General features: G+C 41.0%; 55 protein-coding genes, 1 tRNA gene and 2 pseudogenes (1 of these 58 running past the window's edge). 28 read left to right on the top strand and 30 right to left on the bottom strand.

All coding sequences use genetic code 11. The features are described from left to right. Positions 1-411, top strand: the final stretch of a protein-coding gene (locus tag DWZ47_RS21730; protein WP_117514670.1) for a PD-(D/E)XK nuclease family protein. It extends 2,469 nt beyond the left edge of the window; the window shows 411 of its 2,880 coding nt (coding positions 2,470-2,880); its start codon lies beyond the left edge, outside the window; the stop codon is at positions 409-411. A gap of 96 nt (positions 412-507) precedes the next feature. Here DWZ47_RS21730 and DWZ47_RS21725 read toward each other — a convergent pair whose 3' ends face one another. Together DWZ47_RS21725 and DWZ47_RS21720 are read right to left on the bottom strand one after the other, a co-directional pair. Further along, positions 508-1,641: a hybrid sensor histidine kinase/response regulator gene (locus DWZ47_RS21725; RefSeq protein ID WP_004300451.1), complete on the bottom strand. Its 1,134-nt coding sequence runs from the start codon at positions 1,639-1,641 to the stop codon at positions 508-510. Positions 1,642-1,660: 19 nt separating this feature from the next. Next, positions 1,661-2,590, bottom strand: coding sequence for a UDP-glucuronic acid decarboxylase family protein (locus tag DWZ47_RS21720; RefSeq protein ID WP_004300450.1), 930 nt, complete (start codon positions 2,588-2,590; stop codon positions 1,661-1,663). Positions 2,591-2,790: 200 nt separating this feature from the next. On the opposite strand from DWZ47_RS21720, the gene DWZ47_RS21715 reads away from it, so the two are divergent. Then, the gene (locus tag DWZ47_RS21715; RefSeq protein WP_008640561.1) at positions 2,791-3,750 is read left to right on the top strand and encodes a hypothetical protein; all 960 of its coding nucleotides are present in this window, start codon (positions 2,791-2,793) and stop codon (positions 3,748-3,750) included. A gap of 237 nt (positions 3,751-3,987) precedes the next feature. Continuing rightward, the gene (locus tag DWZ47_RS21710; protein WP_117514668.1) at positions 3,988-4,899 is read left to right on the top strand and encodes a hypothetical protein; all 912 of its coding nucleotides are present in this window, start codon (positions 3,988-3,990) and stop codon (positions 4,897-4,899) included. 162 nt (positions 4,900-5,061) lie between these two features. Here DWZ47_RS21710 and DWZ47_RS21705 read toward each other — a convergent pair whose 3' ends face one another. The 13 genes from DWZ47_RS21705 to DWZ47_RS21640 form a co-directional block, all read right to left on the bottom strand. Next, entirely contained in the window at positions 5,062-8,280 is a 3,219-nt protein-coding gene (locus DWZ47_RS21705) for a fimbrial protein (protein ID WP_117514679.1), read from the bottom strand. 44 nt (positions 8,281-8,324) lie between these two features. Beyond that, positions 8,325-9,932, bottom strand: coding sequence for a fimbrillin family protein (locus DWZ47_RS21700; protein ID WP_117514666.1), 1,608 nt, complete (start codon positions 9,930-9,932; stop codon positions 8,325-8,327). 41 nt (positions 9,933-9,973) lie between these two features. Then, the gene (locus tag DWZ47_RS21695; RefSeq protein ID WP_117514664.1) at positions 9,974-11,086 is read right to left on the bottom strand and encodes a hypothetical protein; all 1,113 of its coding nucleotides are present in this window, start codon (positions 11,084-11,086) and stop codon (positions 9,974-9,976) included. A gap of 2 nt (positions 11,087-11,088) precedes the next feature. Further along, positions 11,089-12,087 carry a FimB/Mfa2 family fimbrial subunit gene (locus DWZ47_RS21690; protein WP_117514662.1) on the bottom strand — a complete coding sequence of 333 codons (999 nt, stop codon included), beginning with the start codon at positions 12,085-12,087 and terminating at the stop codon, positions 11,089-11,091. Between the two features lie 273 nt (positions 12,088-12,360). After that, positions 12,361-14,073, bottom strand: a complete 1,713-nt coding sequence (locus DWZ47_RS21680; protein WP_004300440.1) for an Mfa1 family fimbria major subunit — start codon at positions 14,071-14,073, stop codon at positions 12,361-12,363. A gap of 57 nt (positions 14,074-14,130) precedes the next feature. After that, positions 14,131-15,642, bottom strand: coding sequence for a DUF3868 domain-containing protein (locus tag DWZ47_RS21675; RefSeq protein ID WP_117514660.1), 1,512 nt, complete (start codon positions 15,640-15,642; stop codon positions 14,131-14,133). 8 nt (positions 15,643-15,650) lie between these two features. Next, complete coding sequence (locus DWZ47_RS21670) at positions 15,651-16,223, bottom strand: DUF3575 domain-containing protein (RefSeq protein ID WP_004300438.1); 573 nt, start codon at positions 16,221-16,223, stop codon at positions 15,651-15,653. Positions 16,224-16,244: 21 nt separating this feature from the next. Beyond that, positions 16,245-16,610 carry a hypothetical protein gene (locus DWZ47_RS21665; RefSeq protein ID WP_004300437.1) on the bottom strand — a complete coding sequence of 122 codons (366 nt, stop codon included), beginning with the start codon at positions 16,608-16,610 and terminating at the stop codon, positions 16,245-16,247. Positions 16,611-16,798: 188 nt separating this feature from the next. After that, complete coding sequence (locus tag DWZ47_RS21660; RefSeq protein WP_004318544.1) at positions 16,799-17,098, bottom strand: hypothetical protein; 300 nt, start codon at positions 17,096-17,098, stop codon at positions 16,799-16,801. Between the two features lie 425 nt (positions 17,099-17,523). Continuing rightward, complete coding sequence (locus tag DWZ47_RS21655; RefSeq protein WP_004300435.1) at positions 17,524-18,066, bottom strand: IbrB-like domain-containing protein; 543 nt, start codon at positions 18,064-18,066, stop codon at positions 17,524-17,526. Beyond that, positions 18,063-19,367, bottom strand: a complete 1,305-nt coding sequence (locus tag DWZ47_RS21650; protein WP_004300434.1) for a DUF3440 domain-containing protein — start codon at positions 19,365-19,367, stop codon at positions 18,063-18,065. Before DWZ47_RS21650 ends, DWZ47_RS21655 begins: the two co-directional genes overlap by 4 nt. Before the next feature lie 3 nt (positions 19,368-19,370). Next, complete coding sequence (locus tag DWZ47_RS21645) at positions 19,371-19,778, bottom strand: hypothetical protein (protein WP_004300433.1); 408 nt, start codon at positions 19,776-19,778, stop codon at positions 19,371-19,373. A gap of 112 nt (positions 19,779-19,890) precedes the next feature. Further along, the gene (locus tag DWZ47_RS21640) at positions 19,891-20,298 is read right to left on the bottom strand and encodes a hypothetical protein (RefSeq protein WP_004300432.1); all 408 of its coding nucleotides are present in this window, start codon (positions 20,296-20,298) and stop codon (positions 19,891-19,893) included. Positions 20,299-20,618: 320 nt separating this feature from the next. On the opposite strand from DWZ47_RS21640, the pseudogene DWZ47_RS21630 reads away from it, so the two are divergent. Together DWZ47_RS21630 and DWZ47_RS21625 are read left to right on the top strand one after the other, a co-directional pair. Next, positions 20,619-20,935: pseudogene (locus DWZ47_RS21630) on the top strand (DnaB-like helicase C-terminal domain-containing protein); the annotation flags it as partial. 471 nt (positions 20,936-21,406) lie between these two features. Continuing rightward, positions 21,407-22,411 (top strand): beta-ketoacyl-ACP synthase III, encoded by a 1,005-nt coding sequence (locus tag DWZ47_RS21625; protein WP_032844515.1) that lies wholly within the window; start codon positions 21,407-21,409, stop codon positions 22,409-22,411. Positions 22,412-22,669: 258 nt separating this feature from the next. Here the strand turns inward: DWZ47_RS21625 and DWZ47_RS21620 are convergent, their stop codons facing one another. Further along, complete coding sequence (locus DWZ47_RS21620; protein WP_117514655.1) at positions 22,670-23,032, bottom strand: hypothetical protein; 363 nt, start codon at positions 23,030-23,032, stop codon at positions 22,670-22,672. A 21-nt stretch (positions 23,033-23,053) separates the two neighbouring features. Beyond that, the gene (locus DWZ47_RS21615; protein ID WP_117514653.1) at positions 23,054-23,821 is read right to left on the bottom strand and encodes a LuxR C-terminal-related transcriptional regulator; all 768 of its coding nucleotides are present in this window, start codon (positions 23,819-23,821) and stop codon (positions 23,054-23,056) included. 153 nt (positions 23,822-23,974) lie between these two features. Here DWZ47_RS21615 and DWZ47_RS21610 point away from each other — a divergent pair, with 153 nt between their 5' ends. The 3 genes from DWZ47_RS21610 to DWZ47_RS21600 all read left to right on the top strand — a co-directional run bounded on the left by DWZ47_RS21610 (position 23,975) and on the right by DWZ47_RS21600 (position 25,616). Next, the gene (locus tag DWZ47_RS21610) at positions 23,975-24,466 is read left to right on the top strand and encodes a hypothetical protein (RefSeq protein WP_117514651.1); all 492 of its coding nucleotides are present in this window, start codon (positions 23,975-23,977) and stop codon (positions 24,464-24,466) included. A 31-nt stretch (positions 24,467-24,497) separates the two neighbouring features. Beyond that, positions 24,498-25,139 carry an RteC domain-containing protein gene (locus DWZ47_RS21605; protein WP_117514649.1) on the top strand — a complete coding sequence of 214 codons (642 nt, stop codon included), beginning with the start codon at positions 24,498-24,500 and terminating at the stop codon, positions 25,137-25,139. Positions 25,140-25,295: 156 nt separating this feature from the next. After that, entirely contained in the window at positions 25,296-25,616 is a 321-nt protein-coding gene (locus DWZ47_RS21600) for a helix-turn-helix domain-containing protein (RefSeq protein ID WP_117514647.1), read from the top strand. A gap of 72 nt (positions 25,617-25,688) precedes the next feature. On the opposite strand, the pseudogene mobA reads toward DWZ47_RS21600, so the two are convergent. After that, positions 25,689-26,137 (bottom strand): annotated as a pseudogene (gene mobA, locus DWZ47_RS21595) (conjugal transfer protein MobA). Positions 26,138-26,628: 491 nt separating this feature from the next. Here mobA and DWZ47_RS21590 point away from each other — a divergent pair. From DWZ47_RS21590 to DWZ47_RS21575, 4 genes are read left to right on the top strand one after another with little or no spacing between them, the layout of a single operon-like run. Then, entirely contained in the window at positions 26,629-26,928 is a 300-nt protein-coding gene (locus DWZ47_RS21590) for a DUF3408 domain-containing protein (protein ID WP_008777164.1), read from the top strand. Then, positions 26,925-27,230, top strand: coding sequence for a helix-turn-helix domain-containing protein (locus tag DWZ47_RS21585; RefSeq protein WP_117514645.1), 306 nt, complete (start codon positions 26,925-26,927; stop codon positions 27,228-27,230). The genes DWZ47_RS21590 and DWZ47_RS21585 overlap by 4 nt, the downstream gene beginning before the upstream one ends. A gap of 18 nt (positions 27,231-27,248) precedes the next feature. Further along, on the top strand, positions 27,249-27,551 hold the full coding sequence (locus tag DWZ47_RS21580; protein WP_117514643.1) for a DUF3876 domain-containing protein: 303 nt from the start codon (positions 27,249-27,251) through the stop codon (positions 27,549-27,551). Between the two features lie 59 nt (positions 27,552-27,610). Next, positions 27,611-27,904, top strand: coding sequence for a helix-turn-helix domain-containing protein (locus tag DWZ47_RS21575; RefSeq protein ID WP_117514641.1), 294 nt, complete (start codon positions 27,611-27,613; stop codon positions 27,902-27,904). 278 nt (positions 27,905-28,182) lie between these two features. Here DWZ47_RS21575 and DWZ47_RS21570 read toward each other — a convergent pair whose 3' ends face one another. The 3 genes from DWZ47_RS21570 to DWZ47_RS21560 form a co-directional block, all read right to left on the bottom strand. Then, a complete protein-coding gene (locus DWZ47_RS21570) occupies positions 28,183-29,508 on the bottom strand; it encodes a hypothetical protein (protein WP_117514639.1) in 1,326 nt (441 codons plus the stop codon). A 120-nt stretch (positions 29,509-29,628) separates the two neighbouring features. Next, a complete protein-coding gene (locus tag DWZ47_RS21565) occupies positions 29,629-30,861 on the bottom strand; it encodes a site-specific integrase (protein WP_117514638.1) in 1,233 nt (410 codons plus the stop codon). 243 nt (positions 30,862-31,104) lie between these two features. Continuing rightward, a tRNA-Asp gene (locus DWZ47_RS21560) sits at positions 31,105-31,178 on the bottom strand. Between the two features lie 152 nt (positions 31,179-31,330). Here DWZ47_RS21560 and DWZ47_RS21555 point away from each other — a divergent pair. Beyond that, the gene (locus DWZ47_RS21555) at positions 31,331-32,647 is read left to right on the top strand and encodes a pyridoxal phosphate-dependent aminotransferase (RefSeq protein WP_117514636.1); all 1,317 of its coding nucleotides are present in this window, start codon (positions 31,331-31,333) and stop codon (positions 32,645-32,647) included. 94 nt (positions 32,648-32,741) lie between these two features. Then, positions 32,742-33,332 carry a YqgE/AlgH family protein gene (locus DWZ47_RS21550; RefSeq protein WP_004300427.1) on the top strand — a complete coding sequence of 197 codons (591 nt, stop codon included), beginning with the start codon at positions 32,742-32,744 and terminating at the stop codon, positions 33,330-33,332. Between the two features lie 4 nt (positions 33,333-33,336). Here the strand turns inward: DWZ47_RS21550 and DWZ47_RS21545 are convergent, their stop codons facing one another. From DWZ47_RS21545 to recR, 3 genes are read right to left on the bottom strand one after another with little or no spacing between them, the layout of a single operon-like run. After that, positions 33,337-33,873 carry a GNAT family N-acetyltransferase gene (locus DWZ47_RS21545; RefSeq protein WP_004306269.1) on the bottom strand — a complete coding sequence of 179 codons (537 nt, stop codon included), beginning with the start codon at positions 33,871-33,873 and terminating at the stop codon, positions 33,337-33,339. Continuing rightward, on the bottom strand, positions 33,870-34,328 hold the full coding sequence (locus tag DWZ47_RS21540) for a hypothetical protein (protein ID WP_004306271.1): 459 nt from the start codon (positions 34,326-34,328) through the stop codon (positions 33,870-33,872). The genes DWZ47_RS21545 and DWZ47_RS21540 overlap by 4 nt, the downstream gene beginning before the upstream one ends. A 26-nt stretch (positions 34,329-34,354) precedes the next feature. Next, complete coding sequence (gene recR / locus DWZ47_RS21535; protein WP_004306273.1) at positions 34,355-34,972, bottom strand: recombination mediator RecR; 618 nt, start codon at positions 34,970-34,972, stop codon at positions 34,355-34,357. Between the two features lie 91 nt (positions 34,973-35,063). Between recR and DWZ47_RS21530 the strand changes: the two genes are divergently transcribed. The 7 genes from DWZ47_RS21530 (at position 35,064) to DWZ47_RS21500 (ending at position 42,821) form a co-directional block, all read left to right on the top strand. Then, on the top strand, positions 35,064-36,521 hold the full coding sequence (locus tag DWZ47_RS21530; protein WP_009041140.1) for a sodium:solute symporter: 1,458 nt from the start codon (positions 35,064-35,066) through the stop codon (positions 36,519-36,521). Between the two features lie 11 nt (positions 36,522-36,532). After that, the gene (gene yihA, locus DWZ47_RS21525) at positions 36,533-37,138 is read left to right on the top strand and encodes a ribosome biogenesis GTP-binding protein YihA/YsxC (protein WP_009041141.1); all 606 of its coding nucleotides are present in this window, start codon (positions 36,533-36,535) and stop codon (positions 37,136-37,138) included. Then, complete coding sequence (locus tag DWZ47_RS21520) at positions 37,128-37,751, top strand: DUF4923 family protein (protein WP_004315891.1); 624 nt, start codon at positions 37,128-37,130, stop codon at positions 37,749-37,751. Before yihA ends, DWZ47_RS21520 begins: the two co-directional genes overlap by 11 nt. A 97-nt stretch (positions 37,752-37,848) precedes the next feature. Then, the gene (locus tag DWZ47_RS21515; RefSeq protein ID WP_004300420.1) at positions 37,849-38,244 is read left to right on the top strand and encodes a DUF1573 domain-containing protein; all 396 of its coding nucleotides are present in this window, start codon (positions 37,849-37,851) and stop codon (positions 38,242-38,244) included. A gap of 105 nt (positions 38,245-38,349) precedes the next feature. Further along, positions 38,350-40,338, top strand: coding sequence for an OPT family oligopeptide transporter (locus DWZ47_RS21510; protein ID WP_117514634.1), 1,989 nt, complete (start codon positions 38,350-38,352; stop codon positions 40,336-40,338). Positions 40,339-40,344: 6 nt separating this feature from the next. Then, positions 40,345-41,901: an N-acetylmuramoyl-L-alanine amidase-like domain-containing protein gene (locus DWZ47_RS21505; RefSeq protein WP_117514633.1), complete on the top strand. Its 1,557-nt coding sequence runs from the start codon at positions 40,345-40,347 to the stop codon at positions 41,899-41,901. 2 nt (positions 41,902-41,903) lie between these two features. Further along, positions 41,904-42,821, top strand: a complete 918-nt coding sequence (locus DWZ47_RS21500; protein ID WP_117514631.1) for a PorV/PorQ family protein — start codon at positions 41,904-41,906, stop codon at positions 42,819-42,821. Here the strand turns inward: DWZ47_RS21500 and lipB are convergent. After that, entirely contained in the window at positions 42,778-43,461 is a 684-nt protein-coding gene (gene lipB / locus DWZ47_RS21495) for a lipoyl(octanoyl) transferase LipB (RefSeq protein ID WP_117514629.1), read from the bottom strand. The two genes, DWZ47_RS21500 and lipB, sit on opposite strands and share 44 nt — an antisense overlap. Before the next feature lie 66 nt (positions 43,462-43,527). On the opposite strand from lipB, the gene DWZ47_RS21490 reads away from it, so the two are divergent. Then, positions 43,528-44,367, top strand: a complete 840-nt coding sequence (locus DWZ47_RS21490) for a helix-turn-helix domain-containing protein (RefSeq protein WP_004300415.1) — start codon at positions 43,528-43,530, stop codon at positions 44,365-44,367. A 179-nt stretch (positions 44,368-44,546) separates the two neighbouring features. On the opposite strand, the gene DWZ47_RS21485 is transcribed toward DWZ47_RS21490, so the two are convergent. The 4 genes from DWZ47_RS21485 to DWZ47_RS21470 form a co-directional block, all read right to left on the bottom strand. Then, the gene (locus tag DWZ47_RS21485) at positions 44,547-46,757 is read right to left on the bottom strand and encodes a heavy metal translocating P-type ATPase (RefSeq protein WP_117514627.1); all 2,211 of its coding nucleotides are present in this window, start codon (positions 46,755-46,757) and stop codon (positions 44,547-44,549) included. Positions 46,758-46,854: 97 nt separating this feature from the next. Continuing rightward, on the bottom strand, positions 46,855-47,178 hold the full coding sequence (locus DWZ47_RS21480) for a heavy-metal-associated domain-containing protein (protein WP_117514625.1): 324 nt from the start codon (positions 47,176-47,178) through the stop codon (positions 46,855-46,857). Positions 47,179-47,230: 52 nt separating this feature from the next. Then, positions 47,231-49,453 (bottom strand): TonB-dependent receptor, encoded by a 2,223-nt coding sequence (locus DWZ47_RS21475; RefSeq protein ID WP_117514623.1) that lies wholly within the window; start codon positions 49,451-49,453, stop codon positions 47,231-47,233. A 124-nt stretch (positions 49,454-49,577) separates the two neighbouring features. Continuing rightward, positions 49,578-49,976 carry a hypothetical protein gene (locus DWZ47_RS21470; RefSeq protein ID WP_117514677.1) on the bottom strand — a complete coding sequence of 133 codons (399 nt, stop codon included), beginning with the start codon at positions 49,974-49,976 and terminating at the stop codon, positions 49,578-49,580. Positions 49,977-50,173: 197 nt separating this feature from the next. Here DWZ47_RS21470 and DWZ47_RS21465 point away from each other — a divergent pair, with 197 nt between their 5' ends. The 6 genes from DWZ47_RS21465 (at position 50,174) to gcvP (ending at position 56,942) form a co-directional block, all read left to right on the top strand. Then, a complete protein-coding gene (locus DWZ47_RS21465) occupies positions 50,174-51,259 on the top strand; it encodes a metallophosphoesterase (protein ID WP_004306295.1) in 1,086 nt (361 codons plus the stop codon). Positions 51,260-51,331: 72 nt separating this feature from the next. Continuing rightward, on the top strand, positions 51,332-51,565 hold the full coding sequence (locus DWZ47_RS21460; RefSeq protein WP_004306297.1) for a YecH family metal-binding protein: 234 nt from the start codon (positions 51,332-51,334) through the stop codon (positions 51,563-51,565). A 144-nt stretch (positions 51,566-51,709) separates the two neighbouring features. Continuing rightward, positions 51,710-52,561, top strand: a complete 852-nt coding sequence (locus DWZ47_RS21455) for an RsiV family protein (protein WP_004306299.1) — start codon at positions 51,710-51,712, stop codon at positions 52,559-52,561. A 113-nt stretch (positions 52,562-52,674) separates the two neighbouring features. Further along, positions 52,675-53,295 (top strand): 16S rRNA (guanine(527)-N(7))-methyltransferase RsmG, encoded by a 621-nt coding sequence (gene rsmG, locus DWZ47_RS21450; RefSeq protein ID WP_004300406.1) that lies wholly within the window; start codon positions 52,675-52,677, stop codon positions 53,293-53,295. Between the two features lie 43 nt (positions 53,296-53,338). Next, positions 53,339-53,977 (top strand): MBL fold metallo-hydrolase, encoded by a 639-nt coding sequence (locus tag DWZ47_RS21445; RefSeq protein WP_004311627.1) that lies wholly within the window; start codon positions 53,339-53,341, stop codon positions 53,975-53,977. A gap of 115 nt (positions 53,978-54,092) precedes the next feature. After that, positions 54,093-56,942 carry an aminomethyl-transferring glycine dehydrogenase gene (gene gcvP, locus DWZ47_RS21440; RefSeq protein WP_117514621.1) on the top strand — a complete coding sequence of 950 codons (2,850 nt, stop codon included), beginning with the start codon at positions 54,093-54,095 and terminating at the stop codon, positions 56,940-56,942. Positions 56,943-57,064: 122 nt separating this feature from the next. Here gcvP and DWZ47_RS21435 read toward each other — a convergent pair whose 3' ends face one another. Further along, a complete protein-coding gene (locus DWZ47_RS21435) occupies positions 57,065-57,607 on the bottom strand; it encodes a nitroreductase family protein (RefSeq protein WP_117514619.1) in 543 nt (180 codons plus the stop codon). Between the last annotated feature and the right edge of the window lie 64 nt (positions 57,608-57,671).

The raw sequence follows: 57,671 nt of genomic DNA, 5'->3' as shown, positions 1-57,671 counted from the left end.
ATGGATGCAAAAGAAAGTACCCTGCGGATTGTTGACTACAAAACAGGAGGAAGCCCTAAAATACCTGCTAATATCGAGCAACTGTTCACCCCATCGGAAACACGCCCGAACTATATCTTCCAGACTTTTCTGTATGCTGCTATCATGAGCCGGCAACAATCGTTAATGGTAGCTCCTGCTCTGCTCTACATCCACCGGGCAGCATCGGAAAACTATTCGCCTGTTATTGAAATGGGAGAACCTCGTAAACCGAAAATACCGGTAAACAACTTCGCTTTCTTTGAAGATGAATTCCGTGAACGCCTGCAAACATTATTAGAAGAAATATTCAGCGAAGAAGAGCCTTTTACGCAGACAGAAGATACTAAAAAATGTTCGTATTGCGATTTTAAGGCTATCTGCAAACGATAAACCGAAAATAGAATATACCAATTAAATAAGGGCACGATTTACATATTCATGCAAACCGTGCCCTTATTATTTCTAGTCGTATTATCTATAGTTATCTTATTTCTCCAACAATGGAATTGAGAAACTAAATGTAGACCCGTCTCCCTTCTTTGAAGTAAACCAAAGTTTACCGCCATTTTTGACAACAAAGTCCTGACACAATAACAATCCGAGTCCCGAACCTTCTTCATTGTTTGTACCAAAGGTACTGAAATGAGTATCGGTATGCAGCAACTTCTTCTGATTTTCGTCATCAATACCGCAACCACTGTCTTTCACACTTACGATTGCCATACCGTCTTCTTCTGCCAGTGACACCACTACTTCCGAACCTTCATTGCTAAACTTAATCGCATTACTGATTAAATTACGAATCACCGTCTTAATCATGTCAATATCAGCACGAACAGCCACATTCTCTACAGGCACATCTTGTACTATCTTAATATTTTTCAGACTGGCCACCATCGTAAAGATTTCACTTACGCCCTCTACGACTTCCACCATATTAATATCCTGATAAACCACTTTCAGTTTACCAATCTGGCTCTTCGTCCATTTCAGCAGATTATCAAGCAATGAGAATACATCTTCTGTTGTCTGATTAGCCATTGTCAGCAATTCATACATCTCATCACCAATTGTTTCGCTTGGCAGATTCAGAATCAGCATATTCAGCACCATCTTGATAGATCCCATTGGTGAACGCAAGTCATGTGCAATCACAGAATAGAGTTTGTCGCGTCCCATGATCGTCTTACGCAACTCTTCCGTTTGTGCAACAATGATTCTTTTCGCTGCAACCAACGAAATCTGGTGCGTCACACGAATAATCAATTCTTCTTTATTGAATGGCTTTGAAATAAAGTCATTACCACCCACCTGAAATCCTTTTACGATATCCGCCGTACTATTTAGAGCAGTCAGGAAGATAATGGGAATTTCAGCCATTTCGGGGTCTGCTTTCATTTGTTGAGCTACCTCAAAGCCACTGATATCCGGCATCATTACATCCAGTAATACAAGATCCGGATTTTCCTTCTTCACTTGTTCCAACGCCTGTGTTCCATTACCGGCAGTCACAATTTTGAATTTCTCGTTGGTCAAAAGTACCTTTAATAAAAGGACGTTTGATATTACATCGTCCACAATAAGGACTTTATATTCAGAAGGATTAATTTCCATATTCATAATTTTCTTTTTTTATGCTTCAGACATTTTTAAAATATTCAATCATACGCTTCAGCCCCTCTTCAAGTTCAACAGTAGGCTGCCAGCCCAATTTCTCTTTAGCCAATGTAATATCCGGTTGGCGTTGCTTCGGATCATCATCCGGTAAAGACTTAAATACAATCTTCGAAGATGAACCGGTCATACTAATGATCCTTTCCGCCAATTCCAATACCGGAAATTCATTCGGATTCCCCAGGTTTATAGGACCTGTAAACTCGTCCTCCGTATTCATCATTCTTATCATTCCTTCAATCAAATCATCAATATACTGGAAGCTGCGTGTCTGCTTCCCATCACCATATATTGTTATATCTTCATTATTCAACGCTTGAAGAATAAAATTAGAAACAACCCGTCCGTCATTCGGCAACATTCGCGGACCATACGTATTAAAAATACGGATAATCTTCACACGCACATTATTCTGACGGTGATAATCCATAAATAATGTTTCTGCGCAACGCTTTCCCTCATCATAGCAAGACCGGTAACCTACCGGATTCACATTTCCCCAATAGCTTTCCGGTTGCGGATGAACGATTGGATCTCCATATACCTCACTCGTAGAAGCTTGCAGAATCTTGGCATCCAGTCTCATTGCCAATCCCAGCATATTAATGGCTCCCATCACAGATGTTTTGGCAGTTTGAATCGGGTCATGTTGATAATGAATGGGAGATGCCGGACAAGCCAAATTATAAATTTCATCTACTTCAGCCGAATAAGGATAAGTGACATCATGCCTCACCACCTCAAAATGATGATTATCCATCAAGTGAATGATATTATCTTTCGAACCCGTAAAAAAATTATCCAGGCATATCACGTCGTGACCTTCGTTTATAAGCCGAGTACAGAGATGAGAGCCTATAAAACCGGCTCCGCCACTTACCAATATTCTTTTCATTCTAAATATTTCTATTGTTTATTAAAGAGACGCTGTCTCTTCGTTTTGTTTATGGTCACAAATGTAACCGATTTGCTTAAAATAAACAATTTTCGGAGAGGATATTTTAAAAAAAAGCAGATTTAAATAGTTTCAATTTCCGAAACAACTTGCCACTGACAAATGTTTATAATAGAAAAGTATTATTTATTAGAACTATTATGATGACAAATAATCCAAATGCAAACCTCATAGAAGCGATGAAAGAAAAGCTTCCGCTCAAAGGACAACTGGCAGATATGTTAATGGACACGCTATACATAGGAAAAGAGGCAGTATACAGAAGATTGCGCGGTGAAGTACCTTTCACCTTACAAGAGTCGGCTCTTATTTCAAGAAAACTGGGTATATCGCTAGACAAGATTATAGGACTAAGTTTCAAATCGAACGCCATGTTTAATATAAACATTGTAGATTATGACGACCCGTTCGAGAGTTACTACAATATCCTTGAAAAATATGTCTCGCTAATCAATACGATGCCGGATGACCCGAATTCTGTAATGGGAACTTCTGCCAACATTATTCCCCAGACTCTCTATCTGAAACATGAACTTCTGGCAAAATTCCGTTTATTCAAATGGATGTACCAGAATAAATATATCGATTGCAAGAGTTTCGAAGAATTGGATATTCCACCGAAACTGGTCAATATCCAGAAAGACTATGTAGCAATGACACGTCATATCCACTCCATAGACTATATATGGGATAATATGATTTTCCAACACCTTATCAACGATATCCAATACTTCGCCAGCCTCCATCTCATTTCCGACGAAACAAAAGAAGAAATCAAAAATGAATTATTCTTATTGGCGGACGAACTGGAAGAACTGGCTATCAATGGCAAGACAGCCGATGGCAATCGTGTACGCATCTATGTGTCGAATATCAACTTCGAGGCAACATATAGCTATGTAGACACCAATAACCTGCAAATGAGCCTCATACGTATTTATTCCATCAACTCCATTACCACGATGGACAACGAAATTTTCTGTACCTTGAAAGAATGGATTCAATCTCTGAAAAAGTTCTCCACTTTGATATCCGAAAGCGGTGAAATGCAGCGTATTCAATTCTTCAAGCAACAGCGAGAAATTATTGACGCTCTTTAATTTTATTTTCGCAGATTAGAACTTCAATAAAAAATCAGTTCCAATAAATGAAAGTAGATAAGATTCTTATCTACTTTTTTTCATTCCCTGTCCTCACCACTTCTGTTTGATTCCCAATCAGAAAAAAAACACATACATTCATCTCTGTTTTTCCACACAAATCTTTCAAACACAAGACGTAATTTTGCATAGAATGTATCACAGAGATTATTAACATTAAAATTAAAGGAACAAACAATGAAAAATGGTATTCTAAACGAATTAATATCTACAATGAGGGAGCGAATTCCTCAAGATATGAATCTGGCCAATACTTTGGCTGACATTTTATGCATGGGAAAGGAAGCTGTCTATCGCAGATTGAGGGGTGAGGTGTCTTTTACAATAGACGAAGTAGCGCTGCTTTCTCAAAAACTCGGTATTTCTATCGACCAGATTGTAGGTAGCCATGTATCTAATAAAGTTACTTTCGACCTGAACTTACTTCATGCCACTAGTGCGCTGGAAAGTTATTACGAAATAATCAACCGTTATCTGCAAATTTTCGACTATGTGAAAACAGATAATACGACGGAGGTGTATACTGCATCCAATTCCCTTCCCTTTACACTTTATTCTTCCTATGAGAATTTGTCTAAATTCCGTCTTTGCCGATGGATGTATCAGAATGGGGATATAAAGACGCCACATTCTTTGGAAGACATGTCTGTGGATGAACGGATCGTCAATGTGCATAAGAAGCTGAGTGAAAGTATAAGACAGTGTCCAAAAACGTTTTTCATCTGGGACACAAATATCTTTTATTCTTTTGTGAAAGAGAGCAAGTACTTTGCCAGCCTGAATCTGATAAACAAGGACGATGTCATGCATTTGAAAGAAGAACTTCTTCAGTTACTTGGCGTGGTAGAACATCTGTCCATAAAGGGAGAGTTCAGCGAAAACAAGAAAGTGTCTTTCTATCTGTCCAATATCAGTTTCGAAGCCACTTACAGCTATATCGAGAAACATGATTACCAAGTCAGTCTGCTGCGGGTATATTCTATCAACTCGATGGATTCGCAAAGCTCATATATCTGCCAGATGCAACGCAATTGGATTCAATCGTTGAAGCGCCACTCTATTCTGGTTTCGGAAAGTGGAGAAGCATAGCGTATTGCTTTCTTGCAAAAGCAGTTGGAAGTTATCAATACGTTGTAAACAAAGGGAAACACACTAAACATTGTGGATTCTAGGAATAAAAAGAAAAGGATTTAATAGACGAGCTGTATCAGAATGAAGACAAACAACATTCTGATACAGTTCTTTTAGCTTTTATTCTATTGTGCGCACACAACGATACCAAGCCCAAGTTGTGGACTCTACCGTAGCCCATGCGCCGAATTCACCATTATTATGTCCGACCAGCCAATAGTTGCTATCGCGTGAAGTCAATGTCCAGTGCACAGCACTAATCTTCTCGAATCCGTTCCCTGTCCAAGTAGTCGAGTCACCGAAACCTTGGTTTTCGATATTGGTAACAGCCCCTCCCATACCGAGTACTAAATACATCTCACGCTGAGTAGGTAGACGCCAGCCACTCCCTTTACTTTCGCATGCCGCTTTTGCTTCCGCCCAAGTTTTACCATTACTACTGGAATTTTCAATCTGAAACTTAGGAGCAACCTTATTCATTGCGACACTTGTATCCGGAGTTTCACCTGAAGCAAATAACACCAAAGGATCTGTTCCTCCACTGGCATCGCGAGAGACAATAGTGACCCCCGAGGATTCTACCATCAAATAAGGGTACTTCTTTCCGCTATTTGTATTATCCCTTACGCAACGAAAATAATTATTATTACTAATAGGTGCGGAATCCGGATAACCTGCCGACATTTCCATCCCAAAACGTGTTGTAGAGCCTTTAGCCTCATAGTATGATGAAGACCAGTAGTTACCTGTCCAGTTTTGATACCACCCATATATATTCTGACCGTCATGATAATTACTGTTAATCGCATTACCACCCAAAGCATTTTCATAGACAAATGACAGCAACAGTTCACTAGCAGTAGGCAGACGCCAACCATCGCCTATATTCCTACAGATATCCTCCGCATCGGCTATATTTTCCAATCGCCCCACACTTTGGTTAGTTCCGTTATAATATCTCCTATTATCAAACCGAAGCGGATAAAGATAGAAAAGAGGTTCCCCGGCAGTTGTGTAAGATTTGGTTTCGGACACCATCTGAAGGTCAATCGTACGATAAAACGGGAATTCTTCATCTGCCACGGTATGCATTACATTTCTGAACGTGATTCTTATCGTTCCGCTTTTTCCTTCTTTCCACTTGCCGGGGTGAAGCTTCAGCCTGAAATCGTATCCATGACCAACCACATCATTTCCCTTGCCGTCATCATAGCCTATGATAGACTCAAGATACATCTTGTCGTCCGCATTCTTTCTACCTATAATTACATCATTATCCGAATCGGTCCGAATCAGTCCGGTACCATCATCGTTCGTTATATTCAATTCCTCAATATCCATAATTTCCCAATTGTTATTGACAAACAATTGCAAGTATTGTTCCGCACCCAGATTGACTTTATAAGTACGACTATTGACTGTAGTGGAAAGATATCGGAGTGAAAACTCCAGCTCCCCCTGATTGATGGGGAATTGTACTTGAGTAAGGTATCCTTCCTTATCGTACAGGTCGAACAGCATAAAGTCCCAACGCCACCACCAGCCTGCACCATCTTCAACAGTACCATCGCCTGCTCTTCGCGGATTAGGCTGTATGGTAAACGCCTGCACCCTTTCACTGAACGGTATCGCATTCGTCCTGTCTAATTGCGGAATCAAACCGCCGGCATTATATTGGACCATATTGACACCGCCAGTGCCATAAAGCTTACCTTCTATCCTATCCACGGAAAAAATGACATACACCGTCTGCGGTTCGAGAGGGAGTTCGTCGCCATCAGGATTTCGAATTGGAAAAAAAAGACCTCTCTCCAACACATTTCCGTATGCATCGACAAATTTGATAATTCCCGGATCTATTGTATACTGTGTCACTTCAATATTGTGAGTCAGGCGCCCTGCCGTCAACGTAACAGTAGCCTTACGCCCAACGCCAATATTTTCATTATTAAAATATGGAATCTTCAATTTGAGTTGGGTATCATCATTCGCAACGCCTGATGCCGCATCAGCTCCACCTTCAAATTTGAGCCAGTCGTTCCCTGCAGTAATGGTGGCCTTCCAGCCTCCGGGACTGTCAGTAAAAACGTCTATAGCATAACTATTATTCTGGTATTGAGTTACAGCGACCTCCGATTCACCCACTCCAAGCATATATTGTCCATTGTAGACCACATCTTTGACCTTATCACGATCATAGTGTATCAACCGGAATTTCAGGTTGGACATGACTGTATATGATGCCAACGCCTCGCTAAAACTTTTATAACCGGTTCCCAATGCTTGGGTAATGGTAATGATGTATTTATGGTTTCGCTTCAAAGGCAAATATTCCACTTGTTCTCCCGTATTTCCGGTTTTGGTGAAATCCACCCGGTAAAATGTCAATTCACCAGTACCGATCTTTCCTTTCACAATCAGGCAAGTAGCATCTTTACGGCTCGCTTCTCCGTCTTGTCCCACACCACCGGCATCCCCTGCCGCCAGGGACTCAAATGTATAAATCTCCCCATCGTAGGGTGTGTTACCATTTACGGAATAAAGGATTGCATTCCCTTCCTCCGTCATTTTACCACTGTCCGTGGGGAGAACAGGAGTATCCGGAGCCGGTTCAGTAACCTGTCCGTTCGTGTTCCATGCCGGAGCAATGTATCCGGTGGTATTATAATTGGCCAGGTAAACCTCTTCGACCGTGAAATTTGAAGTGACACTGTTATTATGGATATCAATACGCGCCAGCATACGTTTCATATTTATGCCGGTTATCGGATCCATCGAAGGAGTGATTTTGCTTATTACCTTCTCCCCGTACATCGGAATCCGCGTATACCCACCGGTTGTCGAGCCGTCTGCCAGCCATTTGCCGGTTTGGGTGTGAAGCATCTCTTCCATTGCCCGAACCTTGGTGGTCACTCCCTTCGTGAAGCCTGACACAATATCATCAAGTTCCTTATTTGCTACGACCACGATGCAGGTAGATGCGGTAGTGGGAGAAAGTACGGCAGAGAAACTCACAGTGGAATTGTCAGCCAAATCCTGCGTAACTCCTGTAGCACTGGCCCATTCCAGAAATACTGCCGGCGTTTTTGACATATCAAAAACAAGAATATCCACCGTTTTTATTTCGTCTTCTTTCTTTGCTGTTCCCGTTCCGGTCATCGTACGCGAAGATACGGACGGGAGGTTTACATCGGGAACCGTTAATGTAAAGCGAATACCGTTTCCTGCCGGAGAAGGCGTCGACTCAAATTCTTCCTGTACGCATCCGGTAAGCCATACCGTCATCAACAGAACAGACAAAAGATAGCACTTTCTTTTTATTGAAAACCCATATTGCATATTTCTATTTCCTTTCCTTAAACTTTGATATTGCATATTCGTCATTATGGTGCGGTCAATGTCACCGTTATTGGCAGATTATCACCATTCGTATTGGTTAGTATGAGTCTAGCCGTATCACCGGACACAGCATCGGCTCTAAAGTAGAAGTAAACCGCATCACCACTCACGCCACTTGTTTCGAGCATTGTCTCACTGTTAAGCAGAATTTTATCCGGATCTTGTATCTGGGTTATCTTCCACTCCCATATTCCCGGATTGCCCGAAGTAAAGACAATCTTGCGACGTCGCATATTTCCGGTTCCATTATCATTGCTGTCCAACTCTACGTTCGAGGTCAGCCACTCTCCGTCTTCTCTCCACTGACTCAACAGTACATGGTGCCGCAAATTACCGGCATTGATATAAAAGCCTGTTTCCCGCTTAGTTCCGGTTCCTGAATTAAATCTGGGCATCACAACCTGGATATTATACGTATACACTCCTTCCGAAAGGGATATCTGAGTCATATTAACTGTCGGCCACGTATCCATGGTACTTTTGTTTAATGACGCCCCCGGCAGAAATCCTGTATCCGGATTAGCATCATAATTCGTTTTCACTTCTATATTGACAGTGCCCCCATCACCAGCTGTCTGTACCTTGGTCTGCGATAATTTGAAATAATATTGTTTGTCGAAAATTACATTCACCGGGCTTTCCGTCCATTCAAGCGGGGTAGCTGAAAGCTGATAGGTTTCGTTGGATATCGTAAGATTGTAGTTGATGTACTCGCCCGATTCCCAAGAATGCGGATTCTTGGCGAGAATATCACTGAACAGGAATTCCCGATCGCCAAAGTTGGTGGTAACAACGATTTTGGCGGTTGCGGAGAAAGCGTTGGTCGGCAACATGAGGAATGTATCACCTATCAAGGTGGCATCTTCAGTAACCGTTTTGTTACCGGTGGGAGTAGAAGCGACCTTCCCGGTGGCGACATCGCTCCAGACAAACTTCGGTTTGCCGTTTTTCGTCGTGGTAGTCGGAATTTCAGTCATCGCAAGGTTACCGCTTTTTCCTACATTCTGGAATTCTATTTTCTCGATAGTCACCTCATTCGGTACAGGAGCTACTTTCTTGAATGTAAAGGTAACCTTGGTCAATGTGTGGTAGAAGTGTATATTCACACCTTCAACCCATACAGGGCCCGATATAGCCGCCAATACATCGACATGATTGGCGGCAGATTCATTCGCTGTATAATTCAGCACCATTTCTCCGGGATCAATGAAACTCGCAGTAGGCGCATTCGCATCACTATACGGATACCAGGAGAAGAACTTCATGCTCGCATTCAACAATCCGGGCCAATATTGCAACGGCGAGATGGTGGCTGTCAGGTCGGCGTTAACCGTAGCACTTGCATTGAAGTATGATTGGGGAACAGAAGCATTGGGAGTCAGTGAGCCGTAAAGACCGAAAGTCTCTTCTTTCAGATCGGTATTCGAAGAGATTACCGTACCACGAGTGTAGACATAGCCGCCTTCTCCGATACGTTGCACAACAATTAATTCCTTATCACACGTCATCTCTTCTCTGACACACGAAAAGAGGACAACCGAAAGGACAGCCATTGCCATAATCATCCTAATATTATTTATAGTCTTTATCATCTTACTTCTTTTCCGAAATTAAAAACAATCAGCGAAAGATATTACAAGTTCATATCCAGATCAATGTCTTGTCTTTCACCCCAATCTTCTATGCTTATCGTCAGTATCTGAATACCTACTTTTTCTACACGTGCCGTTACCTGATACACATTGTTCCGACGGATCTCTGTAAAAGGTTGCGCTGTCGGACTACCTGTGCCGTCAACCTTTGTTACGCTTTCAATTACTTTCCCGGTTATTCCGGTGACGTCCGAAGGCCCTTTTGGGACATTAGCCATACTGATAGACAGTCGGTCGGAATAATCCGACTTGAATATGCGTTCGGCTGTATAGAACGAGCAAAGCAACTTCCGGTTTTCAGCTCCGGGAGCCGATGAATATGCCCAGATTTCTGTAGTCGCAGCCGTCCAGCTATGCGTTAATAAATTGCTTTCCGACACGTCTTCCTTCACCTTTCCGTAGTTTTTTGAAGAGTCGGCGTTATCACGCGTGCCGTTGTCCACGTTTCCCATCACGAAATAGCTATCGTGGGAAAAATTATGCAAGGTGACACTGGTGCTTCCGGCAGTATATCCGGTCACTGCCCCGCCGTCTATAGCTTCGATAAAGACATCTACCCGGGCTACGGCACGTTCGATCACCATTTGCACTGTTTTGGTTTCATCGGGTGCTATGGATATATCCCGGATCACTCCTGTCATAGGCATTCCGGTCGCCGAAATAATCTGCCCGTCATTATTCAGTATGCTGGAGATGTCGTAAATCATTTCTTGCAACGTCAAAAGATTAGCTATACCGTCAAGTTGGCTTGTGAGACTCTGCGGTTCGTTGGCAATAACTATGACCAGGATATCATTGCTGGAAGTCACTTCGAGAAGTTGCGCATCTATATCAGTAGCTGTCTCCGGAGTGCTCAACAGGATGTGTTCATTCACATCCAGCCTCACGCCACCGGGCGTACTGCCGAATACGATAAACCGCATGGAGTTTATCTTCTCCTGTTGTTCCACATCCCCATTGTTCACCAAGTCGATGCTAAGTTGCGCCCTGGTAGTATGGGCAGGCAACTCATAAGCCACATCAGCTTCTCTACTACATGAGAACAAAAGGATGGTGGATGCCAGATAAATGATATGTAATAGCTTTTTTCTCATTCTTAAACTTCCATCCCGTGGAGCCAATGAATCCAGGTCCCCACGACAATACCAATTTGAAGGAATCCTCCTCCGGGTTTTTCAACAACTGTAAATATCAGGTTCCATTCACTCTGCCTGTCAAGATACTCCTGAAAGGGAAGTTCCGTTCCGTCGTAACGGGAAACCGGCCGGGCAATGCTCAATAGTGTCATCAGATTGTAGCTCCAGACTTCGGCTTCGGTATTCGCATCCCTTATAATAAACTTATAATCCCATCCGCTCCTGTTGAGCAAACGCATCGTATTCAGGCGTACGGACATAACCACATCGGATATTTCACCCGGACCTGTATAGTAAGGCACATAAGTAACCGGCCCTTGTCCTGTGGGTTCGTTTTCCCAGGAATAAACCGCATTTTCCGGTGCCTGAATTTCAAATGTATATTGTGTGCCATCCACTTTATTTTCCTCATATCCCATTAACGCGAGATTAAACCGATTGGTGTCACGTATCAGGTTCACCGGATAAATTTTGTGGTTGGTATTGGATGGCAGGTGGTCCACTTCCACAACTTCTCCGAAGTAAAGATGCTGAAATTCGAAATTAACAACCCCCGTCTCCCGCTTCAGGGATACAATGACTTGTTGGAGGGTGGTTGTTCCCGGCACCAGTTTATTACCTGCATTGTCCGAAAGCCGGAATCTGTCAGACAGACTTCCGACGGTCAGTACTTTATAACTTCCGAAATCGAGCTCGTCGGTCAACGACATCCGGCTTCCACCAACCAGCGCAGCAACCTCGGCACTTTTGGTGAAAAGCAATTTATCATCGCTGTCGAACACAAGTACATCCACCGATTTAACCTGCGGATTAAATGCATCCGCATATTCCATATTGTAGTCGAATACAAATTCCAACCAAAGCTCGCACCGTGGCAGGTCTTCGCGTATACTGTCGCACGAAGCCATACATAGCATCGAAGCAACGATAAGGAACAGCGATTTAGTTTTTCCGAACATATCTTTTCTTTTAGGGGCAACCCTATCGGTTTGCCATTTTATATTGTCAGAGATCTCTATTTTGTGACCTCCGGTTATTTCCTCTTTTTGGGGCGCGCTTTGCATTTCATTGCATCTCGGATGCGCCGGTATATTTCAGTGCTGTTTTTGGGAAGCCTGTCACCGGCTTGTTTTTACTTTTTTCGGCGGTCTGTTCCGTACGGAATATCTATTTTAAAAGTACAGGGCAGGCAGTCCGCACTGCCCTGTTTTCTTTGAAAGTAAAGAATTTATTTAGATTTCGAAATTTGTAGTCCAGTATATCCACGGAGCAACTTTAATCTCAAAATGGAGATAGGCACCTTTCTTATCGATATCTTCTTCTTCATCCGGATCTTCGGGACCACCACCAGGATACCACGGTGTACCGTTACCATTCACCTTTGTCAGCGTAAGCGTATAATAGTTATTACGTACTACACCGTATTTCCCATACTCCATGTAAGAATTGGCTGCATTGTCATGACGAATCTCATAGTAGTAATAGTTGAGACTCTTTGGATACCAATAGATGCAACCTTCTTTTTTACACAGTTCACCACCATTCTGAATGTTGTTGTCGTCAAGAATAGCCTGCGTAAGGGATGCAAAATCACCCGGATCATTGGCGGTAAGTTCAGATTTTATCTGAGTATAGAACAGTTCGCATGCCGAAACTAAAAGTTTCTCCTGGGCGGTCATAGGGTCTGAGGCTGTTTCTTTAGCTTTGGCAGGCGTATAAGCAGCCAGCAAGTCGGCAAAACTCTTGAAGTTTACAGAGTTAGTTCCGTTAGGAAGACGATACCAGTCATTTCCTAAAGTAAATTCACCAGACTTCCAAGGTGCATACTGTCCCTTAAGTACCAGACGCGTAGCCGCACCGAACTTCTGATATCCTGCGGCCATCGTATTCTCGATACAGTATTTGTAATTATCACCTGCAGTCGCACTTTCAGCAACCCATTCCACCTTAGGTTCGCGAGTTGCAGCATCGAGTGTATTCTTAATAATGCCTGTAAGATATTCGGTTCCACCCGCAGTCGTAAAGTTCGGGTCGACTGTATAGAAGTTACTTTTGTAAAATCCGGTAGTATGAGACGATGCTGTGGTAGTCTTCTTTGCAAAAGGAAAGAACAGGGAGTTGTAGTAATCTATAGTCCAATTTCCAAAATCAAACTGTCCTAGACTTGCATTTGTTCCATCTTCAAAAGGTCCAACTGCTAATGGACTGCCAATCATAACCTCCAATTTTGCAGCAAGGCGTTCTATCTCAAGGGTAGCCGGATTACTTTTCGCTGCATTCTGAGCTTGCGCTTCCGATTTATAGTCGCTGACCAAAACAATCTTATCCGATACATCAAGCAGACATTCATCCTCCCATGCATGATTGGATGGATCTGAATCGGAATCATCGTAGAATCCGACATTAATCATTGCACAACCATTGGAGTGTACAACCTCCTCTACCAGATAAGCATTGTTGGGCTTAGTATTGTTTTCAGGAACTGTAATCATTCCATTGATGGTAGCATAGGTTGCACCCGCTGAAAGATTATCCAAGCGATCCTTTAATTGGTAACCTGGATTGGCAATAACAAGCAAATACTTAGTATTCGGATCCACTTTAACCGGAGTATTCGGAGTCGTAACTCCACTATTTGTTCCGAAAGAACTTGATCCCAATACCGTGGCATACTTAGTTGCCTTTTCATCCTTAGTCACCACCTTACTCGCATTGAACGTAATCAAATAGAGCTCATTAATCGCACTTTCCTCCTCTAAAGCCGTCTGTTCACCAGAAGCACGTGAACCAGGCACTTTGGGATTAGTCAGACTAATTGATACGTAAGCTACATCATAACCTGCTCCCCCTTCAACCTCCGGATTTTCCTCCAGATTCTCATTTGAACAACTTGCCAGTGCCGCAACAACCAGCAACGAAACTAAAATTGATTTAATCTTTAGCATAATACAAAAAAATATTAGAATTAATACTTATATAATTTCCCACTTAATCAGTAAGTTTTACTTACCATTCTTTTTCATTTTAGCAGCATTAGCCTTCTTCCTGACTAATTCTTCCAGATTGCCCCTAGCTGCATCCAGACCTGACTGCTCTGCAAACTTCAAATACTTCTTCGATGATTCATAATCTCCCTTCATTAACATTAATATTCCCATAGCATTATTATATTCCGGCAAATTCTTATTCGAATTCACCATGCCCAGATAACGTTCAGCCGAAACCAATTCATTGCGTGATAAAGCGGCAGTAGCAGCATTTATATTTGCAATCTCACTCTGCGGATACATCCGGACAGCCGTTTCGAACACATCAATAAATTCTTGCGAGCCTGTCGGATAGGTATTAGCTACCAGAAACATTTCATTCAAGCTCAAATTCTGCGGACGCGTCTTGATAATCTCTTTTGCTTCCTCCACACTAAAATCCCTCACTTCGTAATTCACTTTGCAGATAGCCACACGCAAACTTGGGAAAATATACTTCAACAAGTATCGGTAAGGCGTCCCTCCGTGAAGTTGCATCAGTTTTGTTTCTCTTCCTTTTTCAATAGGTATGTTCCTGATAATATCCAGCACTTCGTCTTTATATTCCAATTCGATTGTTTCAAGCGCCTTCTCCAGTCCGTCCCAGTTTTCACCTCCAAAGACAATGTAGTATTGGTTTCTCGGAAAATCGTATCTGTATGCCAGATAATCCCGGAGCGCCATGGCACGTCCTTCAGACAGACGTTTGTTCGCTGCCAATGTTCCTTCCGGAGACGCATAACCGATAATATCCAGACGGTTCACTTTCACATTCGGATCGGACTTCAGCTCATCGATCATCTTCCGGATTTTAGCCAGCTCCTGAAGGTTATTCATGTATTCGGGACGAATATTGACTTTATTCACCTCGAAATCCAGAAAACATTCCGCTTGAACATCCCGTTGTTTGATTTCTTCCGCTTTCGGTTGCAGATAGGCAAACTGAGGAGCCACTACGTAAGGCGTCCATACACGTTCCAACGTCACTTTGCCAAATTCCTCGATGTTCATTAATGCCGTTTCACCGCAACCACATTCGTCACGCTGCACGTCCAGACGCGCATCCTTCATCCATGATTCGAACGGAACCAGATATTGATACCGAATCGTATCATTTCTTAGTTTTCCGGCTTTTTCCACTATATACGGCTTCTCGTAGCTTCTCTTCTCCTTGGCGCTCATCAACGCAAGCCCACGCTCATACGCCAAATACTCGTCACGACCTTTAATAGAAACTTTCGGAAGATTCAGAGTGCGTCCGGAAGTCACCAGCCGCGGAATTAAATCCATTCCCCGGGCAGATTTCACTTTCACATTATTCAAAACAAAATCTATATCGACATGAATAAAATCACCTTTCTGTTCCAACCGCACCGGATTCACGGTAATGCCACCTTCGTAAGAGCGGGATTGAGCCATAGCTGTGTTTATATTCAGGCTGCAAACCACCAACATACACACAAGGAAACCTATATTTCTTATTATCATACTCCTTATTATTTAATTACATAAATAAGTGACACACTTGCTTTGGTAGGTCCGAAATAATTTTTGCTGCTTTCCTTCAATCTCGTACCACAGGTAGCGCAAGGATACTTGTCATATACAATGTGCGCATATCCCACTCCGACAGACGTTTCTATACTCCAGCGTTTTTTCAGAATCCACGAATATCCTACGGAAAAGCCACCGCCATAAAGATATCCCTGATAACGCGTATGCTGCATATTGTCACTGATAAAAGACCAGTCGGGCCACCCTCCTACATTGAAATCGGCATAATGTCCGTGCATTCCGATAAACATACGGCGAAAACTCTCACAAAACCAGTAACGAACTTCGGGTTGTATCCCCCAATGACGGAGGCGTTTGCCGTCGGAAAGTTTCCACGGATTATAATTGACCGGAATGTCCAGCGTCCATTTACGCACCAGTCCGATCTCCAACCCCAAATTCATGGTAGTGGTAGCGTCATACAGCAGATTGCTTTTCAACGCAACCTTCTGGGCATAACCCTCGGAAATAGCACATCCGAGCATGAATAATATGAGTATAGCAACTTTCTTCATTTATATCACATTTACTGTTATTTATTGCCCCAATTGAGTAACATCTATTTTTATGCGTTGCACATTACTGATGCCCGTTTTAACGGAAGACGCCATTGTTGTGAGATGTACGATTCCGTTTCTGGAATCCGCCTCTATATTGGGCAATACCTTAATATATATCTTACCGTCTTCAACGATAATGCGTTCTTCTCCTGTATGTTCCTCCGGCATTACGGAAGAATACAGACGGATCCAATTTTTAGCACTTTCATCCACTTCGCCCGTAAGGCAGAAATAATTGATTTCATATACCTCCGAATTTGAATTTTCAGTAGGCATGAGCTGAAGCGTACTTCCCGCAGCAGGAACAGCTTTCCTTTGTCTAATATGAACTTCTTTTTCCAAATTTCCTGTTTTTAATGTTAGATATACATCATCCTGTCACCTGTTTCTCTTTGTCCTTCTTCATACCACATCAACCAGTCAGAGTCCCCCACTGTTACCTATGGTTACCTATGTTATCACTAGAGCAACGGAAGTGACTATCGGTATCTTGTAATAAGAGTCTTGACTTTTGTAAGTCCCTTGAATGTTCAGACAGGTGTTGTTCTGAAGCCGGACTCATACATAATATAATTCATGGGAATAGTTTCTTGAATGTCACTATAAGGCAGAGAGCCAAGCAATGGATTGCTCAATGGTTTAATCAACAACCCGGCATATATATCCGCACAAGTTGTCACCTCTGGCGTTAATTGGATGAGAGTGCCGGTCACATTCAACTCCTGCACACACCCCACCACAGATAATAAAGAAATCAAATATAAAAAACAGGTTGTAAGTCTTGTTATTTCTCTCATTAATTCTCTAATGTACTTTCTTCTACTTCTCATATATCTCTCTTACTTCTCTTTTTGCTTTTCTCTCAGGACAATATTTTTTGTCCAAATCTCATATTGCAAATTTCGGAATATTAAAGGAGATACAAAATTGTATTCATTTCTGTTACAGAGAATCAACTTAGAATAAAGGGGCTAATTATGTAGGTAGCGAACAACAAGGTTACGAAATTCACAACAAAAATACTCAATATCCTCATTTCTTTCGATATGCGAACATTTTAAAATTCCCAAGTTTCTTTCGTAAAAACTTGGACAATAGAGGGAAGTTATAGTTTTTCGTGTCATTTAGACACAACTTAGGCACAAATTAGACAGAATAACTAGCTGTTTTATACAACAAAATAAGCTAATAACTTGTATAATTTGTGCCCAAATGACAAAATGCTCAATTTCTGTATATATATATAACTATCAGATTATAAGGTTTTACGCTCAGTTTCCGTAGGTGCCACCTCATCAGGAATACTGAATTCGCGATTAGCAAACAGATCAGCAAGTCCTGAAATTTGTTTCAGGCGCAACAATTCATCACGATCCATACCAATATTTTTCATTATCCATTGATCGGACATACCTGCCTTATCAAGCTCCGCAACAATGTTGCACATCAATTCAATGTTATGCATTCCACGCGCACGGTTGTGCCGGATTGTTGAACTCATACGGTTAGACAAGTCTTTGTCTATCACCACAATCGGCAACAAACCGTTTTCACGCTTATAGATTCGTTGGGAAGTTTTCAATACCGTATAGCGATGGTAACCATCCACCAGGATATAACGGTCTTCATCTTTATTGTAGTAACATACACATGGCATCGTAAAGCCATCTTCCCAAATAGAAAGTTCCAGCAACTTCATTTCAGGCGGTGCAACGACATTCGGATTATAATCGTTCGCATATACTTTTTCTACGGGTACCGCTTTTACCTCGTAAACAGGGCTTTTATCTACACTCATGATACTATGATTCTATATTGTTCCATAATTTGACTTCTCTTACTCATCTCCTCCTTTGTAGGTGAGAATCCCATATATTTGCAGGCATGGTCATTCTTAAGAATACAAACGCACATTCGCTTATACGTGGGTATTTCTTTGAATTCCGGAATGTCAATATCATCCTGATATTCCATACGTACCGGTTTTTTCAACGTTTTGTAGTTACTGTTGTCCATAACGATAATCGGTACTTTCGCATCAATCAGCTTCTGGATGGTGGCATCACTCAGGCATCCGCCTTTTGTCCGCCAGAAATTCACGCTCACTGAAAGTTTCCGTAGATAATTCTTCCTCGCCCGCTCCGGCAGAGTAGACAACAAAAAATACATAAACTCGCGCCATGTATATCCTTCGGGAAGTTTCACCGATTGCCATCCCATTGCATGAGTACCACCATACATACCGGTAAAGTTCACACCGTTCACCCTTCCCACCATTTTACCCCAGGTATTAGGATCAAGCACCCGGTAAAGCTGCAAGCTCTCTTGTGCCTCATTAATAAAGGGACTTGCTACACGCTGACGCTCCAGATTGACTCCGGCACGATAATAAAGATCGTATAAAACATTATAATCCCACTGGAATTTTCCATTGGCAGTCCATACATCCGTTGTTTTCCAGTCATAAATAGGGTAGGCATTATAAATATCATTCCCTACTTTTGAAGTCCATTTATATTTATGATACATCTGGAATTTACGGCTCATATAGATACATCTCCACCGATTGAAACTTTCCTGTGTACGAATCCCGATCAGACAACAAGTGCGCACTGCATCTTTTTTATTATGTATCCATTGCGCAAAACGCATCTGAAATTCATAATCCCACATGGTTGTATTATAAAAAGGAAAATCTTCTTTGGTCATTGCCTTTTTCGGCATGGAACGAACCCATATATTCTTTTTGCTGTCTTCCCACGGACGCCAAAAAGATTGATACATCGAGGTGCAGGTAGCCACACGGAAAGGGATGCATACCCGGTATACATCCAAAATATCCTTATTGGCCTCCAGCATCCGGTCTACATAGTCGATGGTCATTTTATACTGGATCTCATAATCCATGTGAAAAACTCCCAAACGTACCTTCAGGTTATTCTTCCGGATATAATCGATACACATATTCAGCAGTACCCCGCTGTCTTTACCTCCGGAGAATGACACATATATATTATCAAATTCATTAAATATAACTTTCAGTCGTTCTTGTGCTAATTCATATACATTCTTTGTGCCTGCTATTTTCTTTTTCGTCATAAGTTATCTATACATTTTTACATACCGTGTCCATTTCTTGTCCATCGATACAAATTCAAACTTTTCAAATGTTCCTTTATCTTGTACCAGTGTGACCGAATTGAGCAACCAACTCTCGGGCCTAAATTCCGCAACGATAGCGGGCAACAGATGTGACAGGATTTCCTCCCGTACGGTGCCTTCTGCCTTCACATAATAATTATTGATTACAGCTTTCTTCCGGCTTTTCTGTTCCACGGGGACGAAGCCCACCACTTCTTTATCTTCAATCGCAATGAACCACACATACTCTTCGCCCGTCTTGAAAGGGTAATTATTGTTTGCGCGTATCACTTCGGGATCCATCACCATCGGCGCTAAAAGCCGATATAAGTGTTTGTCTTTTCCTTTTAATCGTATTATCTGTATCATATCATTCAAAAATGGACACACAAAAATAAGGAAAAAATATCAAATTCGTCATTTCTGTTCCTAAAACATTTGTTTTTCACACTATTATCTCTATATTTCGATATTTTTGAAATCACCCATACGCCATTCCTCTTTCACGTTTAAAGTAAGTCAGTATAGTTGCAAAGCTTAAATATTCCCGTCCAGGAGTATGCAACCGACTTTTAAACTGATAGTAGGCAAAGATGACTTCGCATGCCAATTTATATTTGAAATGCAGCTTTAAACGGTGCTGCAAAAACTCAAACACCCGGCAGAGATATGCAAACACCTCCTCCACCCTAGCATTTGGAATCACTCGTGGCGCACGATTTACATCCGCTATATGCTCCATCTCATTAAGCACATATTCCAGTTGCTCAATTTCCTCACCGGTGTTTTGCATTGTACACTTCATTTGTTCTATTTTCTCTCCCTGATGGATGTACTGTTTTCGCTTTCGTTGTAAACGATCTTTTATTATTTCTATTCCTTTCAACATTATAAAATTTAGTTATATATAAATGGTTTGATATTACTGATTATTAATCGACAAAACTGCCATATAAAATCTAATATCGAATGCAAATATAGAAAAGATTGTTTAAATAATTAGATTTTTATTTAAAAATATTCATACTTATTTTACATTTAAATTACCAGCATCAGAAAAACGTTTTTTTCATCCAATGAAACGAGTCATAATTTTGCGGCGTACTAAAATATTTTAAACAATGGATAATCAATCTTTTGACTGGCTGCTTCACGGTTGCCACGTACTATCCGAGATGGCAGTGGCTTATTTTCCCAACTATCAGGATAACTGATATAGACGATACGCTGGCAAATGCCCATACCCTCCTCGACCGATTGGAAAATGAATGTGGTACTGCCAAACATCTCCGTTCCACGTCACAACTCATAGAGGACACTATAAGTTGATAGAGGCCCGCATGACCAGCAACAAGAACAGTGCTACAGGACTGACTACTGGATTTGCCGACCTTGACCGGGTGACATGCGGCTGGCAACCCGGTGAGGAGATCGTTATTGCTGCCCGTCCTGCGGTAGGTAAAACAGCATTTGCACTGCATCTGGCACGTACTGCAGCTTCTGCCGGTTATCATATCGCTGTGTATATTTTCACATATACAATATTTTTCTTGATGAATAACTGACTATTACCATACATTACCGATGGCAGTATGGATTTAGAAGAACACACATTTGCAAGTCATCAAAAAAATCTTGAACCTGCAAGACAAGAAAGGAAGCGAAAATATGATTTGCATAAAATTTAAATAGTCTCTAACCAATAAGTCATCTTTATACAATGACGAGTTGTTTGACAAACTTCGTAGTTAGCAATACCGGAGCAACATTCACAATTACCTATGAATCAATTATTTACAACAACTCATTCATTTAAACAAAAATTGCCTGCTAAAAAATTAGACAAAATTTGGTCAAATATTCCTTTTTATTAATTAAAAAGGCTACAGTTTCACAAACTACTATTGGAATTCGGTCTCTTTTCCATATATTTGCGCCCGCATTTTTGATTTTCGAATGAACCTCCTTATTCAATTTACCAAAACTAGATAAAACGAATGGAAAAAATAAACGCAGTAATTACAGGAGTCGGAGGATATGTACCCGATTACATCTTGACCAATGATGAGATTTCCAAAATGGTAGATACTACCGACGAATGGATTATGGGGCGTATTGGTATTAAGGAAAGACGTATTTTGAAAGAGGAAGGACTGGGAACTTCTTACATAGCTCGTAAAGCTGTCAAACAGTTAATAAAACGCACCCGAACAAATCCGGATGATATTGATCTGATAATTGTAGCTACAACAACCCCTGACTACCGCTTTCCTTCCACGGCTTCTATTTTATGTGAAAGACTGGGACTGAAAAGAGCTTTTGCTTTTGACATGCAAGCTGTTTGCAGCGGTTTTTTATATGCACTTGAGACTGGAGCCAATTTTATCCGTTCTGGAAATTACAAGAAAGTGGTAGTTGTAGGCGCTGAAAAGATGTCGTCAATAATAAATTATGCCGACCGGGCAACTTGTCCGATTTTCGGTGATGGCGGAGCAGCTGTCATGCTTGAACCTACTACTGAAGATTTTGGCATTATGGATGCTGTGTTAAGAACAGATGGTAAAGGATTGCCTTTTTTGCACATTAAAGCGGGTGGCTCTATATGTACTCCTTCTTATTATACATTGGATAATCAAATGCATTATATCTATCAGGAAGGACGTACTGTATTCAAATATGCAGTATCCAACATGGCTGATGCCTGTGAATCTATCATTGCAAGAAACCATCTAAGCAAAGAAAACATCGACTGGGTAATTCCTCATCAGGCTAATCAACGTATTATCACCGCCGTAACACAACGTTTGGAAGTTCCTGTCGAAAAGGTCATGGTCAACATCGAACGATACGGTAACACTAGTGCCGGCACTCTCTCACTCTGCCTTTGGGATTTTGAAGATAAATTCAAAAAAGGAGATAACCTAATTCTTACTGCATTTGGAGCAGGATTTGCATGGGGAGCCATCTATGTGAAATGGGGATATGATGGAAAAAAGAGATAGCGATTATTCGCTATCTTCAAAATAAAAAATCCTCTGATTTTCAGTAAATCAGAGGATTTTTTATTTCCTAATGCGGTGCGTACGGAAGATGAACCTTAGTTTTATTCTTCACATACTCAATATCTTAGCAATCTCTAAAATCTTTCTCCCACTAATAACCCCACGTGCGCAATTCTTTAGATTGCTTGGTGTTGCGGTGGTTGTTTGAGTTGGTGCAAAGATAGTAATATTTAGAATGTATTTCTGCTTTTAGGCAAATTAATCTTCAATAAGTTGTTCAGTTTCCTTTAACTTATTCTTGGTGATGTCTGCACACATTCTTAATATGATTTCATTATCTTTCTTAATTTGCTGTTTTTGATGTTCATCAAGGGAATTATCTTCATCTACTCTAATATTAGACTGATTAATTATACATTCAACAGCTTTATCTACCGTTGTGGATTTTATTTGAGATTTATATCCCATTGCATTAATAATAATAACATTTAAAAATTCGGCGCATTCAGGAATGCGAATGAAAACTTTTAAACATTTTACCATATTTTGCGATTGTGTATCTTTATTTTTAGACAGAATATCTATAAACAAATCTACTATTGTAACATTTTTATTTTCCATTTTATTACTATTATATGATATTTACTTATTGAACAAACCTAACCTTTGAGCAAAATTTACAGCCTCAATCGAATTATTGGCTTTTAGCTTTTGCAATATATTTTGTCTATGAGTATTCACCGTATTGATGCTAACTTTCAAAGTGTTTGCTATCTCTTTACTTAACAAGCCTTGCTTCATCAAACGCAAAACCTCCAACTCTCTATTTGTTAAAGGTTCATCCAATGTATCAGATAAATCTATATAAATCTGTTCTCCAGTTTTAAAGTTATATAGGTGGCTTTTAATAATTTCTGATTCATGGCTTGCGTCAACATCAATAACCGACAGCATAAGCCAAATATTGCCTGATTTATCCAACTCAATGACCTGTTCCTGCTCTATTATACGGATATATTCACCTCGTAGATTCCTCACCCGCATTTCATGAATGGCTTTATAGTTCATTTTTTCTTCATTAGAGAACGAACTCAATATCGAATAGATTTTCTTTCTTACAAGTAATCCGTAGTATATATCATCCGGATGTATAACCTCTACTACTGGCTGATGCCCGTCAATAAACAATCTATGGGAATCAAGCCCATATAATTCAGGAATGTTATCAGAAACAAATACAAATTTTTTAGTGTAGCAATCAAACGCCAACACAATACTGTGCGTAACTTCCGAGAGTTTTTTCCAGTCCTTTTTCCTTTCTTCGAGAATGGAATAGTCTACCTCATCAAGTAGTATGTTTGATGTCGGGAGTAAGTTTATTATTTGCTTCTCAATTTCCTCAATTATCATATTTTAAAAATGTCTGATTATTAGATATTTACGCGTTCTCTCATTATAAATGACTATTGCCTTTAGAGTCTATTGCTTCTATCTTTGTACAAAGATAATGAAATCAGTATAAGTATAAGATAAATAGATGTTTAATATTTTAATTCATGTAGTATGATAAAGAAAATTTGTTTAATGACACGTGACGGAAAAGAGGTTGTAGGACGTAGAGTAGTTGTTACTTCTGAGTTTGAAGCTAACAGGGAAAATATTTGGTGTAAAATTCAGGATATTGATACCTTAAGAGAAATTTGCAAGCCAAAAGCCAGTTTTGTATCTTATGATAATACTTCTCCTACTTGGAAAGAAGGGAAATCTTTTTGCTTTAAAATGTTCCTACATGGATTTATTCCAGTAGGAAAACATACAATAAACGTAATCAAAATGGATAAAAGCACAGGAGAGATAGTAACAAATGAGTATAATAAAAAAGTAACTATATGGAATCATTATATCAACATGGAAGAAATTTCTCCTAATGTAACAAGATATACAGATATGGTTGATTTATATGCAGGTGGTTTAACAGCTCTTGCCGCTTGGTGGACGCTTAAATTTTATAAACATAGGCAGAAAAAATGGCAGAAGATAGCAAAATACTTATAAAACAATTACACTTTGTCTTCTAAGAAAGATTATGCCAAAATGGGATTTAACAGAAAAGCAAATATATAAATTGCTAAAGCATCCTTGCCAAAAGGAAAAATCTGTGATAGAAGAAATAACTTCTGCATATCTTGAATTTGTTGAAGATTTATTCGATTATCTCAATAAAGAGCATGATAATAAAATACGTATCAGGCAATTAAATATGAGTTATATAGATTTTGGAACAATAAAAGCATTAGAAGAAACTTCTCCTACTGAAAATAGTAAACTGAAAATTATATATCTTGATAAACTCTTGTCTTTAATAAATATGGAGCAAGAACTAATCTATCGCCAAATGGAATATCCAAAATTTTTCATCAATATAGAATCTGATTGGAAATCTCCATTCTACTTAAACAATGAGGTTATTAAAATTGTAGATATAATGGAATTGGTTTGTGGTATTTTTTACATCAAAGATGGAATAGTTCGGATTGATAACAAGGACATATTTTTAAGTGATGTTGCCCGGATTTTTGAAAAGATGTTCAACATTAATTTTGGAGATATATACAAAAAAGAAATTGCGGTTATCAAAAGGCAACCTACTAAAATAACAGAATTTTTAGATAGCTTGAAAGTCGCTATTATAAAAAAGAGCAGAGATAATGGTTATAACCATTTGTAAAAAGGAATTTTCTGTTATATTGATAATCAACGTACTACAAATTATTTATGGGGGATTAGGTGTACCATTCCCCCATTTCCTTTGCTTCCCTTTTCCGAACTTTGCTTCATCAATCGATTGGTAAGCATTAGTGTATAACCTGAAAAATGAAGCAATATGTATGTAGATAGTTACGAGTTGAAAGACTGGATGCAAAAGCTACTTGATAAACTGGAAGAAGTCGGCAAAGATGTAAAGAGTTTGCAAACCAACCCAGAAGTAATGCCGAATGACAAACTTTTGGATAATCAGGATTTATGCCTGCTGTTCAAAGTCAGTACCCGGACATTACAGAGATTAAGAAGCAAAAAACTGCTGCCCTTTATGATGATTAGCGGAAAAGCCTACTACCGGGCTTCCGATGTGCGTGAGTTCATAAAGGAACGGTTCAATGTGGGCACGCTCCGAAAGTTCGAGAAAGAACACGGAGCGAAGTAAGTAAGAGTGAAATTCATCCCGGAGCTGTACACGTGGCAGTTTCGGGATGTTTTTCTTTTGGCAAGTCTGTATTTACTTCCCTGCTGATATTGTTCCCTCTTCCTTATAAGATGCTTCAAACTGTTTGGTAAGCGCAATAATCTGCTGGTTCGTCTTTACCAGTTCAACAGTGTATCGTTCCAGTTTGTAAAGCAAGGCAAGTGCTTTCTTTTCCGCAAAATTGGAATGGAGTTCTTTCACCGTTTGGTTATACAGTATGCTATGCTCCTGAATTGTGAAAACAATTGGGAGAGTTGGATGTAATAATCTACCTTGCTTTTATCAATTCTAAGCACCTTAAACGATTTCCCGAAAATACAGTTCTTAATTAAATGCGCCTTTACCTTGTAGCCTGATTGGTCGTAAAAGGCTAAGAACTTAGCGTTCTCCACATCGTCTAAATTAAGAGAATAGCGGTGTGTTCGTGGGTCAAGTTTAGGCTTGCGCCCACCTTTGTTAAATGGCTTCTTTTTCTGTTCCATAATGATAATTATTTACTGATTTTACGACTTCGGAGTAAAACCAACCACCTTAAAAGGTGGCAAGGTTTTGAGGCACAAAAAGCGAAGCGCGGGTCTCAAAACACAACTTGCTGTTATCATGTGATAACAAAAATCTTCCCTATAGTCAGATTGCAAAAGCAAGCGGTTTGGCTTTATCCTCTGTCTGTTTATCAGTTGCAAAATTACAGACAGTAATTCCCTCCCGAAATATAGGCAGTTGCGCCAAATTGTGACATAAACAGACAAAGTAACCCCATTTTTAAAAGCGTTTGTTTTCACCTCTTTCTTTGCTGAAAAATGATTGAGTGGTGGCAATATATAAGACAGTAAAACAAGGTCCGAATATAGTTTTAAACCATGTTTGAAAGCTATTTAAAGATAAAGGGACATAGTTATAAAACTGGCTTGCATTTTTTCAATCAGTATCGGGAATCAATCAACTTATTTATAAATCATTAAAAATTAAATGTATGGAAGAAGTAAAACAATCATTACAAGAAACAGCAAGTAAGGAACGGGAAAGTTATAAATCGGTGTTCCTTAAAAAACGGTCGGTTTGCAACCGTCAAAGCGTGTACATAAGCGGAGAGATACAAAAACGTATCGTTCAGATTGTAGGCGTGATTACAAACAAACAAGTAAGCATCGGAAATTTCATTGATAACGTACTGGAAGAACATTTAGGTGCGCACAATGATGTCCTTTCGGCTCTCTACCGGGAAGAAATACAAAAAGGAATATTCAACCAGCCAAAAGAAAAAGATGTATGAATATCGTAACTATTGAGGAACAGACTTTTAAACAAGTATGTGGGCGGTTCTCCGGTTTCGTCAGTCAGGTGGAACGGATTTGTAAAGAGAATACCCACCAGCCGGAGAAATGGTTGTCAGGTCGTGAAGTGTGCGCCCTGCTCGGTATCAGCATCCGAAGTTTGCAGAACTACCGGGACAGTGGCAAATTGGGTTACTCCCAAATCGGTAATAAACTGTACTATAAATCTGCCGATATTGAAAGACTGATTGCAGAATGTACGGAAAACAAGAAAGCGAATTATAAATCAAACAATAAATAAATAAATAAATATTGCCCTATGAAAAAGAAAGAAGAAAATAATACAGGAGTAAACCAGTCATTCAAATTGTCTGTTATTGTCGGAATATGGGAAAGTTTAAATCTTCATCCTACGGTGATGATATACCAAAGCAAGAGAAAGTATTTCCTTTCGATGCTCCATGTATCGGATAACGGACAGGCAAAACCAGCCGTTTACGAGATACAGAAAGAAGATAGCCGTTACTTCATCGTTGAAGCCTTTAAACGGCTTTATATAAGCTATGATGCGGTCAAAGATAGTATTTCCTTATCTTACTATGGCGAGTATCTGCGTAACTGACAAGGTGTGTGCCTGTCATCATTTAAACCAATTATAAACCAATAAAACGATATAACAATATGGAACTGATAAACGGCAACAGTGAGATAATTAAAGATTTCTTTCAGTCTATGGAAAGAATGTTAGAGGGTATCGGTAAACTGGCAAAAGAAAGCAAACCACACCTGAACGGCGAAAAGTTTCTAAGCAACCGGGCAGCATCCAAATATTTGAAAGTAAGCATCCGGACGCTGCAAGAATGGAGAGATACGGGCGTTATCCCTTATATTCAGATAAAAGGCAAAATAATCTACCGTGAAAGCGATATAGAACGGCTTTTGCAGACCTATTACAACAAGGAACGACAGGAATGACCTACCGTCCTAAAAAAATACATTTTTTCCGAAACTGACTAAGAACATTAACTCTACCAGTGTAGTAATCCGTCTGTGCAAGCCTTTGGAAGAAAATACTACCCGGAGCGTAGCGCAGGCGTGGAGATTTTCTTTCAAACCCGTAGGGCTTGGACTTGAACGGACGGAATACGGAGCTTACCTTTGTTAATGTTTTATTCAGCTTCGGAAAGTCTATTTACAGAATGAATACTTATAGTAAATTTATGGTTTATCATATTACGAAATAGCAAAATCTATTATTCATCATGTGTCGTTATCAATCTAATCATCTTGTCTAACAATGGCTTTGTCTTTATTTCGACATCTTTTGATTTATTGACCATATTTGAGAAGGCTATGAAAACAAGAAAAGCTTTCAATATCGCACTATCAATATTAGTTGTTATCAGTGGTTCATTATACTGTATTTGTATTAATCCTGATATAGAGAGAAATAAGAAGTATGCTAAATAAATAAGAAAATTCACATTATTCTTATTGATAACATAGAGAGCTAATTCAGTCTGAACAGCTTCATATTTATGGTTTTCCCAATTCTTCAATGGAGAGTGTTCTTTTATCATCCAATGAATAAATTTTGCCCCGTGAACACTGATAATAGAACCTATTGCAAGTGTAATGAAAAACATAGTTTCCCATGAAATATTCAGACCAAGCAAGAAGTTTAAAACTATCACAATTACTATAGGTACTCCAAATGCATATGCCCCCAGGCACATGTAGCTCATTAAAACTATTATTGTTGGATGCATTAAATTGAACAATATCTTAGTAATTACTATTGGTAAAGAAATTGCAAAATTAATTGTCTTTACTATTCTATTTTTACTCTTACTGATTAGTGATTGTAAAAGCATAAATATAACGATATATCCAATAAAAAAAACAATGGCTTTCCATTCTAATTTTATTATTATCCATGAGTATAAAGAAGTTAGAGCAATACCTATGCTAACAAATGCGAGTATAATTAATGAAAGTTTTACTTTTTCGGGTATTGTAATCTGTGTCCACCATTTAATAAGACTCCTTATTTCTATAACTTTTTTATGTTCAGGATTTATACATTGTATGGGCCTTTTTATAAACTCATGATATGCATGTTCTGTTTTTGTAGGCTTATGATACTTCAATTCATATTCTAAAATTTCTCCATTAGATAATAACACTAACATATAAGTACCAGTTATAATACCGTATGTACCTTTTGTATCTTGATGGAATTTACGCTTCACTTCATAGACGTTTTTATCATACCTTTTTAATTCATTATGCAGACGTAAGTTCACATTTTTGTTCATCATCATCTCCTCTACCACTTCATTATCTTTACATGGATAAACACACCAGTACATAAAAGTAAACATAAATAAAAACAGTAGGGGAAATAAACTATAGGTAGTATTAAAGCATAGATATTCAGCAAGTATCACAGTTCCAATACATGCACCTATAATTATAATTATTAATGGTTTCTCCATTGGTTGTTTCATATTATAGCTAAAACAAAGATTTCCTTCTTTGTTCTTCCAAGTCCTTATGCTCTTTGTTGTCGTATTCATAAAAAATAAGTGCTTATATAATAATATCACAAATACAATTATCTGCTGCTTACCAAAGATATAGTTATTATATATATTATCAAAATACTCGTTAGAAATTTATTGATAAAAAGCGAACATCTACTGTTTTCTATTAAAGTTTTTTTCTACGTTTATCATATCACGCATAATGGAGCTATCCAATATCCGTGCATAATGCTGTGTCGTTCTGATATTGGAATGTCCCAAAATCTTAGATACATTTTCCATTGATACATCATTAGCGAGAAAAACAACTGTAGCCGCAGTATGACGGGCAACATGAGTGGTCAGCCGTTTGGCTATGCCGCATACATCAGCAATTTCTTTTAAATAGGCGTTCATGCGTTGATTACTGATTACAGGCAAAAGTACTCCTTTTTTTATGCACTCTACATTATCTTCATATTTCCTCAATATCCTTTGAGGAATGGATAAAACAGGAATATTACACATCTGATTGGTTTTCTGTCGTGCCTTGCGTATCCACAAAGCACCGTTATTGTCTTTTATCAGGTGTTCACGGCTTAACTGCTGCACATCCACGAAAGCAAGTGCAGTAAAACAGCAAAAGATAAAAATATCTCTTACCTGCTCCAGCCGTTTGATAGCAAATTCCTTGTTCATCAGAATATCCAGTTCTTCACGTGAGAGAAACTCTACATTTACTTCCTCCTGCTTGAAGTGGATGCCGTAAAACGGGTCTTTCTTTATCCAGTCATTAGCCAAAGCAATGCGAACAACCTTTTTCAAGTTCTTCAAATGTTTCAATGCGGAATTGTTTTGGCAATGCTTCTCCGTTTTCAGCCAAAAATCAAAATCACGGATAAATTGCCCGTCCAGTTCTGCCAACATTATATCATCACAGTGGTAACAACTGCGGATATATTCTTTCAGCCGGTTTATGGAAGTATCAAACTTGGTAACGGTGCTTTCTGTATATTCCTTGCCAATCAGGGCACGACATTTTTCGTTATGCTCTGCATACACCTCCAGCAAGCTACGCTGTACCTTATCCCGTCCGTAGAAACAATCCTTAATTGTATCAGCTGTTATTGGCTTGTTGTCTATTTCCAGTTCACGGTGTATCTGTAATACTTTGGCACGAACCGTATTAATATAGTAGTTTAGTTCAGTGGCTACACGGTCTTTTCCTTTGGAACATTCCTTTTTCTGATTCCATAAATCTACAGGAATGCTCCGTTTAATCATAACTTCGGCTACTCGTTTGTTTACGGTGATGCGCATACAGATAGGAGCTTCACCGTTTTTCAGAAGTTTCGCTTTCTTGATGATGAACAATACGCTTAGTGTGTTTCTTTTCACTGCTCCCATAATTCTTTGATTTTTAAGTGGTACAAAATTAGTTTGCTACACTCAAAAACCAGCTACGCAAAAAGCTGACAATCAAAGACAAATGCGTCAATTCGTGGGAGCAAAAACGGCTTTCAAAAAGTCCCACGAATAAGCCACGTGAGAACTGCCTGAAACCGCTATTTTTTGCCGAAGCAGAGAAAAAGAAAAAGCTCTGAAATCCTTGAATTTCAGAGCTTTGCTTTAATTTGCTATTTACTTTCGCGGTGCGTACGGGACTCGAACCCGTGACCCCATGCGTGACAGGCATGTATTCTAACCAACTGAACTAACGCACCAAAATATTCACTAAAGCATCTCTCTCGATTGCGGATGCAAAGGTAGATATTTTTTTGAAACCTGCAATAGCTTCAGTATCTTTTTTCTGAAAAAGTGGGTTTATTAAGAATTATCGTGTACATTTGCAGCTACTAATAAAATAGAAAATAGAATGAAAAATACACCAATTGAACGACATCTGATTGATGAAACTATAAATGAGTTTCAAATTGTCGATTTTTCCAAAGCTACCATTCGTGAAGTGAAAGCTATTGCTTCAAAAGCAGAAGCTGCATCGGGAGTTGAATTTATCAAAATGGAAATGGGCGTTCCGGGACTTCCTCCTTCCGCAGTAGGTGTGAAAGCGGAAATTGAAGCATTACAAAATGGTATTGCCAGCCTATATCCTGATATCAATGGATTGCCGGAACTGAAAAAAGAAGCGTCCAATTTTATCAAAGCATTTATTAATGTAGATTTAAATCCGGAGGGCTGTGTACCTGTCACCGGCTCTATGCAAGGCACATTCGCTTCATTCCTTACTTGCAGCCAATGCGACGAAAAGAAAGATACGATTTTATTCATCGATCCCGGATTCCCGGTACAGAAACAGCAGTTGGTAGTAATGGGACAAAAGTTCGAAACGTTTGATGTATATGACTACCGCGGAGACAAACTGAAAGAGAAACTGGAAAGCTATCTGAAAAAAGGAAATATATCAGCTATCATTTATTCGAATCCCAATAACCCCAGTTGGATTTGCCTGAAAGAGGAAGAATTGCGGATTATCGGTGAATTGGCTACACAGTATGATGTGATCGTTTTGGAAGACTTGGCTTATTTCGCGATGGATTTCCGGCAGGATTTAAGCAAACCATACCAACCTCCTTTCCAGCCATCAGTTGCCCATTATACAGATAATTACGTATTGCTGATTTCCGGTTCGAAAGCATTTAGCTACGCCGGACAGCGTATTGGCGTAAGCTGTATCTCTGATAAATTATACCACCGAAGCTATCCGGGACTGACCAAACGATATGGCGGCGGTACTTTTGGAACTGTTTTCATTCATCGCGTACTTTATGCACTTTCATCAGGAACGAGTCATTCTGCACAGTTCGCCATGGCCGCCATGCTGAAAGCTGCCAACGAAGGACAATATAATTTCCTCAACGAAGTGAAAATATACGGTGAAAGAGCACAGAAATTAAAAGAAATCTTCCTCCGTCACGGTTTTCATCTGGTATATGACAACGATCTGGGCGAGCCGATTGCAGACGGATTTTATTTCACCATCGGTTATCCGGGAATGACCAGCGGCGAACTGGCGAAAGAATTGATGTACTACGGAGTCAGTGCGATCTCATTAGTTACAACAGGAAGCCATCAGGAAGGATTGCGCGCGTGTACCTCTTTTATTAAAGACCATCAGTATGCGCAACTGGATGAAAGAATGAAACTATTTGCAGAAAATCATCCGATAGCCTGATTATTTGACATAAGATATTCATAAAAGCCATTCTTTAAATGAAAAAAAACGGAAATAACGATTGTTATTCCGTTTTTTTTCTTACTTTAGTGGCATGAATATCGACTCTGACATATTTAAGATTCAATCGAATAATGTGTTACCATCAAGAGGAAGGATTTTAATATCTGAACCTTTTCTGCGTGACGCAACGTTTGGCAGATCCGTAATTTTACTGGTCGATCATACGGACGAAGGAAGCATGGGATTGGTTATCAACAAACAACTGCCATTATTCCTGAACGATATCATCATGGAATTTAAATATCTGGACGAGATTCCTCTATACAAAGGTGGACCGATTGCCACTGATACTTTATTTTACCTCCATACACTATCAGACATCCCCGGCTCTATCTCTATCAGCAAAGGACTTTATCTGAATGGAGATTTTGATGAAATAAAGAAATATATATTACAAGGAAATAAAATCAGCGAATGTATCCGTTTCTTCCTGGGATATTCCGGATGGGACAGCGAACAGCTAAATAACGAAATCAGAGAAAACACATGGCTTGTGTCTGAAGAAGAAAAATCATATCTGATGAAAAACAATATCAAGGATATGTGGCGGACTGCTTTAGAGAAGCTAGGCAGCAAGTACGAAACGTGGTCACGCTTCCCGCAAGTGCCTACTCTCAACTAATATTTTATTTCTTAGGATTCAAACATTGGAGGAGCAATGCATCTTTGTAGCAGCCCTCCACTTGCAGCCAGTTTTTCAATAATCCGCATTGAACGAAGCCACAAGACGTGAACAGCTTTACACAAACGTCATTATCTGTCGTGACATGTGCATAAAGCTGACTTAAAGACAGAAAATCAAAAGCATATTCACAAAGCAGCTTCAATGCGTCGGTGGCATACCCTTGCTGCCGATAATCCTTATGCACGGCAATTCCTACTTCTCCCCGCGAATGAAGGGGAACGAAATCCGTAATATCAATCGTACCAAGGATACACTGGTCGGATTTACGTACCATCATCAAACGTAATTGCTTATCCGCAAACACATCACACTGCGAACCTTCAATATATTGGCGCAATACGTAACGGGAGTATGGAACTGTAAAGTTACTGATGTCCCACATCGAAGGATCATTTTCCATCTCATACATTATATCCATATCTTCCGGTTCTACCGCACGAAGATAAATACGATCGTTCATCAAGAAGGACTGTCTCATAGCTTTTCTTCTTTTGCAATGTGAAGTTCGTTACGCAATCTCTTCTCACTGGGCAGGCAGAAAAGTGACGCCGTGAGGCCAATCAGCATACAGAGGTTACCCGTACTGCTCAACGTCAGGTAGTAACACAAAAGGTTCACCACAATAGCTACTTCAAGCACTCCCAAGCGAACAATGTTCCATTGCACATATCGCTTCAAGGCAAGTGTGATAGTCATGTGATCTATCTTTTTCTTAAGCACCAAGCTAAATAATTTGAGGGAAAGAGGCACACACAAAGCAGTAAGCAAAATGCCGACCGTCTCAAAATAGTAGATAGCCGGTGCGTTATCTACCAAACCTCCTACGGGAAAGAGTTCAAACTCTCCTGCCCCAAGCAAAAATGCCGGGAGCACCCAAAAGAAAACATAACTGATATTCAAATTTCTGACAGCTCGTTTTATCTGTTCTTCCATGTTCGTTCTTAAATAATTAATAATGATTATACAGTTCCGGTAAAAAGCGTCCGGTTCACAATGCTGCGTCCTAAAGTCACTTCATCGGCATATTCAAGTTCATCACCAACCGATATGCCACGGGCTATCACACTTAGTTTAACCCCTAGTTTATCCAGCTTGCGATAGATGTAGAAGTTGGTAGTATCCCCCTCCATCGTGGTGCTCAACGCCAAAATAACTTCTTTGATTCCACCTTCAGCCACCCGCTGCACCAGGCTTTCAATTTGAAGGTCACTCGGTCCGACTCCGTCCATTGGAGAAATGACTCCTCCCAAAACGTGATAAAGCCCGCGATACTGCTGGGTTGCTTCCACCGCCATTACATCACGGATATTTTCCACCACACAGACAGTGGAAGCATCCCGTTGCGGATTAGCACAAATCTGGCAAGTTTCAGTATCGGATATATTATGACACACTTTGCAGTATTTCACCTCACGTTTCAATGTTATGATAGAATTTCCGAAAGCTTCCACCGTAGCCGTATCCTGACGGAGCAGATGCAGAACAAGCCTCATAGCCGTCTTACGCCCGATACCCGGAAGTTTGGAAAATTCGCCGACTGCCTTTTCAAGCAGTATAGAAGGATATTGTTGGTTCATAGATAATATTTGCTGTTCTATCGATAAAACCTTGCAAAGATACAGATTATTGTTTTTAATACCTACAAAAATTGCTACCTTTGCATCTGTTATGATGATACTTGTCACTATTCTTTGCTACTTCGCGGTATTATTACTAATAGCCCGTATCACCGGACGTAAGGGAGGATCAAATGCAGCGTTCTTCAAGGGAGAGAACCAATCACCTTGGTACATAGTCTCTTTTGGAATGATTGGCGCCTCCATCTCCGGAGTCACTTTCGTCTCTGTACCGGGAATGGTGCGCGGAATGGATATGACGTATATGCAAACGGTACTCGGATTTTTCTTCGGATACATGGCCGTAGCCCATATCTTACTTCCTTTATATTATAAATTGAATCTGACAAGTATCTACGGATACCTCGGCACCCGCATCGGAGTGCGCGCCTATCGCACCGGTTCCTTTTTCTTTCTGCTGTCACGCATGTTGGGAACCGCAGCCAAACTTTATCTGGTATGCCTCATTCTCCATACGTATGTATTTCAGGAAATGCACGTCCCCTTTTGGCTGATTGCTGTCGGTTCGGTTGCATTGGTATGGATATATACCCATAAAAGCGGAATAAAGACCATCGTGTGGACAGATACCTTACAAACATTTTGCCTGATTGCCGCTCTGATTTTTATCATCTATTTTACAATCCAAAGATTAGACCTTAACTTCAGCGGCATTGTGCAAACAATCCAAAACAGCGAACACAGCCGTATTTTTGTATTTGACGACTGGATATCCCGGCAAAACTTCTTCAAACAGTTTTTCAGCGGTATCTTCATCGTCATCGTAATGACCGGACTGGATCAGGATATGATGCAAAAGAATCTTTCTTGCCGGAACCTCCGGGAAGCACAAAAAAACATGTACTGCTACGGTTTCTCATTCATTCCGCTAAATTTCCTTTTTTTATGCCTGGGAATTCTATTGATAGCGCTAGCGGGACAGATGCAACTCGAACTGCCAGCCATGAATGATGATATACTGCCCATGTTTGCAGCCCAAGGTTATCTGGGACAATCCGTATTGGTACTTTTTACAATCGGCATTATCGCAGCAGCTTTCAGCAACTCGGATTCCGCCCTGACAGCCATGACAACCAGTGTATGCATAGACCTGCTGAATACGGAAAAAGACACAGAAGAAACGGCACGTCGCAAAAGAGGCAAAGTGCATTTATCGTTATCAGTCTTATTGGCATTCTTCATCTGCCTGGTAGAAATACTCAATAATAAGAGCGTTATTGACGCCATATATATCATCGCCTCCTACACATACGGCCCCCTGCTCGGAATGTTTGCTTTCGGACTTTTTACACGCAGGCAAACGAACGACCGGTGGGTTCCTCTCATAGCCATCCTTTCACCCCTGCTCTGCTATCTTGCCGACTGGTGGATTGGAAAAGAAACCGGATATAAATTCGGTTATGAATTGCTAATGTTAAATGGAACGCTTACCTTTGCGGGGTTAATCTGCATGTCTAAAAAAGGGAAAAACGATGTTACAAAGAAATAAATGACAAGAAAATGGAAATAACAAGTGCTGAATTTGTGATTAGCAATACGGACGTGAAGAAATGCCCGGCCGGTATTTTCCCGGAATATGCCTTTATAGGCCGTTCGAATGTGGGAAAATCGAGTCTTATCAATATGTTGACCAGCCGTAAAGGTCTGGCCATGACCTCTTCTACTCCGGGAAAAACGATGTTAATCAACCACTTCCTTATCAATAAGAATTGGTATCTCGTCGACCTTCCGGGATATGGCTATGCCCGACGCGGACAAAAAGGGAAAAACCAGATACGCACCATAATCGAAGATTATATCTTGGAACGGGAGCAAATGACCAACCTCTTTGTCCTGATAGACAGCCGGCTGGAACCTCAAAAAATAGACCTCGAGTTTATGGAATGGCTGGGCGAGAACGGTATCCCCTTCTCTATCATCTTTACCAAAGCCGACAAGCTAAAAGGTGGACGTTTAAAAATGAATATCAATGCCTATTTACGTGAGTTGGGCAAACAATGGGAAGAGCTCCCTCCTCACTTCGTATCTTCCTCGGAAGACCGCACAGGACGTATGGATATACTCAACTACATAGAAAACATAAACAAGGATCTCAATGTTAAATGAAAGAAGAATGAAAATGAAAAAGAGTTTTTTATCTATTGCCTTTTTGGCAGTATTTATGCTAACGGCAACTAACAGCCAGGCGCAATCATGGTCCGACTTATTAAATAAGGACAACATTTCAAAAGTAGTAAATGCCATCACCGGAACCACCGAATCTATCGACATGACCGGAACATGGAGCTACAAAGGTTCGGCGGTAGAGTTCGAATCGGATAACTTACTAATGAAAGCAGGCGGAGCTGCCGCAGCCACTATGGCTGAAAACAAGCTGAACGAACAATTAAGCAAAATAGGTATTAAAGATGGCCAGATGAGTTTCACTTTCAATGCCGACAGTACTTTCACCAGCACGGTGGGCAAGAAAACATTGAAAGGCACTTACTCCTACAATGCTTCAACCAAACAAGTTGATTTGAAGTATTTGAAACTTCTGAATCTGCACGCTAAAGTAAATTGCAGTTCCAGCTCACTGGAGTTACTGTTCAACTCGGACAAACTGTTGAAATTAATGGCTTTCATCGGTAGCAAAAGTAGCAGTACCGCACTGAAAACAGTTAGTTCACTGGCCGAAAATTACGATGGAATGATGCTCGGATTCCAGCTCTCAAAATAGCAAAAGAGAATCGTTTAATACTATTTCGCACTCCATAAAGTATATTTTAGGGGAAAAGCATTATCTTTGTCGTTTGTAATCAAAAAGAGAAGGAAAAATGAAAAAGATACTTTTTTTAATGACCCTGTTAGTAATGGGCGTAAGCTTTGCATTTGCACAAACAAATGCAGATATCAAGTTTGACAAAACAACTCACGATTTCGGTAAGTTTTCTGAAAACAGCCCGGTTGTCAGTTGCACATTTACCTTTACTAATATCGGCGATGCCCCGCTGGTGATCCATCAGGCTGTAGCCTCTTGCGGATGTACAGTACCCGAATATACAAAGGAACCCATCATGCCGGGCAAAAAGGGAACAATCAAGGTGACTTATAACGGAACAGGCAAATATCCGGGACATTTCAAAAAATCAATCACCTTGCGTACCAACGCCAAAACAGAGATGGTAAGATTGTATATCGAAGGCGATATGACAGCAAAAGATGCAAAGTAGGAAAAAATAGACTATTACATAAAGGAGAATCTTTCGGTTCTCCTTTTTTTTTGTTTACTTTGAGGACGGAAATGTAAATTAACACATTAGCAAATTATAAAAACTATGAAACAAGAAGAAGACAAATTCACCGGGTTACCCGAGAATGCGTTCAGAGAGTTGAAACCTGGGGAAGTGTACAACCCGTTGATGGGTCCCTCTAAAAATTATCCGGAAGTTAATATCTGGTCAGTAGCATGGGGTATTGCCATGGCAATCCTTTTTTCAGCCGCCGCTGCCTATCTGGGGTTGAAGGTCGGACAGGTATTTGAAGCAGCTATTCCAATTGCGATCATTGCCGTAGGAGTTTCCGGAGCTGCCAAAAGAAAAAATGCGTTGGGCGAAAATGTGATTATCCAGTCTATCGGAGCTTGTTCCGGAGTAATCGTTGCCGGAGCGATCTTCACCCTCCCCGCTCTTTATATTCTCCAAGCTAAATATCCCGAGATGACGGTTACCTTCATGCAGGTATTCATCAGCTCTTTATTGGGTGGCGTATTGGGTATTCTATTCCTGATCCCTTTCCGTAAATACTTCGTCAGCGACATGCATGGAAAATATCCTTTCCCGGAAGCAACAGCCACTACACAGGTGTTGATCTCCGGCGAAAAAGGTGGCAGCCAGGCCAAACCGTTATTGATGGCAGGTATGATCGGTGGATTATATGACTTCATCGTAGCGACATTCGGATGGTGGAACGAGAACTTTACCACCCGTGTTTGCAGTGCCGGAGAAATGCTGGCAGAAAAGGCGAAATTAGTATTCAAGGTAAACACTGGTGCCGCTGTACTTGGTTTGGGATATATCGTCGGACTGAAATATGCTTCCATCATTTGTGCCGGTTCACTGGCTGTGTGGTGGATTATCATTCCGGGAATGTCTGCTATCTGGGGTGACAGTGTACTGAATGCATGGAATCCGGAAATTACCTCTACCGTAGGTATGATGAGTCCGGAAGAAATATTCAAATATTATGCCAAGAGCATCGGTATCGGCGGTATCGCTATGGCAGGTGTGATCGGTATTATCCGTTCCTGGAGCATCATCAAGAGCGCTGTCGGACTGGCAGCCAAAGAGATGGGCGGTAAAGGGAATGTAGAGAAAAGCATTATCCGTACCCAACGGGATCTTTCCATGAAGATTATCGCTATCGGTTCTATCATCACACTGATCTTAATCGTATTATTCTTCTATCTCGATGTCATGCAAGGGAATCTGTTGCATACATTGGTAGCCATTGTTTTGGTTGCCGGCATCTCTTTCCTGTTCACCACAGTAGCAGCTAATGCCATTGCGATTGTTGGTACTAATCCGGTTTCGGGAATGACATTGATGACACTGATTTTGGCTTCCGTAGTGATGGTAGCTGTCGGACTGAAAGGTCCTTCGGGCATGGTTGCCGCATTGGTAATGGGTGGTGTAGTATGTACCGCACTGTCGATGGCAGGAGGTTTTATCACCGACTTGAAGATTGGTTACTGGCTCGGAAGTACGCCTGCCAAACAGGAAACATGGAAGTTCTTGGGAACAATCGTATCGGCTGCAACAGTAGGCGGTGTAATGATTATCCTGAATAAGACATACGGATTTACAAGTGGCGCACTGGCTGCTCCGCAAGCAAATGCGATGGCAGCCGTTATCGAACCGCTGATGAGCGGTGTAGGTGCACCCTGGTTGTTATATGGCATTGGGGCTGTCTTAGCTATTATTCTGACTCTTTGTAAAATTCCTGCATTAGCTTTCGCATTGGGTATGTTTATTCCATTGGAACTGAATGTGCCATTGGTAGTGGGTGGAGCAGTGAATTGGTTTGTTACAACACGTAGCAAAGATGTATCTCTGAATACGGAAAGAGGTGAAAAAGGAACTTTACTGGCATCCGGTTTCATTGCCGGAGGTGCATTGATGGGAGTAATCAGTGCCGCGATGCGCTTTGGTGGAATCAATCTGGTTAATGAGGCATGGTTGAACAATACTTGGTCAGAAGTGTTGGCATTAGGAGCGTATGCCTTACTGATTCTTTACTTTATAAAGGCTTCAATGAAAGTTAAATAAATCATTATGAGGAGACTATTATCCATTATAGTATCACTTGTAACTGCCATATCATTTGCGCAGCAGCCCGTCGAGCTACCTTTGTGGCCCGACGGTGCTCCCAACTCCAGTGGACTAACCGGAGAGGAGCAGGAAACGCGTCCTCATTTTGTCACGAATGTCACGCATCCCACCCTGACGGTCTACCACCCGGAAAAGCCGAATGGAATGGCTATTATCATGTGTCCCGGAGGCGGGTATCGTGGACTGGGCATGGATGGAGAGGGGTATGATATGGCCCCCTGGTTCTGCGGACAAGGTATTACCTATATAGTATTAAAATACCGGATGCCGAACGGACATTGGGAAGTCCCCGTATCAGACGCCGAACAAGCCATTCGCATGGTACGCCAACATGCCAAAGAATGGAATGTTAATCCTTACAAGGTAGGATTAATGGGAGCCTCTGCGGGAGGGCATTTAACTGCTACACTCGCCACTCACTACAATTCGGAAACACGTCCGGACTTTCAGATATTACTTTATCCGGTAGTTACGATGATGCAAGTCACCCGGGGAAATACAAGAACTGCATTGCTCGGCAAAAATTCAACAATGGAACAAATACAGAAGTTTTCCGCCGAATTGCAAGTAACGCCCGATACTCCACAAGCATTTATCGCTCTTACCTCCGACGACCCTTCCGTAGCACCTTACCACGGAGTAAACTATTACCTTGCTTTACAGAAAAACAAGGTTCCGGCAACTCTCCATGTTTATCCTACCGGAGGACATGGCTGGGGATTTCAGGATCATTTTAAATATAAGCAACAATGGACACAGGAATTGGAGAAATGGTTGCGCGACGGCGTTGTATTCCCGGAAAATCCCGAACCCATGTTACGAATCGGAAAATCTTACTTGGGAACTAAATACGTGGCTAACACATTAGATCAAGACGGAGAAGAATCATTAGTGATCCGGACTGATGCCGTAGATTGCCTCACTTTCGTAGAATACACGTTGGCACAGGCACTCGGCTCTTCCTTTGCCGACAATCTGCAAAAAATACGTTATCGGGACGGCATCATCAACGGTTATCCTTCCCGGTTGCATTATACTTCCGAATGGATAGAGAACGGAATCCGCCACGGATTCCTCACCGATATTACTGCCAAAAACAGTGCGCATACCCAGAAAATCTCTCTTTCGTATATGTCTACCCATCCCAAGCAATATAAAAAATTGGCTGATTCGCCGGAAAATGTACGACAAATGGCCGAATATGAAAAAGCAATCTCCGGAAAAGTCGTACATTGGTTGCCGAAAAGCGAACTGCCGGAAGCCGGATTGCCCTGGATCATGAATGGAGACATTATTGCTATTACAACGAAGATGCCCGGACTGGACATTGCTCATGTGGGAATAGCAGAATATAAAGAGGGAAAACTGCACCTGCTGCACGCTTCTTCTACATTGGGAAAAGTAGTTGTCAGCGACGAACCTCTCAATCACATGCTAAACAACAATAAATCATGGACAGGCATACGTGTTGTCCGGATGTCTCACTCTAAAAATAACTGATTATGAAACGAGTAAAACATTTCCTTCTCGCCTCGTGCTTATTCCCCACTTTGCTGGGAGCACAAGAAATGGCAAGCGCCTATTTTCTGGAACTTACTCCGGACGCCCAATCGGCAGGTATGGCAGGTACAGGATTAGCTACCACCGATAACGGTAGTACAGCTATTTTTCATAATGCTTCTACCATCGCTTTCTCACAAGAAGTGATGGGTGCGAGTTATTCATACGCTAAGATCAACCAAGATTATGCGCTACATAGCGCCTCTCTTTTCTACCGGATCGGAAGGGAAGGCATACATGGATTTGCTGTAGGTTTCCGGCATTTCAAAGATCCTAAGGTATTCGATTACCGTCCTCATATCTGGGATTTAGAAGCTGCTTATTTCAGAAATGTAGCCAAAAATCTGTCTCTTTCATTAACGTTCAGATACCTGCAAGCCAAAGCCGCGGAAAACGCAGACAGCAAGAATAGCGTTTGTCTGGACTTCGGCGCGACCTACTATCGCAATATGGCTCTATTGGACGAAATGGCTTCCTGGAGCATTGGTTTCCAAGCTGCCAACTTAGGTAAAAAGCTGGACGGACAAAAGTTACCCGCCAGATTAGGATTGGGAGGTACAATCGACCTGCCATTCAGCATAGAAAACCGTTTGCAAGTGGCTCTCGACTTCAACTATCTGCTCCCCTCTGAAATCCGTCATCTCCAGGCTGGCATAGGAGCTGAATATAATTTCCTGAAATATGGTGTTGTCCGTGCGGGATATCATTTCGGAGACAAAGACAAAGGAGTGGGCAACTACGGCACTCTAGGCTGCGGAATAAACTTCTGGCCGATACGTGCAGATTTCTCATACGCCTTGGCTGATAAAGATTGCTTTATGCGCCGCACCTGGCAACTGGGAGTTGGAATAGTTTTCTAAGCTCCTCTTCGAGGCGTTGCTTCACTTCGTCCATCGGCACATCATGCTTTAATTCCTGACGAAGAGAAGTGACGCCTTTATCTATAAATCCGCAAGGGTGGATATAACTGAAATAACGTAAATCGGTATTCACATTCAGAGCCAGTCCATGCATCGTGACATAATGACTGCTTCTCACTCCGATAGCACAAATCTTACGCGCACGAGGCGTATCACCTTCCAACCAGACTCCTGTCGCTTTCTCCAAACGTCCGGCTTCAATGCCATAAGAAGCACATACCCGAATCACCGCTTCTTCCAACAGATGAACGTACTCTTTCAATCCTAACCGAAATTCTTCCAGGTTTAATATCGGATAACATACCAATTGTCCCGGACCATGATAAGTAATGTCCCCTCCCCGATCAATATGATAAAGGGTGGCATCAATTGCTTTCAGTTGTTCATCACTCAACAGCATATTATTTTCTTTCCCGCTACGTCCTAATGTATAAACATGGGGATGTTCGCACATCACAATACGGTTTTCATAACTCTCGCCCTGAACTTTTGCCCGGACAATATTATCAAACCATTCTGTCTGCCGTTGCCATGCTTCGGCGTATGGTATCAAATTCCAATCAATAAAAAATGTTTTCATAAAAACAAAGGTAAGAAATAAAAAGAAAATGCGTACATTTGTTGGCCTAATATAACACACACAACTATGAAAATGGACTTTCCACAGGTAGACTTGCCTACCGAAGTATTAGCATGGACGAATGTAACAGAAGACATTCTCAATATTTACAAGCAATCTTGTCGGTTGCAAGCATGTATTGTTGCCATCTGTACCGAAGGTTCGATGAAAGCCTCCATCAATCTGCTTGATTACGAAATTCACCCCAATGACTTAATAACATTATTACCGGGAACAATCATTCAGTTTCGGGAGAGAACAGAAAAAGTATGCCTTTGCTTTGCCGGCTTCTCTGCTCATTGTGCCGGACGGATCAATCTCATGAAGAATATTGGTAACGCATATCCCAAACTGATAGAACAGCCGGTAGTTCCTCTTAATGAAGAAGTAGCCAGTTATCTGAAAGACTATTTTGCTCTATTATCACGGGCCAGTTGCAATGAGAACTTCGAAATGGATTCTGAATTGGTCGAATTGTCTCTTCAGACTATCCTGACAAGCATACGACTGATATATCATAAATTTCCGGGCGAAAACAGCAGTTCGAACCGCAAAAAGGAAATCTGCCGGGAACTGATTCAAGCCATCACCGAGAATTATAAAAATGAACGTCGTGCACAGTTCTACGCAGATAAATTAGGTATATCTCTTCAACATCTAAGCACGACTGTGAGACAAGTGACAGGTAAAAGTGTTTTAGATACCATTGCTTATATCGTTATCATGGATGCTAAAGCCAAACTGAAAGGTACCAATATGACTATCCAAGAGATAGCATATTCTCTAAACTTCCCCAGCGCCTCTTTCTTTGGCAAGTATTTCAGACGATATGTAGGAATGACACCATTGGACTTTAGAAACAGATAATTTTCACGAAGAACGATAGAAAATATAAATGGTGAGTTGCAAAACAATGAACGGTGAATAAATTGCGCATTATCCGCAAAGTATTCACCGTCTATTATTTACAGTTCGCTGTTCATAAATGACAGCTAGCCATTCATCGTTTACAGCTTACAGGTTCCTGTCTTTTTATAGTTCATTTCTCATTTTCTTCCCAAGCTCAACGAATTGAGCACTACGCTCACACTGGAGAACGCCATTGCGGCACTTGCCAGCATCGGATTCAATAACAAACCATTCAGAGGGAACAAGATACCGGCAGCAATAGGAATACCGATCAGGTTGTAAATAAACGCCCAGAAAAGATTCTGATGAATCAGTTTGACCGTCTGCTTTGACAACTGGAAGGCTTTAGGAAGCAGCAACAAATCCGATGTCATCAAAGTCACCATAGCCACGTCCATAGCAATATCAGTTCCTTTTCCCATGGCAATGCTGACGTCAGCCAATGCCAGTGCCTGCGAATCATTGATACCATCGCCCACCATCGCAACCTTCTTTCCCTGCATTTGAAGCTCACGTACAAATTCGGCCTTATCGTCTGGTAGAGCGTCGGCAACAAAACGTTCGATTCCTAAACGGGAAGAAACGGCTAGTGCAGTCCGTTGCCCGTCACCCGTCAGCATACAGATGTCAATCTCTTGACGTTTCAGTTCCTTCACTGCTTCGGCAGAAGTAGCCTTTATCGGGTCGGAAACAGCAATGATAGCCAACAACTCATTTTCACGTCCAAAGTAAATGATGCCGTTACCGTCCGATTCATAGTGAACCAGCATTTCAGCCATCACATCGCTTACTGTCGCACTGAAATCTTTCAGGAGTTTATGACTGCCTACCCAGTAAGTATGTCCCTCATACGAGGCTTTAATTCCTTTTCCCGTAATGCTTTCAAAGCTATCCAACGCGGCAGGTTTTATTTTTTCCTCGTCCTGAAGCGCAGAGACAATAACGCCGGCAAGCGGATGCTCCGATTTCATTTCCGCAGCTAAAAGTACATCTTTGAAATATGGTTCCTGCGACTGCGCCCATAACCATCCGGTAGCTGTAGGATGTCCTTCAGTCAGTGTTCCCGTTTTATCCAGAACAACGACATCTACTTTGCGCATTTGTTCCAAAGCCACTGCATCTTTAATCAGAATATGCTGGCTGGCAGCTTTACCTATACCCACCATCAACGCAGTAGGTGTAGCAAGCCCCAAAGCACATGGACAAGCAATGACAAGAACAGAAACAGCCGACAAAATACCATAAGAGATATATTCACTACCACCAATGGTAACCCACAATACAAATGTCAGAATGGCAATGCCTAACACGACAGGTACAAAAATCCCCGTAATACGATCGACAATGCGTTGCACGGGAGCTTTGCTGCCCTGTGCTTCCTGCACCATAGCGATAATACGGGCAAGCACGGTTTCACTGCCTACCTGTGCGGCACGAATGATAAATGAACCACGCTGGTTGATCGTTCCTGCCAATACTTTATCACCTTTCTTCTTTTCTATCGGAACCGGCTCACCGCTAATCATACTCTCATCGACATACGAGTCGCCTTCGGAAAGCTGACCGTCCACAGGTATTTGCTCTCCCGGGCGTACAACCACCAAATCACCTACCTGGAGTTTTTCAATCAAGATCTCCTCCTCCACTCCATTGCGCAGAACGCGAGCCGCTTTAGGCTGCATTCCCATCAACTTACGAATGGCTGTTGAGGTATTTCCTTTGGCACGTTCCTCCATCAACTTTCCGGTAAGAACAAAAGCGATAATAACCGCAGAAGCCTCATAATAGACATGCGGTTCCAATCCGCGGTCATACCAGAATTCGGGAAAGAAAGCGTTGAACAGACTGAACAGAAAAGCAATGGAAGTACTAAGCGCAACCAAAGTATCCATATTACTCCGTCCTAATTTAGCCTGTTTCCAGGCTCCGGTGAAGAAACCACCTCCGAAAAAGACCATAACAGGGATAGCAAGTACCATTTGAATCTCATTAGAATATGGCACATGCATCAGTATCATGGAATATACCAATAACGGTACTACCAAAATCCACGCACCAATCACCTTCCACTTCAAACGAGTGTAACGCTTATGCCGTTCCTCTTCCCGGCGTTCTTCTTTGTGAGCTTCTTCCACAATCAAATCATAACCTGCCGCAAGCACAGCCGCACGGATTTCTCCTGGAGTCAACTGATCTTTCTCATAAGAAACGGTCAACGTATTGGTAGCAAAATTAACGGAAGCTTCAACGACTCCCGGTAATTTTTTCACTGTTTTTTCTACATTATTGGCACATCCTGCACAATGCATATTAAGCACAGGAAATGCCTTTTTTATTGTGTTACCCATATAATTATTATTTATGGTCTTCCCTTCCTCCCGGAAAGGAGTCGGGGAAGAACCATTGTTTGTTTATAGAAACAAGCTAATACAGGTATTTGTTCAATTACTTCTTATCAGTCTTCTGATCGTCTTTCTTTGTTTCTTTTACAAATTCAGCTTCATAATTGAACTTGTTAAATCCTGCTCGCAAGTTCTTTACATTCGTTTTTTCAGCATCATACGTGATAGTCACCATTTTAGTTTTTACTTCGGTCGCAATATCCTTCAATCCTTTTTCAAAACGCATATTGTCCTTTACTTTCTTTTCGCATTTCTCACAATGCATCTGGGACACTTTGAATACGACTACACGAATATCTTTTGCCAATACAGCTGTTACACTCAAAAGAGCCACCACGCAAGTGGCCATCCATCTTTTTGTTCTCATTTTTCTTATCAGTTTAAAATTAGTATTCTTTATTTTCTATGCGATCGTTTCTCTACTCACCATTCCTAGCTAAATTAAAACGTATTCCGATATATCCTTTTGCCCCGTGTACCGGTCCCCATATCATAGTGGAATCAAAGTTGCTTCCCCAAGGATTTGCCGCATCAATAATCGGATTCTTTTGTTTGAAATTGGTCAGATTCTCGCCTCCTACATAGATAGACCAGCGGCGGAAGTAACGTGTCACCTGTAAGCTCAACTGCTCAAAACTACCATAACGACGTTCCCAGGACAACTGTCCATCTCCCAATTCATAAGGAGTAGGCATTCTACCTCCACCATTCAGTTGCAGTGTTGCATCAAACTGCCAAATCCCCAGTGGAGTCTGGTAAGAAGCAGTGAGCAAGCCTTTGTATTTGCTAGTTAGAGGTTTCTCCATTCGCACCCCCTTGTAAGTTGTTTTTGCATCCGTAAGTCGGTAAGCTCCTGTCAAGGTAAATCCTTTGAAGAAAGGATAACTTGCTTCCACCTGGAATACATGCGAGTAAGAACGTCCATTCAAATTATAGAAAGCCACTTCATGAGGGTTGCTATCCATATCCACTATTACTTGTTTCAAGAAATCCGTGTAATAGTATTCCGCATTTACATTCAGCGTTTTGCCGAATACAGGAATATAAGTAGATACACTGGCACCATAATTCCATGCTTCTTCCATATCCAGATTTTTAGCAATTTCTACCTTCCGACTACTGGAAAGGAGATAATTGTTTTCTGCCAGCACATGATTGGTACGATACCCTTTTCCGGCAGAAAGACGGAAGTTCACATAATCATTCGGATTGTATTTAAGATGTGCACGCGGAGTCACAAAGAAACCATGTTCGTTGCTATAATCCCCACGCAACCCCGCCATTACCATCCATTTATCATTCAGGTTCAATGTATATTGCACGTATGCACCGGGAACAGCTTCCTTTTCAAAGGCTTTGAGAGGATTATCCGTATTATTTTCCAAACGATAATGCTGGTCGTAGGCGTCATAATTGAAACTTAATCCTGCAGAAAAACTGTTCTGCGGATTAAATTCCGTTTCAAACATCAGCGAAGCATAAACGTTTGTTTGATCCACATTATACAGTTTGCGTCCATACGTAGCATCCTGTTTGTGCAAAGTAGTGGAAAGAATCAAAGCCAGATTCGTATTCTTCTCCTTATTAAATATGTAAGCATTCTTGGTGAAGAATTCATAACGTTCTGTATCAATCCCCACTTTATATAAATCACCGGAGTGTATTGCCCCTCCATGATTGGCCTGTCCGCTGGTACGTGTTTCGGAAAGAGCTTTGATACCTGCCTGAAAAACATAATGGTCGCCCATATATGCCCATCGGTTCCACACATTATACTGCTCTACTTGAGGAATATCCACAAATCCGTCATCATTACCATCATGAGCTTTGGTCTCATTTTCATAATGTGCTAGCAGAGAAGTACTCCATCGTTTGGAAATTTTTAATGTAGCATCTGCATTGGCTTCATACCGGTTGGTAGTGCTTGCAAAAAGATTGGCAGATACCCAGTCGGCTTCCGGCAACTGCGGCTTCTTAAATTCCACGTTAATCTGTCCTGTGATGGCTTCATAACCATTCTTTACTGAAGATGTTCCCTTGGAAACTTGTATACTCTGCATCCACGGACCGGGAACATAACCTAATCCATAAGGAGAAGCTGCCCCACGATAATTCGGAATGTTTTCCGTCAACATCTGCACATAAGTGCCAGACAGTCCCAACAATTTAATCTGCTTGGCCCCTGTTGCTGCATCAGAATAGCTCACATCTACCGAAGGATTGGTCACAAAACTTTCACCTAGATTACAACAAGCAGCTCTACTCAATTCAGCACTGCTTATCATATCTTCATTCATCACGCTACTGCGTAATTTCATCGTCCCCAGTTTGCGAGTGACAATATTCACCTCATTCAATTCCACTCCATCACGAAGCACAATATCCAACTGCTGATTTTTGCTGCTCACATGAATGGTATCATTCTGGAAACCAATAAAACTAATTATTAACATGTGGCTTTTGGAAGGTTTTGCAATAGAAAAACTACCATCTTCCTTAGTTGTCACTCCTTGTCCTGTATTCATCCAGAATACATTTGCACCTGGAATAGCCTCCCCCGTACTATCTTTTACCGTTCCCCGTACTTGCGCATATAGATTACCGGCAAATAACAGGAACAGTCCTATTATCATATATTTCATTCTTTCTAAAGTTACTTTCGAGATACAAAATTAATTCATTTCTCATGCAACTTAGTTGCATTCAGTTCCGCTTTACTTCCATATTCAATAGAAAGCAAAGTAATAAATAAGAAAGAAATAGTGGCTAAATAATATAAGTGGAATATAGCGCCAGCTTCTGCCTCGAACAGAGAGGTGGCGGAGAAGTCAGACTATCATATTCTACCGGTTTATCCGCATAGGTCGGAGTCAACAGATAGCAAAAATGCTCACACGAAAGATCGACTACTAAAGTTGATATTGTCAGTTCAGTAGTATGTTTCATCAAATCGAGCTTATAGATAGTAGCTGTACAACCTTTATCTTTACAACCTTTTTTTGAATCACAAGTATGGGCCTTTTTACACTTCGGACAGCCTGTATCACAACAACTCTGCACTGTTTCACAACGGGCACAGCAATAACGCACAATGGAGACTCCACCTCCTGAATAGATAATCAGGAGAGAAAGGATAAGTGCTGTTATGTAGGCTAGTCTTTTCATTTCAGAGGACAAAGATAAGAATAAAAACAGATTTTCCTATATTTTTTCGTAATTAAGATTCAATCAATCCGTTACAGATTCATTCTCTTTCCTTTATTTGGCTATTTTAGAGTCATATCAGCACTATTTAACTCTTTTTACTCAACAATAAAACCTATCTTTGCCCCAATAAATTCTCTGATTTTTAAGTAAACGCTATGCTTACATATTTACTCATCATTATCACTCTTTATCTGGCAGGTAATGCCTACATATTTATCAGAGCAAAGCAAGCTCTGAAAGTTAAATCTCTCGGAGTAAAAATATTCCTGACCGTTTTATTCTGGATATGTGCTTTATCCTTTTTCGGCACGATGCTAACTCGTAACCTTGAGATGCCTGTCTTTATCTCCCATTCAATGTACACCATTGGAACAAGTTGGTTGATATTTACTCTATACATGGCATTATTCTTGCTTTTGTTTGATATCTTGAAATTATTCAAAGTTGTCTACAAATATAGGTTCTATCTGTCTTTAGTGTTCACGTTGGGATTGCTGGGATGTGGGGTATATAACTATCATCACCCGGAAACCAATGTAGTCAGCATTTTAACCAATAAACGATATGAAGATACTCCCCAAGCAATTAAAATCGTCGCAATCAGCGATGTTCACTTGGGAAATGGTACAGGGAAAGCTGCATTAAAAAAATATGTGGAAATGATAAATGCGCAGCATCCCGACCTGATACTGATTAGTGGTGACTTGATTGATAATAGCGTCGTACCTCTTTATACAGAGAATATGGCGGAAGAATTAGCTAACTTGAAAGCTCCTATGGGTATCTATATGGTTCTCGGCAATCACGAATACATTAGCGGTATCGATGAAAGTATCCGATATATTAAAAGCACTCAAATACAATTATTGCGCGATTCAGTAGTTACACTTCCCAACGGCATACAACTGATAGGACGTGATGACCGTCATAACCGCAAGCGTCATTCCCTGCAAGAGTTAATGGTGAATATCGATAAAAGCAAACCTATCATTTTATTGGATCATCAACCTTTTGATTTGGAAAAAACGGAAGCTGCCGGCATCGACCTGCAATTCAGTGGGCATACACACCACGGACAAATATGGCCTATTAATTGGGTGACCGATTATATCTTCGAGCAAAGCCACGGTTATCGCCAATGGGGAAACAGTCACGTGTATGTATCTTCCGGATTGTCTCTTTGGGGACCACCCTTCAGAATAGGAACGCATAGTGAAATGGTTATTTTCAATTTTCAATGAATATTATGCAGTTTTGTCACATATGTTACAGTTTCCAAGCAATCTCTGCCCTATCTTTGCAGAAAAAAGATTATGGAACAATTACATGCTCATGAAGTCCTCCACATGATGGAAGGAAATAGCTACTCGGAATCATCATTGCGGGAAGCAATCATTAAGAAGTTTGGCTCACAGCAACGTTTTTATGCTTGCTCGGCAGAAAACATGGATGTAGATACCCTTATCGAATTTCTGAAAATGAAAGGGAAATTTATGCCTGCTGAAGATGGATTCACAGTAGATATCACTAAAGTTTGCAAGCATTGATTGGCGGATAATATCCGCCAATCCCATTTTTGGGGATAAATAGCTGCATTTTTTTCTGTTTTTATTAGCCCGATTCACGAATTTCATCTATATTTGTCAATAGTGAATGATAAAATAAATGTTGAATTTACAGAAAAAACGGGTATGAAAAAACAATATGTCAGTCTGCTTGCAATTATACTTTCGGTAAGCGGCTTTTTGTTTTCTTGTCATGACAAGATGAACAAAAACACAGGTGCGTTACAGTTTGATAGCATTCAAGTGAATAAGACAGCTCACCTCTTCAATGATACAGCCAAACCGGCCTGCAATATTATTATTAATTTTGCTTATCCGATAAAATCATCGGATGATATGCTGAAAGACAGTCTGAATACTTATTTCATTTCGGCTTGTTTCGGAGATAAATACATCGGCGAAAAACCGGAAGAAGTTGTAAAGCAATATACCGAGAATTATATCAGCGAATACCGTCGCGATCTCGAGCCTATGTATACCGAAGATGAGAAAGACAAGGAAGACGAATCTTCCATCGGTGCCTGGTATTCTTATTATAAAGGTATAGAAAGCCATGTGCAACTGTATGATAAAGATCTACTTGTATATCGCATCGACTATAACGAATATACCGGAGGTGCACATGGAATTTACATGGCAACTTATTTAAATATGGACCTCACCCTGATGCGTCCGCTCCGCCTCGATGATATTTTTGTCGGAGACTACAAAGACGCCTTGACCGACCTGATCTGGAATCAGCTCATGGCAGATAACAAAGTGACCACTCACGAAGCATTGGAAGACATGGGATATGCTTCAACCGGTGACATCACTCCGACAGAGAATTTCTACCTAAGCAAAGAAGGAGTCACCTTCTATTATAATGTATACGATATCACTCCTTATTCTATGGGACCTGTAAAGGTAACAATCCCATTTGCTATGATGGAACATCTATTAGGCAGTAACCCGATTCTAGGAGAACTGAAAAATTAAAAATCATAAAAAGCTGAACACCAATGAATATCCTGTTGTTATCACTTCCATGTGACAGAATAGGATATTCATCCACATCTATCATTCAAAACTTATAATTCAAAATTCAAACAGTGGAAATCATACTGAAATATTTTCCTGATCTGACGGAAGAGCAGCGCAAACAATTTGCAGCTCTATACGACCTCTACACTGACTGGAATTCAAAAATCAACGTTATCTCCCGCAAGGACATTGAGAATTTATATGAGCATCACGTGCTCCATTCATTAGGCATTGCCAAAGTCATCCAATTCCGCCCCGGAACCAGCATCATGGACTTGGGTACAGGAGGAGGTTTTCCCGGCATTCCTTTAGCAATCCTGTTTCCCGAGGTAAAATTCCACCTCGTAGACAGTATCGGCAAAAAAGTACGTGTAGCAACCGAAGTGGCAAATGCCATCGGACTGAAAAATGTGACTTTCCGCCATGCCCGTGCAGAAGAGGAGAAACGAACGTTCGACTTTGTTGTCAGCCGTGCCGTAATGCCTTTGGCGGATTTGATTAAGATTATTAAAAAGAATATCTCTTCGAAACAACAGAATGCATTGCCCAACGGACTTATCTGTCTCAAAGGCGGTGAACTGGAGCATGAAACAATGCCGTTCAAACATAAAACGGTCATTCATAGCTTGAGCGACAACTTCGAGGAAGAGTTCTTTAAAACAAAAAAAGTGGTATATGTTCCGATTTAAACAAGACTATATGTTCTGATAGATGATAAATCATAGAGAAACCATGAAAATAAAAAGATTTGAATTTAATATGTTTCCCGTAAATTGCTACGTATTATGGGATGACACTAAAGAAGCAGTCGTAATTGATCCGGGCTGTTTCTATGAAGAAGAAAAGCAGGCACTGAAAAAGTTCATTCTTACCAATGAACTGAATGTAAAGCATCTGCTGAATACTCATTTACACCTGGATCATATCTTCGGAAATCCGTTCATGCTGAAAGAATTCGGGTTATCGGCAGAAGCAAACAAAGCAGACGAGTATTGGATTGACGAAGCACCGAAACAAAGCAGAATGTTTGGTTTTCAGTTGCAGGAAGAACCTGTACCACTGGGCAAATACCTGCACGACGGAGATATCATCACTTTCGGACATACCAAACTGGAAGCAATACACGTACCCGGACATTCACCCGGCAGTTTGGTGTACTATTGCAAAGAAGACAACTGCATGTTCTCTGGTGACGTTCTGTTCCAAGGTAGCATCGGCCGCGCTGATCTCACAGGAGGCAACTTCGATGAACTGATAGAGCATATTTGCAGCCGTTTATTTGTTCTTCCCAACGAAACAGTCGTTTATCCGGGACATGGAGCTCCCACGACTATCGGAATGGAGAAAGCTGAAAACCCATTTTTTAGATAATAAAAAATAAGTATCAAGCATCAAGTATTAGGTATTAACAAGGCAAATCGCCCATTAACTACAGTAATACTTAATACTTGATACTTCATACTCGATACTTTAATACTTGATTATTATGAAAACCGATTTGTTAGCTAGCCGTCACATCGGCATCAATGAACAAGATACAGCCATAATGCTCCGCAAAATTGGCGTGAACTCACTGGACGAACTGATTAATCAGACAATTCCCGCCAATATACGGCTGAAAGAGCCGCTTGCATTGACTAGTCCGCTGACGGAATACGAATTTGGAAAACACATCGCTGAACTGGCAGCTAAAAACAAACTATATACCACATATATCGGTTTGGGATGTTACAACACGATCACCCCGGCTGTTATCCAGCGGAATGTATTTGAAAACCCGGTATGGTATACTTCTTACACTCCGTACCAGACAGAGGTATCGCAAGGACGTCTGGAAGCATTGATGAATTTCCAGACAGCCGTATGTGATCTTACTGCCATGCCACTCGCCAACTGCTCACTTCTGGACGAAGCAACTGCCGCCGCCGAAGCCGTAAGCATGATGTATGCCTTACGCTCCCGCGCGCAACAGAAAGCCAATGCGAACGTAGTCTTCGTAGACGAGAATATTTTTCCGCAGACATTAGCTGTCATGACTACACGTGCCGTACCTCAAGGCATCGAACTACGTGTAGGTAAATATAAAGATTTTGAACCTTCACCGGAAGTGTTTGCCTGTATTCTGCAATATCCGAACTCACATGGAAACGTAGAGGACTATTCTGAATTTACCGAAAAAGCACATGCCGCAGACTGCAAAGTAGCTGTTGCCGCTGATATTTTAAGTCTCGCCCTGCTAACTCCTCCGGGAGAATGGGGAGCAGATATTGTATTCGGAACCACACAACGCTTGGGTACCCCAATGTTCTATGGCGGTCCATCGGCTGCTTTCTTTGCTACCAAAGACGAATACAAGCGGAATATGCCGGGACGAATCATCGGATGGTCTAAAGACAAATATGGCAAACTCTGCTACCGCATGGCTTTACAGACACGTGAACAACATATCAAACGGGAAAAAGCAACTTCAAATATCTGTACTGCACAAGCATTATTAGCTACTATGGCAGGCTTTTACGCCGTTTATCACGGTCAGGAGGGTATCACTACAATTGCATCACGTATACACAGCATTACTGTATTTCTTGAAAAGCAATTAAAGAAATGCGGATATACACAAGTCAACGCTCAATACTTTGACACCTTACGTTTCGAATTGCCCGAACACGTTTCGGCACAGCAAATCCGCACGATAGCACTTACCAAAGAAGTTAATCTGCGCTATTATGAAAATGGCAATGTTGGTTTCAGCATTGACGAAACAACAGATGTGGCAGCTGCCAATGTGTTGCTCTCGATTTTTGCCATTGCCGCCGGAAAAGATTACCAGAAAGTAGACGACATTCCGGAAAGAAGCAACATCGACAAGGATTTAAAACGTACAACTCCTTTCCTGACACATGAAGTATTCAGCAAGTATCACACGGAAACAGAGATGATGCGTTACATCAAACGTCTGGACCGCAAAGATATTTCTCTTGCACAATCCATGATTTCCCTCGGTTCATGTACAATGAAGCTGAATGCAGCCGCAGAAATGTTGCCTTTAAGCCGTCCCGAGTTTATAGGTATGCACCCGCTGGTTCCGGAAGACCAAGCAGAAGGTTATCGTGAATTAATTAAGAACCTAAGTGAAGATTTGAAAATTATCACCGGGTTTGCAGGGGTCAGCCTACAACCCAATTCGGGTGCTGCAGGAGAATATGCAGGCCTTCGTGTGATTCGCGCCTATCTCGAAAGTATCGGTCAGGGACACCGTAACAAAGTCTTGATTCCAGCTTCGGCTCACGGAACAAATCCTGCGTCTGCTATACAGGCAGGCTTCGTAACTGTTACCTGTGCATGCGACGAGCAGGGGAATGTAGAAATGGCTGACCTACGTGTAAAAGCTGAAGAAAATAAAGATGAATTGGCTGCACTGATGATTACTTATCCTTCTACACATGGTATCTTCGAGACCGAGATAAAAGAGATTTGCGACATCATTCACGCCTGTGGTGCACAAGTATATATGGACGGAGCCAACATGAATGCACAGGTAGGATTAACCAATCCGGGATTCATCGGTGCAGATGTCTGTCACTTGAATCTTCATAAAACATTCGCTTCCCCTCATGGTGGCGGAGGTCCGGGAGTCGGTCCTATCTGCGTAGCCGAACATTTGGTTCCTTTCCTTCCCGGACACGGAATCTTCGGCAATTCACAAAATCAAGTATCGGCAGCTCCATTCGGCAGTGCAGGTATTCTGCCTATCACATACGGATATATCCGCATGATGGGTGCAGAAGGACTGACACAGGCAACTAAAATTGCGATCCTGAACGCTAATTATCTGGCTACTTGTCTGAAAGATACGTATGGAGTTGTTTATCGGGGAGCCAACGGTTTCGTAGGGCACGAAATGATTCTGGAATGCCGGAAAGTACATGAAGAAGCAGGAATCTCGGAGAATGATATTGCCAAACGCCTGATGGATTACGGTTATCATGCTCCTACCCTCTCCTTCCCCGTCCACGGTACGTTGATGATTGAACCAACAGAAAGTGAAAGTCTGGCAGAACTAGACAATTTCGTAGATGTCATGCTGAATATCTGGAAAGAAATTCAAGAAGTGAAAAATGGCGAAGCGGATAAAGATGATAATGTATTGATTAATGCTCCTCATCCAGAATATGAAATTGTAAGTGATCGTTGGGAGCACTCATATACACGCGAGAAAGCAGCTTATCCTATAGAAAGTGTACGTGATAATAAATTCTGGATAAATGTAGCTCGCGTAGATAACACCTTGGGAGACCGTAAGCTACTACCCACTCGCTATGGTACTTTCGAGTAAAAAGAGGTCTATCCAAAGAGATTTCTAGAGCACTGTCTCTTAAAAAATCACCTCACAAAATAATTCCGGGACTCACATACGTTAAGTCCCGGAATTATTTTTATCAGACAAGAGGCTGTATTCTATCTAACGATAGTTATTGTATTAACCTTTACCTTTTTCTCTTTCATTGGAATCTTCGAATCAGGATAACCTAAAGCTACACAACCGTAGACTTTATGATTGGCAGGAACACCTAAAGCAGTAATAAATTCACGAACCTCCGGATCATCACATGTTGTCCCCAACTGATTGATCCAACAAGAGCCGATACCTAAAGACTGGGCAGCCAAGAACATATTTTCTATGGCACAAGCACAATCCATACCAGCCCACCATTGAGTAGGCTCATTAGATACAATCACTAAAGTCGGAGCATGATAATAGCAACAATAAGTCTTACTATGCCCACGTTCCTGCAAACGAGAATCATCGCTTTTTGCAAAAGCCCCTTTAATCCGTTCATTCAGTTCTGTCAACTTATCCATATTTTGAATAGCTGTAAAATGCCATGTTTCCAGATGCATTCCACTTGGTGCATAAGTTGCAGCTTCCAAAATAGCCTGCAAATCCTCTTCTGAAACTTGCTGGCCAGTATAAGCCCGTACGCTACGGCGTGCTTTAATGTTCTCTAAAACGGTTCTTCGTCAAATTTGGTGGTAATCTCTTTTTTATTTCAACTGTCTTCTT

The organism is Bacteroides sp. AF32-8BH (assembly GCF_003435205.1).
Lineage (GTDB): Bacteria > Bacteroidota > Bacteroidia > Bacteroidales > Bacteroidaceae > Bacteroides > Bacteroides ovatus.
This window is presented reverse-complemented; position numbering and strand designations above follow the sequence as displayed.

Bases quoted from the DNA above. Each gene is read 5' to 3' on its own strand.
- DWZ47_RS21725 (WP_004300451.1), bottom strand. From the start codon at position 1,641: ATGAATATGGAAATTAATCCTTCTGAATATAAAGTCCTTATTGTGGAC.
- DWZ47_RS21720 (WP_004300450.1), bottom strand. From the start codon at position 2,590: ATGAAAAGAATATTGGTAAGTGGCGGAGCCGGTTTTATAGGCTCTCAT.
- DWZ47_RS21715 (WP_008640561.1), top strand. From the start codon at position 2,791: ATGATGACAAATAATCCAAATGCAAACCTCATAGAAGCGATGAAAGAA.
- DWZ47_RS21710 (WP_117514668.1), top strand. From the start codon at position 3,988: ATGAAAAATGGTATTCTAAACGAATTAATATCTACAATGAGGGAGCGA.
- DWZ47_RS21705 (WP_117514679.1), bottom strand. From the start codon at position 8,280: ATGCAATATGGGTTTTCAATAAAAAGAAAGTGCTATCTTTTGTCTGTT.
- DWZ47_RS21700 (WP_117514666.1), bottom strand. From the start codon at position 9,932: ATGATAAAGACTATAAATAATATTAGGATGATTATGGCAATGGCTGTC.
- DWZ47_RS21695 (WP_117514664.1), bottom strand. From the start codon at position 11,086: ATGAGAAAAAAGCTATTACATATCATTTATCTGGCATCCACCATCCTT.
- DWZ47_RS21690 (WP_117514662.1), bottom strand. From the start codon at position 12,087: ATGTTCGGAAAAACTAAATCGCTGTTCCTTATCGTTGCTTCGATGCTA.
- DWZ47_RS21680 (WP_004300440.1), bottom strand. From the start codon at position 14,073: ATGCTAAAGATTAAATCAATTTTAGTTTCGTTGCTGGTTGTTGCGGCA.
- DWZ47_RS21675 (WP_117514660.1), bottom strand. From the start codon at position 15,642: ATGATAATAAGAAATATAGGTTTCCTTGTGTGTATGTTGGTGGTTTGC.
- DWZ47_RS21670 (WP_004300438.1), bottom strand. From the start codon at position 16,223: ATGAAGAAAGTTGCTATACTCATATTATTCATGCTCGGATGTGCTATT.
- DWZ47_RS21660 (WP_004318544.1), bottom strand. From the start codon at position 17,098: ATGAGAAGTAGAAGAAAGTACATTAGAGAATTAATGAGAGAAATAACA.
- DWZ47_RS21655 (WP_004300435.1), bottom strand. From the start codon at position 18,066: ATGAGTGTAGATAAAAGCCCTGTTTACGAGGTAAAAGCGGTACCCGTA.
- DWZ47_RS21650 (WP_004300434.1), bottom strand. From the start codon at position 19,367: ATGACGAAAAAGAAAATAGCAGGCACAAAGAATGTATATGAATTAGCA.
- DWZ47_RS21645 (WP_004300433.1), bottom strand. From the start codon at position 19,778: ATGATACAGATAATACGATTAAAAGGAAAAGACAAACACTTATATCGG.
- DWZ47_RS21640 (WP_004300432.1), bottom strand. From the start codon at position 20,298: ATGTTGAAAGGAATAGAAATAATAAAAGATCGTTTACAACGAAAGCGA.
- DWZ47_RS21625 (WP_032844515.1), top strand. From the start codon at position 21,407: ATGGAAAAAATAAACGCAGTAATTACAGGAGTCGGAGGATATGTACCC.
- DWZ47_RS21620 (WP_117514655.1), bottom strand. From the start codon at position 23,032: ATGGAAAATAAAAATGTTACAATAGTAGATTTGTTTATAGATATTCTG.
- DWZ47_RS21615 (WP_117514653.1), bottom strand. From the start codon at position 23,821: ATGATAATTGAGGAAATTGAGAAGCAAATAATAAACTTACTCCCGACA.
- DWZ47_RS21610 (WP_117514651.1), top strand. From the start codon at position 23,975: ATGATAAAGAAAATTTGTTTAATGACACGTGACGGAAAAGAGGTTGTA.
- DWZ47_RS21605 (WP_117514649.1), top strand. From the start codon at position 24,498: ATGCCAAAATGGGATTTAACAGAAAAGCAAATATATAAATTGCTAAAG.
- DWZ47_RS21600 (WP_117514647.1), top strand. From the start codon at position 25,296: ATGTATGTAGATAGTTACGAGTTGAAAGACTGGATGCAAAAGCTACTT.
- DWZ47_RS21590 (WP_008777164.1), top strand. From the start codon at position 26,629: ATGGAAGAAGTAAAACAATCATTACAAGAAACAGCAAGTAAGGAACGG.
- DWZ47_RS21585 (WP_117514645.1), top strand. From the start codon at position 26,925: ATGAATATCGTAACTATTGAGGAACAGACTTTTAAACAAGTATGTGGG.
- DWZ47_RS21580 (WP_117514643.1), top strand. From the start codon at position 27,249: ATGAAAAAGAAAGAAGAAAATAATACAGGAGTAAACCAGTCATTCAAA.
- DWZ47_RS21575 (WP_117514641.1), top strand. From the start codon at position 27,611: ATGGAACTGATAAACGGCAACAGTGAGATAATTAAAGATTTCTTTCAG.
- DWZ47_RS21570 (WP_117514639.1), bottom strand. From the start codon at position 29,508: ATGAATACGACAACAAAGAGCATAAGGACTTGGAAGAACAAAGAAGGA.
- DWZ47_RS21565 (WP_117514638.1), bottom strand. From the start codon at position 30,861: ATGGGAGCAGTGAAAAGAAACACACTAAGCGTATTGTTCATCATCAAG.
- DWZ47_RS21555 (WP_117514636.1), top strand. From the start codon at position 31,331: ATGAAAAATACACCAATTGAACGACATCTGATTGATGAAACTATAAAT.
- DWZ47_RS21550 (WP_004300427.1), top strand. From the start codon at position 32,742: ATGAATATCGACTCTGACATATTTAAGATTCAATCGAATAATGTGTTA.
- DWZ47_RS21545 (WP_004306269.1), bottom strand. From the start codon at position 33,873: ATGAGACAGTCCTTCTTGATGAACGATCGTATTTATCTTCGTGCGGTA.
- DWZ47_RS21540 (WP_004306271.1), bottom strand. From the start codon at position 34,328: ATGGAAGAACAGATAAAACGAGCTGTCAGAAATTTGAATATCAGTTAT.
- recR (WP_004306273.1), bottom strand. From the start codon at position 34,972: ATGAACCAACAATATCCTTCTATACTGCTTGAAAAGGCAGTCGGCGAA.
- DWZ47_RS21530 (WP_009041140.1), top strand. From the start codon at position 35,064: ATGATGATACTTGTCACTATTCTTTGCTACTTCGCGGTATTATTACTA.
- yihA (WP_009041141.1), top strand. From the start codon at position 36,533: ATGGAAATAACAAGTGCTGAATTTGTGATTAGCAATACGGACGTGAAG.
- DWZ47_RS21520 (WP_004315891.1), top strand. From the start codon at position 37,128: ATGTTAAATGAAAGAAGAATGAAAATGAAAAAGAGTTTTTTATCTATT.
- DWZ47_RS21515 (WP_004300420.1), top strand. From the start codon at position 37,849: ATGAAAAAGATACTTTTTTTAATGACCCTGTTAGTAATGGGCGTAAGC.
- DWZ47_RS21510 (WP_117514634.1), top strand. From the start codon at position 38,350: ATGAAACAAGAAGAAGACAAATTCACCGGGTTACCCGAGAATGCGTTC.
- DWZ47_RS21505 (WP_117514633.1), top strand. From the start codon at position 40,345: ATGAGGAGACTATTATCCATTATAGTATCACTTGTAACTGCCATATCA.
- DWZ47_RS21500 (WP_117514631.1), top strand. From the start codon at position 41,904: ATGAAACGAGTAAAACATTTCCTTCTCGCCTCGTGCTTATTCCCCACT.
- lipB (WP_117514629.1), bottom strand. From the start codon at position 43,461: ATGAAAACATTTTTTATTGATTGGAATTTGATACCATACGCCGAAGCA.
- DWZ47_RS21490 (WP_004300415.1), top strand. From the start codon at position 43,528: ATGAAAATGGACTTTCCACAGGTAGACTTGCCTACCGAAGTATTAGCA.
- DWZ47_RS21485 (WP_117514627.1), bottom strand. From the start codon at position 46,757: ATGGGTAACACAATAAAAAAGGCATTTCCTGTGCTTAATATGCATTGT.
- DWZ47_RS21480 (WP_117514625.1), bottom strand. From the start codon at position 47,178: ATGAGAACAAAAAGATGGATGGCCACTTGCGTGGTGGCTCTTTTGAGT.
- DWZ47_RS21475 (WP_117514623.1), bottom strand. From the start codon at position 49,453: ATGAAATATATGATAATAGGACTGTTCCTGTTATTTGCCGGTAATCTA.
- DWZ47_RS21470 (WP_117514677.1), bottom strand. From the start codon at position 49,976: ATGAAAAGACTAGCCTACATAACAGCACTTATCCTTTCTCTCCTGATT.
- DWZ47_RS21465 (WP_004306295.1), top strand. From the start codon at position 50,174: ATGCTTACATATTTACTCATCATTATCACTCTTTATCTGGCAGGTAAT.
- DWZ47_RS21460 (WP_004306297.1), top strand. From the start codon at position 51,332: ATGGAACAATTACATGCTCATGAAGTCCTCCACATGATGGAAGGAAAT.
- DWZ47_RS21455 (WP_004306299.1), top strand. From the start codon at position 51,710: ATGAAAAAACAATATGTCAGTCTGCTTGCAATTATACTTTCGGTAAGC.
- DWZ47_RS21445 (WP_004311627.1), top strand. From the start codon at position 53,339: ATGAAAATAAAAAGATTTGAATTTAATATGTTTCCCGTAAATTGCTAC.
- gcvP (WP_117514621.1), top strand. From the start codon at position 54,093: ATGAAAACCGATTTGTTAGCTAGCCGTCACATCGGCATCAATGAACAA.